The organism is Alkalihalobacillus alcalophilus ATCC 27647 = CGMCC 1.3604, assembly GCF_000292245.2.
Classification (GTDB): domain Bacteria; phylum Bacillota; class Bacilli; order Bacillales; family Bacillaceae_D; genus Alkalihalobacillus; species Alkalihalobacillus alcalophilus.
On sequence record NZ_ALPT02000029.1, the window covers coordinates 1 to 52,878 of the forward strand.

Annotated in this window: 43 protein-coding genes and 1 pseudogene; 10 read left to right on the forward strand and 34 right to left on the reverse strand. The window is 38.7% G+C overall.

The annotated features are described in order from the left end of the window. Positions 1-295: 295 nt before the first annotated feature. Both BALCAV_RS09440 and BALCAV_RS09445 read right to left on the reverse strand, forming a co-directional pair. Positions 296-2,317 carry an ABC transporter ATP-binding protein gene (locus BALCAV_RS09440; RefSeq protein WP_003321695.1) on the reverse strand — a complete coding sequence of 674 codons (2,022 nt, stop codon included), beginning with the start codon at positions 2,315-2,317 and terminating at the stop codon, positions 296-298. Then, positions 2,314-4,065, reverse strand: a complete 1,752-nt coding sequence (locus BALCAV_RS09445; RefSeq protein ID WP_040323828.1) for an ABC transporter ATP-binding protein — start codon at positions 4,063-4,065, stop codon at positions 2,314-2,316. Before BALCAV_RS09445 ends, BALCAV_RS09440 begins: the two co-directional genes overlap by 4 nt. A gap of 751 nt (positions 4,066-4,816) precedes the next feature. Between BALCAV_RS09445 and BALCAV_RS09450 the strand changes: the two genes are divergently transcribed. Then, complete coding sequence (locus BALCAV_RS09450) at positions 4,817-5,017, forward strand: hypothetical protein (RefSeq protein ID WP_003324633.1); 201 nt, start codon at positions 4,817-4,819, stop codon at positions 5,015-5,017. A 310-nt stretch (positions 5,018-5,327) separates the two neighbouring features. On the opposite strand, the gene BALCAV_RS09455 is transcribed toward BALCAV_RS09450, so the two are convergent. The 3 genes from BALCAV_RS09455 to BALCAV_RS09465 all read right to left on the reverse strand — a co-directional run bounded on the left by BALCAV_RS09455 (position 5,328) and on the right by BALCAV_RS09465 (position 9,653). Beyond that, entirely contained in the window at positions 5,328-5,912 is a 585-nt protein-coding gene (locus tag BALCAV_RS09455; RefSeq protein ID WP_040323832.1) for a hypothetical protein, read from the reverse strand. Positions 5,913-7,356: 1,444 nt separating this feature from the next. Continuing rightward, positions 7,357-8,706 carry an RNA polymerase factor sigma-54 gene (gene rpoN / locus BALCAV_RS09460; protein WP_003322790.1) on the reverse strand — a complete coding sequence of 450 codons (1,350 nt, stop codon included), beginning with the start codon at positions 8,704-8,706 and terminating at the stop codon, positions 7,357-7,359. Positions 8,707-8,729: 23 nt separating this feature from the next. Further along, positions 8,730-9,653: a proline dehydrogenase family protein gene (locus BALCAV_RS09465; RefSeq protein WP_003322788.1), complete on the reverse strand. Its 924-nt coding sequence runs from the start codon at positions 9,651-9,653 to the stop codon at positions 8,730-8,732. A gap of 439 nt (positions 9,654-10,092) precedes the next feature. On the opposite strand from BALCAV_RS09465, the gene BALCAV_RS09475 reads away from it, so the two are divergent. Together BALCAV_RS09475 and pruA are read left to right on the forward strand one after the other, a co-directional pair. Then, positions 10,093-11,670: a sigma-54 interaction domain-containing protein gene (locus tag BALCAV_RS09475; protein ID WP_003320506.1), complete on the forward strand. Its 1,578-nt coding sequence runs from the start codon at positions 10,093-10,095 to the stop codon at positions 11,668-11,670. 528 nt (positions 11,671-12,198) lie between these two features. Further along, a complete protein-coding gene (pruA, locus tag BALCAV_RS09480; RefSeq protein WP_003320507.1) occupies positions 12,199-13,749 on the forward strand; it encodes an L-glutamate gamma-semialdehyde dehydrogenase in 1,551 nt (516 codons plus the stop codon). Positions 13,750-14,283: 534 nt separating this feature from the next. On the opposite strand, the pseudogene BALCAV_RS09485 reads toward pruA, so the two are convergent. Together BALCAV_RS09485 and BALCAV_RS09490 are read right to left on the reverse strand one after the other, a co-directional pair. Continuing rightward, positions 14,284-15,476: pseudogene (locus tag BALCAV_RS09485) on the reverse strand (ornithine--oxo-acid transaminase). 221 nt (positions 15,477-15,697) lie between these two features. Next, on the reverse strand, positions 15,698-16,957 hold the full coding sequence (locus tag BALCAV_RS09490) for an MFS transporter (protein ID WP_040323835.1): 1,260 nt from the start codon (positions 16,955-16,957) through the stop codon (positions 15,698-15,700). A gap of 435 nt (positions 16,958-17,392) precedes the next feature. Between BALCAV_RS09490 and BALCAV_RS09495 the strand changes: the two genes are divergently transcribed. Continuing rightward, positions 17,393-19,030: a multicopper oxidase family protein gene (locus BALCAV_RS09495; protein ID WP_003320510.1), complete on the forward strand. Its 1,638-nt coding sequence runs from the start codon at positions 17,393-17,395 to the stop codon at positions 19,028-19,030. A 184-nt stretch (positions 19,031-19,214) separates the two neighbouring features. On the opposite strand, the gene BALCAV_RS09500 is transcribed toward BALCAV_RS09495, so the two are convergent. The 22 genes from BALCAV_RS09500 to BALCAV_RS09605 form a co-directional block, all read right to left on the reverse strand. After that, positions 19,215-19,553, reverse strand: a complete 339-nt coding sequence (locus tag BALCAV_RS09500; protein WP_003320512.1) for a hypothetical protein — start codon at positions 19,551-19,553, stop codon at positions 19,215-19,217. A gap of 130 nt (positions 19,554-19,683) precedes the next feature. Beyond that, positions 19,684-20,220, reverse strand: a complete 537-nt coding sequence (locus tag BALCAV_RS09505) for a DUF6241 domain-containing protein (RefSeq protein ID WP_003324386.1) — start codon at positions 20,218-20,220, stop codon at positions 19,684-19,686. A gap of 244 nt (positions 20,221-20,464) precedes the next feature. Next, entirely contained in the window at positions 20,465-21,451 is a 987-nt protein-coding gene (locus tag BALCAV_RS21155; RefSeq protein ID WP_003324385.1) for a rhamnogalacturonan acetylesterase, read from the reverse strand. 179 nt (positions 21,452-21,630) lie between these two features. After that, positions 21,631-23,115 (reverse strand): tagaturonate reductase, encoded by a 1,485-nt coding sequence (locus BALCAV_RS09515; RefSeq protein ID WP_136445992.1) that lies wholly within the window; start codon positions 23,113-23,115, stop codon positions 21,631-21,633. 13 nt (positions 23,116-23,128) lie between these two features. After that, positions 23,129-24,625 carry a UxaA family hydrolase gene (locus BALCAV_RS09520; RefSeq protein ID WP_003324382.1) on the reverse strand — a complete coding sequence of 499 codons (1,497 nt, stop codon included), beginning with the start codon at positions 24,623-24,625 and terminating at the stop codon, positions 23,129-23,131. 2 nt (positions 24,626-24,627) lie between these two features. Then, complete coding sequence (locus BALCAV_RS09525; RefSeq protein ID WP_003324381.1) at positions 24,628-25,914, reverse strand: Gfo/Idh/MocA family protein; 1,287 nt, start codon at positions 25,912-25,914, stop codon at positions 24,628-24,630. Between the two features lie 18 nt (positions 25,915-25,932). Then, positions 25,933-26,577: a YesL family protein gene (locus BALCAV_RS09530; protein ID WP_003324380.1), complete on the reverse strand. Its 645-nt coding sequence runs from the start codon at positions 26,575-26,577 to the stop codon at positions 25,933-25,935. After that, positions 26,568-27,047 carry a hypothetical protein gene (locus BALCAV_RS09535; protein ID WP_003324379.1) on the reverse strand — a complete coding sequence of 160 codons (480 nt, stop codon included), beginning with the start codon at positions 27,045-27,047 and terminating at the stop codon, positions 26,568-26,570. The genes BALCAV_RS09530 and BALCAV_RS09535 overlap by 10 nt, the downstream gene beginning before the upstream one ends. An 18-nt stretch (positions 27,048-27,065) precedes the next feature. Next, positions 27,066-28,175, reverse strand: coding sequence for a glycoside hydrolase family 88/105 protein (locus BALCAV_RS09540; protein WP_003324378.1), 1,110 nt, complete (start codon positions 28,173-28,175; stop codon positions 27,066-27,068). After that, a complete protein-coding gene (locus tag BALCAV_RS09545; protein ID WP_003324377.1) occupies positions 28,172-29,740 on the reverse strand; it encodes a glycoside hydrolase family 43 protein in 1,569 nt (522 codons plus the stop codon). The genes BALCAV_RS09540 and BALCAV_RS09545 overlap by 4 nt, the downstream gene beginning before the upstream one ends. Before the next feature lie 3 nt (positions 29,741-29,743). Beyond that, positions 29,744-30,661, reverse strand: a complete 918-nt coding sequence (locus BALCAV_RS09550) for a dienelactone hydrolase family protein (protein WP_003324376.1) — start codon at positions 30,659-30,661, stop codon at positions 29,744-29,746. Between the two features lie 6 nt (positions 30,662-30,667). Next, positions 30,668-31,543, reverse strand: coding sequence for a carbohydrate ABC transporter permease (locus BALCAV_RS09555; protein ID WP_003324375.1), 876 nt, complete (start codon positions 31,541-31,543; stop codon positions 30,668-30,670). A gap of 16 nt (positions 31,544-31,559) precedes the next feature. Beyond that, positions 31,560-32,522: an ABC transporter permease gene (locus BALCAV_RS09560; RefSeq protein WP_003324374.1), complete on the reverse strand. Its 963-nt coding sequence runs from the start codon at positions 32,520-32,522 to the stop codon at positions 31,560-31,562. A gap of 310 nt (positions 32,523-32,832) precedes the next feature. Beyond that, positions 32,833-34,359: an extracellular solute-binding protein gene (locus BALCAV_RS09565; RefSeq protein ID WP_003322039.1), complete on the reverse strand. Its 1,527-nt coding sequence runs from the start codon at positions 34,357-34,359 to the stop codon at positions 32,833-32,835. A gap of 285 nt (positions 34,360-34,644) precedes the next feature. Beyond that, positions 34,645-36,942 carry a helix-turn-helix domain-containing protein gene (locus BALCAV_RS09570; RefSeq protein WP_003322040.1) on the reverse strand — a complete coding sequence of 766 codons (2,298 nt, stop codon included), beginning with the start codon at positions 36,940-36,942 and terminating at the stop codon, positions 34,645-34,647. Between the two features lie 530 nt (positions 36,943-37,472). Further along, positions 37,473-38,222, reverse strand: coding sequence for an NAD-dependent epimerase/dehydratase family protein (locus tag BALCAV_RS09575; protein WP_003322250.1), 750 nt, complete (start codon positions 38,220-38,222; stop codon positions 37,473-37,475). A gap of 60 nt (positions 38,223-38,282) precedes the next feature. Next, positions 38,283-39,695 (reverse strand): glucuronate isomerase, encoded by a 1,413-nt coding sequence (gene uxaC, locus BALCAV_RS09580; protein ID WP_003322251.1) that lies wholly within the window; start codon positions 39,693-39,695, stop codon positions 38,283-38,285. Beyond that, on the reverse strand, positions 39,696-40,529 hold the full coding sequence (gene kduI, locus BALCAV_RS09585; RefSeq protein ID WP_003322252.1) for a 5-dehydro-4-deoxy-D-glucuronate isomerase: 834 nt from the start codon (positions 40,527-40,529) through the stop codon (positions 39,696-39,698). A 74-nt stretch (positions 40,530-40,603) separates the two neighbouring features. Continuing rightward, positions 40,604-41,257: a bifunctional 4-hydroxy-2-oxoglutarate aldolase/2-dehydro-3-deoxy-phosphogluconate aldolase gene (locus BALCAV_RS09590; RefSeq protein WP_003322253.1), complete on the reverse strand. Its 654-nt coding sequence runs from the start codon at positions 41,255-41,257 to the stop codon at positions 40,604-40,606. Further along, on the reverse strand, positions 41,254-42,228 hold the full coding sequence (locus tag BALCAV_RS09595) for a sugar kinase (protein WP_040323840.1): 975 nt from the start codon (positions 42,226-42,228) through the stop codon (positions 41,254-41,256). Before BALCAV_RS09595 ends, BALCAV_RS09590 begins: the two co-directional genes overlap by 4 nt. 31 nt (positions 42,229-42,259) lie before the next feature. Next, complete coding sequence (gene kduD / locus BALCAV_RS09600; RefSeq protein WP_003322256.1) at positions 42,260-43,018, reverse strand: 2-dehydro-3-deoxy-D-gluconate 5-dehydrogenase KduD; 759 nt, start codon at positions 43,016-43,018, stop codon at positions 42,260-42,262. An 83-nt stretch (positions 43,019-43,101) separates the two neighbouring features. After that, complete coding sequence (locus tag BALCAV_RS09605; protein ID WP_003322257.1) at positions 43,102-43,854, reverse strand: DeoR/GlpR family DNA-binding transcription regulator; 753 nt, start codon at positions 43,852-43,854, stop codon at positions 43,102-43,104. A 141-nt stretch (positions 43,855-43,995) separates the two neighbouring features. Here BALCAV_RS09605 and BALCAV_RS09610 point away from each other — a divergent pair, with 141 nt between their 5' ends. Further along, complete coding sequence (locus BALCAV_RS09610) at positions 43,996-44,448, forward strand: hypothetical protein (RefSeq protein WP_003322259.1); 453 nt, start codon at positions 43,996-43,998, stop codon at positions 44,446-44,448. Positions 44,449-44,617: 169 nt separating this feature from the next. Here the strand turns inward: BALCAV_RS09610 and BALCAV_RS09615 are convergent, their stop codons facing one another. Then, entirely contained in the window at positions 44,618-45,184 is a 567-nt protein-coding gene (locus tag BALCAV_RS09615; protein ID WP_003322260.1) for a glycerol-3-phosphate acyltransferase, read from the reverse strand. Positions 45,185-45,306: 122 nt separating this feature from the next. Between BALCAV_RS09615 and BALCAV_RS09620 the strand changes: the two genes are divergently transcribed. The 3 genes from BALCAV_RS09620 (at position 45,307) to BALCAV_RS09630 (ending at position 46,417) form a co-directional block, all read left to right on the forward strand. Next, entirely contained in the window at positions 45,307-45,726 is a 420-nt protein-coding gene (locus BALCAV_RS09620; protein ID WP_003322261.1) for an RDD family protein, read from the forward strand. A 159-nt stretch (positions 45,727-45,885) separates the two neighbouring features. Beyond that, positions 45,886-46,098 carry a helix-turn-helix transcriptional regulator gene (locus tag BALCAV_RS09625; RefSeq protein WP_003322262.1) on the forward strand — a complete coding sequence of 71 codons (213 nt, stop codon included), beginning with the start codon at positions 45,886-45,888 and terminating at the stop codon, positions 46,096-46,098. Further along, complete coding sequence (locus tag BALCAV_RS09630) at positions 46,091-46,417, forward strand: hypothetical protein (protein WP_003322263.1); 327 nt, start codon at positions 46,091-46,093, stop codon at positions 46,415-46,417. The genes BALCAV_RS09625 and BALCAV_RS09630 overlap by 8 nt, the downstream gene beginning before the upstream one ends. Before the next feature lie 121 nt (positions 46,418-46,538). On the opposite strand, the gene BALCAV_RS09635 is transcribed toward BALCAV_RS09630, so the two are convergent. Further along, on the reverse strand, positions 46,539-47,474 hold the full coding sequence (locus BALCAV_RS09635; RefSeq protein ID WP_003322264.1) for an AEC family transporter: 936 nt from the start codon (positions 47,472-47,474) through the stop codon (positions 46,539-46,541). A gap of 647 nt (positions 47,475-48,121) precedes the next feature. Here BALCAV_RS09635 and BALCAV_RS09640 point away from each other — a divergent pair. Beyond that, on the forward strand, positions 48,122-49,576 hold the full coding sequence (locus BALCAV_RS09640; protein WP_003322266.1) for a YfcC family protein: 1,455 nt from the start codon (positions 48,122-48,124) through the stop codon (positions 49,574-49,576). 323 nt (positions 49,577-49,899) lie between these two features. Here BALCAV_RS09640 and BALCAV_RS09645 read toward each other — a convergent pair whose 3' ends face one another. The 3 genes from BALCAV_RS09645 to BALCAV_RS09655 form a co-directional block, all read right to left on the reverse strand. Beyond that, positions 49,900-50,763 (reverse strand): SDR family oxidoreductase, encoded by an 864-nt coding sequence (locus tag BALCAV_RS09645; protein WP_003322267.1) that lies wholly within the window; start codon positions 50,761-50,763, stop codon positions 49,900-49,902. An 87-nt stretch (positions 50,764-50,850) separates the two neighbouring features. Beyond that, positions 50,851-51,258, reverse strand: a complete 408-nt coding sequence (locus BALCAV_RS09650; protein ID WP_003322268.1) for a DoxX family protein — start codon at positions 51,256-51,258, stop codon at positions 50,851-50,853. A gap of 142 nt (positions 51,259-51,400) precedes the next feature. Then, positions 51,401-52,255 (reverse strand): VOC family protein, encoded by an 855-nt coding sequence (locus BALCAV_RS09655; RefSeq protein WP_003322269.1) that lies wholly within the window; start codon positions 52,253-52,255, stop codon positions 51,401-51,403. Between the two features lie 171 nt (positions 52,256-52,426). Between BALCAV_RS09655 and BALCAV_RS09660 the strand changes: the two genes are divergently transcribed. Continuing rightward, positions 52,427-52,762 (forward strand): winged helix-turn-helix transcriptional regulator, encoded by a 336-nt coding sequence (locus BALCAV_RS09660; RefSeq protein WP_003322270.1) that lies wholly within the window; start codon positions 52,427-52,429, stop codon positions 52,760-52,762. The last annotated feature ends 116 nt before the right edge of the window (positions 52,763-52,878 follow it).

Sequence of the window (52,878 nt, forward strand, 5' to 3'; positions counted from 1 at the left end):
CATCCTCTTTTTTCATTACCTATTCCCCTTTTTTCGCACCGTAATCAGAGGCACTCTTCTTTTTCATTACCTATCCTCGTTTATAGATACTGTTTAACTTACAGACAGGAGCCTCCGAACCTTATTAACTTTAATTAGAAGAACATTTTCCACTTTCTACCTTTAAAAACACAAAAAAAGCCGCCCTCATAAGATCATTTTCATAACCTTATGGGACAGCCCTTCTTCTATGAGAAATCTATTTCAATCAATTTTCTTTTCTTCTTGTTCCACGTTCATTAAAGATTAGAAACCTTTAACCTACTTTGCTTTCTTCTTTTACTTGCTGCTGAAGCTGATACATTTTCGCATAATTTTGTTCAAGCTTCATTAACTCATCATGTGTTCCTTGTTCAACGATTTTTCCTTTATCAAGAACAAGAATTTGATCCGCGTTTTTAATCGTGGATAGACGGTGGGCAATAATAAAAGTCGTACGCCCTTCTTTTAATGTATCCATCGCTTTTTGAATAATGGTTTCCGTCTCCGTATCGATATTTGATGTTGCTTCATCTAAAACAAGAATCGCTGGATTGACAACTAATGCTCTGGCAAAGCTAATTAACTGTCTTTCCCCACTTGATAAAGTACTTCCTTTTTCTTTTACTTCTTCATCCAAAATATTATCCAGTCGTGAAAAGACTTGTTTGCCACCAACTAATTCAAGGGCATGCTCCACTTCTTCTCTCGTAATATCATTTCGATTTAACGTAATATTCGTTTCGATCGTCCCCGTAAACAAATATGGTTCCTGCAACACAATCCCCATGTGCTCACGTAATGTCTGACGTGGAATGTCCTTAATATCTTGACCATCTAACCTGATTGCCCCTTTTTGACAATCATAAAAACGAAATAAAAGATTCATGATTGAACTTTTCCCTGAACCAGTATGACCAACTAAAGCGATCGTCTGACCTGGTTTTGCCGTAAAGGATAAATGTTTCAACACATATTCATCTTCTTTATAACTGAAGCTCACATCATCAAATGTAATTTCACCCTTTGGACGCTTCATAACTTCTTCTGCTACATCTTCGCCTTCTTTATCCATAAGTTCAAATACACGTTCCCCAGCAACACGAGCTTGCTCTAAGTTTGCTAACTGGTTCACAATACGGTTAATCGGTTCAAATAAACGGTTAATATAGTCAACAAACGCGTAGAGAATCCCTAATGTTAAAACAGCTCCAACACCTGTTTGAGCTCCTCCTAAAAACCAGATTAACCCAACCATAATCATGTTTCGAAGCACAGCCGTTAAATTATGTGACGTTAAAGAATTTAAGCGGAGCATCTTATTTTGAGCAGTAAAATGCTGTTCATTCAATGTGCCAAAGGTTTTTTCGCGACCTTTTTCTTTACGAAAAGCTTGAATGATTTCCATCCCTTGAATCGATTCATTTAACGACGCATTAATTTCACTATTTTTCGAACGAATTTCATGATTATATTTAGACGCAAACTTACGGTAAAGCACAATCCAAACCCATAATATCGGGATGAGAACGAGTGCCCCTGCCGCTAACCTAGCATCTAACAGGAATAATGCCGTATAAATTCCGATCATATAAATCACACTTGAGAAGAAATTCGCTAACACGGCGACATATAACTCTCGTACGGCTTCCGTGTCATTTGTAACGCGAGCAACGACCTTACCAGCCGGCAAATTATCAAAAAACCGAACAGGTAAACGGGATAGATGGTTAAATACATCCGTCCGTAGCTTTTGAATAATTCGATTCGCCGCCTTTTGTAAATAAAAGCGTTGACCATATTGGAAAAACGAAGCAAAAATGATTAAGCCTAAATAAAATAAAAGCCAATACACAACCGGCATAATTTCCGGTCTATAAAAATCCATCACTTCCGAAGCAGATAATGCAATCGCTTCAGAAACAAAAGTGTCATCGGCATTCGTAATCGTCAGTTCACCGTTTTCAAAACTCTTTTCACCATCAAACGGGATAAGCTGATTCGTAACGTAAAAGCTTAAACCAATTTGTACAATTTGAATCGCATTCCCCCTATCACTTCCATCTGATAGACGAGATTCACGTATATACCAAGTTTCATTATATAAAACAGCCTGCTCCTGCTCGACCGTTTCAATCCAAGGCTCCTCTATCCCCATAATATGATTATCAATAATCGTTTTTGCAATAAAAGGACCTGTTAGCTCTGCCGCCACACTGACAGATAATAAGATAAGAGCAAAAATGATCGTTTTTTTACTCGAAAGGGCGTATTGATAAAGTCTTTTTCCTACTGTCATGTAAGAGCACCCCCTCCTGTAGATAATGTCTGTCTATCCACTTGTGTTTTGTACCAGCCGTTTTGTTGAATAAGTTGTTCATGCGTTCCTTGTTCTACGACTTTTCCTTCATCAAATACAAGGATTAAATCGGCATGCTCAACTGCAGACATTCGATGCGTTGTAATAATCGTTGTTTTTCCTTTGCGCTCTTCTTGAATATTTTTGACGATTAAAGCTTCCGTTTTGGCATCAACAGCTGATAGTGAATCGTCCAAAATCAATATTTCGGGGTCTGATATCAAGGCTCTAGCAATTGAAATTCGTTGTTTTTGGCCTCCAGATAAAGCAACTCCTTTTTCTCCCACAAGTGTTTCCAATCCCTCTGGCAAAAAGGCTAAATCTTGTTCAAAAGCAGAGAGACGAATCGCCTTTTCAAGATCTTCCTCCGATGCACCTTCTTTACCAACTAATATGTTTTCTTCGACACTTTGAGAAAATAAAATATGCTCTTGTGGTACATAGCCGATCCAAGATCGAACTTGTTCCTTCGTTTGATCAGCGATTGAATGCTCCCCAACTTTAATGGAGCCTTGACCCATCGGATAAAACTTTAATAATTGCTTTACAAAAGTCGTTTTCCCACTCCCGGTCCTGCCGACTACGCCAATCGTTTCACCAGAATGAGCCAATGCCGAAACATCCTGAAGCTGTGCATGCTTAGTAGATGGGTATTTAAATGTTACATCATTAAAATTGATTTTATCAGGGTATTGCTGGATAGCTGCATTTGCCGGATCGACAACATCTTGTTTGATCGCTAGTGTTTGATTAACACGATCTAAAGATGCACTTCCCCGTTGCAAAATATTTATAAGCTCCCCTACTGCAAACATTGGCCAAATCATCATTCCTAAATAAATGTTAAATGTGACAAGTTGACCTAATGAAATTTGTTGTTGAAACACTAGGTAAGAACCGTAACCAATTCCTATTACATAACTCATCCCCACTAAAATATTTATCACGGGTTCAAATAATGCATCCGTTTTAGCCACTTGAAGATTCTTTTTATACACATCTTCGCTCATATCTCGGAATTTCTTTTCATCAAGGCGTTCTTTCCGAAACGCTCGAATGACTCTCATCCCTGCAACCGATTCTAGAACACGGTCATTTAACTTACCAAATGCATCTTGTGCTGACGTGAATCGAGTATGAATTTGCTTTCCTAAAATTGAAATAAAAATAGCCATAATCGGTAACGGTAAAATCGCTGCGAGCGTTAATTTCCAATCTACTAAAATACACATCGCTACTAAAACCGTTAACATAAAGACACTCGAATCAACTAACGTCAAAATTCCAAAACCAGCCGTCATCGAAACAGCCTTTAAATCATTTGTTCCTCTCGCCATTAAATCGCCCGTTCTTTGCTTTTCATAGAACGGTGGATCCATTTTTAATAAATGTCTCATAAACGTTTTCCGAAGCTTCCTTTCTAGGACAAAGGCACCTCCAAATAACTTAGACATCCATATATACGTAAAGCCATAACTGACAATCGTCACAATAACAAATACCCCAATGAGCGTCCAAAAAACAGACCCACTTAATTGACCCATTTGAAAATAATCAATCGCTCGACCAATTAAACTTGGTGGGATAATATCAATAATTCCAACTAGTATTAGAAGCAATAGGGCAATCGTATACCTCCGCCACTCTTCTTTAAAAAACCATGATAATTGTTTAAAAATCCTAAACATCCAATTTCCTCCCTCTTCGTTCAACTAACCGCCTTCTAACTCTCCCATTGATAAGATTTGAGCTCTAGGCACTATCATAACCCTTCTCCTCCTTCGTTTACTTGATCAAACTTAGTGTCTTCATAAAGCCACTGAAAATATTTTCACTTAATATACTCCGCCAGCTGGATGCCTACGCGTTCCGCGGGTGAACCGGGAGTATCCGGACATTCCGCTCGCTCCGCTTTGGTCATATAATGAACACTTTTTGCTCGATTACCACCCATTTGAAATATATACCTTACTTTTTAGTGGCCTAGTATTCACAAGTAGGAGCCCTTTTATCACAGCATGAAAAAAAGCATACCGCTTAGTCGCGATATGCTTTGTTCACCATAAACAAATAGCACAATCAAAAGAATAAACGACGACTAGGAAGCCGTCCCCTATTATACAAACCCCTACTGGTGTATACAAAGAAAAGGAGACGGTACTTTTATACAGTTGTGATAACGCTGTTGATCAAATGTAATGAATGTACGCATGGTCCCGCTCCTCCTTTTCTGAAATAATTAGTTTGATTACATTCAAAATATTAGCCGATATTTCCAACAATTGCAAGACGTTTTTTCATAATTTCGAAAAATATAAGCCGATTTAGGTAAATACCCAATCTCATGACCGTCCTTCACTCTTTATGGTTGTCAACCATAAAATAAACTACAAGAAGCTATGAGTTTCTTACCGAAACAATAAAAGGTGGTGTTCATTCATGGGATTTTATGGTGGCGGTTATACTCCATATAACTATTGTCCTCCCCCTCCACCTCCTCCTTGCTATGGTGGTGGCTACGGCGGTGGCTTTGGTGGTGGCGGATTTGGTATTGCCATTGTTATCGTACTCTTCCTCTTCATCATTATCTGCTGCGGCGGTGGTGGCTTTGGAGGCGGCTATGGCGGAGGATACAAATAAAACACCCTCATAGCGGCAAGAAAGCAAGCGAAAGAAACGAAATAAAGGAGAGAGACTTTTAAAAGAATGGGGTTGTCCACAGTCATGAAAATGACCTTTGAGGGTTCAGCCCCTTTTTGAATGTTATAACTCCCGAGATGGGAGGCACGCATCCACAAGCGAGCTCCATTACCAATTACTAATTTTTTCTTATCCCATTCTCACTCAACAAAAAAGACTACTCAACTGGCCAAATGACCTTTTGAATAGTCTCAACTATATATAACTATATCTTTTAATATGACTTTATACATTTCCACTATCCCATTGCTCACACGCTCTTCTCAAATCGGCTTGGCTTTAGGAATAGTTCTATTCGTTTGTTTTCTTCTAAATATGGATAATAGCATACTTTACCGGCGAAAACCGGCTCTAAGTATTCTGATTCTGGAAAATGACGTGGTTGCATTAAGTTCGGTGAGAACTTTGCAATCGGTACTTCCCCTTCATTTAATACGGTCGCTACAAACTGAGAGCAGAAAAATGCATTTTTGCGCTTAAAATCATATTTACACATTAACGCAACCATACCAAGAATATTATACCGATACATTTCGCGTTGAATCGAGATTTGCTCCACTTTCCGTTTCATTCGCTCAAAATCCCGCTCACTAACCTCACAACGATATACTTCACAATTAGCTCTTTGAAAAATAAATGAGTGCATATCCTCTTTCACAAATCCACCAACAAATGGATTATGCGGGCGCTTCCGTCCGAAGCTATAAACCTCAGTAAGTTCTTTATTAAACGAAATCGAAACATGATTCAATTGTTCTTTTGTATACAGTCTGATGGCCTTTGCAAATAAAGTACCTGTGTCAGATAATAAAATATAAATATATCTTTTCCTCATAGAAATCAACCCTTGCTCCTCAATTAAAGGCTTAATAAAATAAATAAAATAGAATGAATGCAAAATAATTTTCCCTCTTACATTATCATCAATAAAAAAGATAAAGAGAACAATCTTGAGGGTGATTGGTTCTCAGCCTTAAGACGGATATTCCCCAAGTAGAAGAATTGGGAGCCCTACAGATACACCATAAACAAGACATAAATTTCCATTCACATAAATTGACAACATTGATAAAATAACCTATTTTTTTCAAATTAAATAATACATACATTCTACATAACTATCGATAAGATTACTATCTTTTTTTACTTTTACATGATGTGGCTTTTATAACATTAGACGAACAAAAATAAATAAACCCCTACACTCTTTCAATAATAAATGCATTCAATAAGTGACCTATTAATTATACGTTTATCATCACCTTTTTGTTTCAACTCTAAAAAAAAACTTCTATATCAGAAAGCAAATGCTTTGAATAGAAGTTTTAGACCCTATTTTATTTATTCCTTTACTCAACTTTCGCATCGAGAAAATCCGTTCAACGAGTTGGCAGAGAGAAAGGGAAGCGCTTAAACAATTGCCCTTGACACGTTTGAAAAGCGAGAACGTACTATCACACATAACGGATAAATTGCGCAGTAAGAAAAAAAGAATAGGCCCTCCGACGGTCGCTCCCAAACAGACACTCCGCGTCCTTGCCGAGAACCTCATGAGCCTCCTCAGCGTTTCACGCTTGCGGGGTCTCATTGAACGGTTTATTCCTGCGGGAGTCTCCGTGTCTGTTTGTCCGCTAGATAATGGAATCGAATCTAGGTTCGGTTTTCTCATTGAATAAAAAAACAGTCATGACTTCAACGTACATGAGCTTGAGAATGATTTTTCTCTTTCCATGACTAATTCCGTTACAGTTGTAAACCAATCCGTGTGGATGCTCTGTACGTTAGCTAGATGATCGAGCTTGTTTCGATTGGAATCCTGTCTTTTCATGACGGCAGACTTAGGAAAAAAATAGGGGGCAACGACCTATTTAGTTCCATAACCAACAATGTGAAGAAGATGGTCCTTCTGCGTTAGAAATAGCTGATTTGGAAAGAGTAATATCATCAAGCCTCTCCACGACACTTAGCGGACAAAACCATACGGAGACTCCCGCGGGAATAAACCGCGGAGCGAGACCCCGCAAGGCTTGCCGAGGAGGCTCGCCAGGTTCCCGCAGGACGCGGAGTATGGTTTTGGTAGCGACAGCCGAAGCGCTTCATTTAGTGAACAGATTCCTTCAACAGCCTACGAAGAGATGTGTTCAGACGGTCAACGATTGAACCGTTCATGTAAAGTCAATTTGAGTATTGTATCGCCCTAAAGTCAATCTCTATCAACGGTTAAGGGTCAATCATACGCTGCGAAAGTTGAGTTCCTTTACAATAAAACCATTTTTCTCCTAGGCATATCTTCTTCGTTTACTAGAAGACGGTATCCTCAATTCATCACGATATTTAGCAATCGCTCTTCTCGATATTTCAATTTGGTGTTCCTTTTGCAAATAGTCGACCAATTTCTGATCAGACAATGGCTTTTCTTTATTTTCTTTTGCAATTAACTGCTTTAATAACTGCTTAATCGATTCAGATGTGTTTGCTGAATCCTCTCGATTAGAACTTACAGCCGATGAAAAAAAGGCTTTCAATTCCAATAATCCTTTTGGCGATTGTAAATATTTATTACTTGTCACCCGACTCACTGTAGATTCATGAATCTCTAGCTCATCTGCTACATCCTTTAAAATAAGAGGCCTTAAAGAAGCATTTTTGAAAATAAAATCAGCTTGATGACGAACAATCACTTCCGTTACTCTTTTTAATGTGGATTGTCTTTTTTCAATACTCGTTAACAGCCATTTTACTTCTTCATGCTTCAAGCGAACATATTTAGTCACATCTTCATTTGGATTATGCATCATCTTTACATATTGCTGATTCACCGTGATACGTGGGATTCTCTCCATATGAACATAGACTTTAACTTCATTTGTCTCCTTATCTAAGTAAACACTCACATCTGGAGTTACATATCTCGTTAAACTTGATTGAAAATTTAAACCTGGCCTCGGCTGAAGTTGCTGTATAAAGTCATAAGCTTGTTGCACTTCTAAAAGATCAATCGAACAACTTTTGGCAATCTCCTTCCATCTCTTATTCGCCAAATTGTCAAGATGATCTGCGACAATTTGCTCAACTAAGAGATGACGAGATTCTAACTGTTGCAATTGGATTAACAAACATTCCTTTAGTGTTCTTGCTCCAACTCCGTATGGTTCAAACTGCTGTAAGGTCGATAATATTTCCTCTGCCTCTTCAAATGATATTTTTAATTCTGAACACAATTCATCTAATGGATAGGATAAATAACCATCATCGGTTAAATGATTAATAAAATAACATAGCCGCTCAAATTGAATACTAGTAAGTGGCAAAAATCTAGCTTGTTCCATTAAATAAGGATGTAGACCTGTTGACTCTTCAGAAATTTGTTCAAGCCAATTTGTCTCACTTTCCATTCCGCTTGATTGTCGAGCTCTTCTCACCTCATAATCCGGCTGAAACTCATCGTTTTTAGTGGCCTCTTTTTCAGTTTGCATCTCAACTTCCAATAATGGATTTTCTAACGCTTGTTCTTCAATATGAGCAATTAATTCATGCGTTGACAATTGAAGCAAGGATATGGCGTGACGTAGTTCTGTTGTCATATATAAGTCAGTGCGCTGCTTTTGAACCAAACTAAAATCAAGCATCCTCGTTCACTCCTTACAAGATTTTACTTGTTTGAGAAGAGTCCTCGGAGAGCAAACTTTACATTTTGCGGCCGCTCAGCTAATCTCCTCATAAAGTAACCATACCAATCTTTCCCAAACGGTACATAGACTCTCATCGTATACCCTTCATCGGCAATACTTTGTTGCATTTCCGTTCTCATGCCATACAACATTTGAAACTCAAACTGTGACTTAGGAATATTATTCTCTTTCGCAAACGCTTTCACCTTCTTAATTATATGATGATCATGGGAAGCAATTGCTGTATATTTTCCATTTAACAAATGTTTTTTTATAATATTGAAATAATTCTCATCAACTTTCTCTTTCTCTTGGTAAGCAACCGTGGCTCGCTCTTTATAAGCGCCTTTTACTAATCGTAAGCTAAGATCCTGTAATTCGTCTACATCTTTTTCAGCTCGATGCAAATAAGCTTGAATCACGGTTCCAATATTTTCATAATCTTTCCTTAACTCGGCTAAAATATCTAGTGTTTTCTGACACCTCGTATAGTCCTCCATATCAATTCTCATGAAGATATCGTGTTTTTTGGCTACACGGACAATCTTCTTCATATTCTCCAAACAAAATTCAGCATTTATATCAAGTCCAAGTTGGGTCAGCTTGACCGACATATGTGAAGAAACTCCTGAAGCCGCAATCGCTTCAAGCGTCTGAATCGCCATAGCTGTTGACTCTAAAGCTTCTTCTTTACTCTGCACATACTCGCCTAAATGATCGACTGTACAAACAAGACCTTTTTGATTTAATTCTTTTAATGATTCAATCATTTCTTCAATTGCAACTCCTGCCACAACTTGGGAAGCTCCAAATTTCAAGCCCCACTTTTTTGCCCCACTACTAATCAATCGATTATGCGATAAAAACAAAAAGAAATTTCGTGAAACCTTTTCAACCACCATCATAGCAATTTCCTCCTTTAATATAAAGCGTAGCCTGTTTGGTCAGAAGCGAGAGAAGTTGGATCACTCCTCCAGCTGCATACCCTACGCGTTCCGCGGATGAGTCGGGAGCCTCCTCAGCTATTCGCTGCGGGGTCTCCCGTTCCTCACTAATTCCGCTCGCTCCGTTTTGGTTAAACAAAAGCCATTCGGGTCAACTTTTCCTCAACTTATATACTTCAATCTATTGCAAATTCCGCGCCAAATATTTATTTTTCTAAGAAACTATTCCTCATAAAATTCATGCCGATTTTCCCGTCTTTTTCTTGCTCTATTACACAAGTTAAAACCTTCCTATAATTGAAAGCGAAAACATATAGAATTATTAGACATTTTTGTTTATGATGAAGAAAACAGTTATACACATTTGTCTTAATGAGTTTACATTTAGGAGGGCTTACTTTTGAAAACGGCTTTTCAACTTAAGGAAATGGCTAAACCATTAACCGAACGTCTACCAATCAATGAGATGAAAATAGTTTCTGAGGATTTGCATATACTCGACTTGCCCATGCTCGAACTCGGGCAGGATTTTCTATTAGAAAACGCTGAAGGAAACTTAGTTGGCTGGGTATCTATGGATGATTTTGTCCTAAAGCTTTTTCAATACACAAAAGAACTAAGTGCTGTTTACGACACTTTACTGACGAATGTGGAAGATGCAATTGCGATTACAGACATAAATGGCAATGTGACCGCTTGGAATCGCAAATCAGAAGAAATGTATCGACTAAAAAAAGAAGAAATTATCGGACAACCAATTACCAACTTTTTCGAAAAAGAAGCTCTTATTTTATTATCGACCATGCAAACGCAGCTTGGTGTTAATCAGCACTACAATCAACCACGACCAAACGTACATGTACTCATTAACAGTGCACCGATCTATGTCAACAATAAAATTATTGGCGGCCTTTCCATTGAGCGTGATATTACCGATATGGTAAAACTAAATGAACACCTATCTGAAACAACGGCATACTTGCATGATTTAGAACAGAATGTCAATGGAGACGCCGAGCCATCTTTTCAAAAAATAAAAGGTAGAAGTACCAAACTACAAGAAGCTATTACATTAGCTAAAAAAGTTGCTAGTACAGATGCCCCGGTTCTAATTACGGGGGAAAGTGGTGTCGGTAAAGAGCTTTTTGCAGAAGGTATTCACCAAGCAAGCAAACGGAACAAAAAGCCCTTTATTGCAATTAATTGTGGAGCGATTCCGAATGCATTATTTGAAAGTGAGCTTTTTGGTTATGAACAAGGAGCCTTTACCGGAGCTGCACGCGGAGGTAAAAAGGGGAAATTTGATTTAGCCAAAGGGGGTACCCTCTTCTTAGATGAAGTTGGTGAGATGCCACTTGAGCTCCAAGTAAAATTATTACGTGTTCTTCAAGAAAAACAATATTATCGCGTCGGTGGAACGGAATCAATTCCATTTGACGTTCGCATCATTACAGCTACGAATCGTGATATTGAGCAAATGGTTTTAGATGGTCGCTTCAGAGAGGACCTCTACTACCGCCTGAATGTGATCGCGATTCACGTCCCACCTTTGCGGGAAAGAATCGAGGACGTCCCAGCTCTCGTCCAGTTATTTTTGAAAGAGTTTTCTTTTAAATACTCAACACCAGCACCACATATCGATTCAGAAGTTATGTATGCGTTTATGCAACATCGTTGGAAAGGGAACATTAGACAGTTGAGGAATATCATTGAACGACTCGTCATACTCGGAAGTGATACTGATACAATTAATGCTAAACATCTGCCTCCAAATTTTTTCGAATCACAACAAACAAAACTTACTGAGCCACTAGGTGAAAGTACTCCTACTATAGAAGATACTAGTCACTCTATTAATAAAGAGCAAATTGTAAGCGCCCTAGACAAAACATACGGCAACCGCTCTGCCGCAGCCAAAATCTTAGGAATATCAAGAGCCACATTATATAACAAAATGAAAAAATACAAATTAAACTAGTTTGCCTTTTTAATAACCTTTTCTTAGTAACCTTGCAACTAATCCAGAATGATAACCTCTTTTCTTCGGCTATCTTCCGGATTAGTTTTTTTTCTTATTTACCTTCCTAAAAAACGTTGAATGACCTTACTGCCTAAAGTTTGAATCTAGTTGGCCTCCCCCTTTGTTGCTTCTGACTTTACCTCCATTATTTATCTTTCATTCTAAAAATCCCATAGCACTTCAGAGACTTAAAACAGCTTTTCTACCAGTTATTTAGCTATCAAATCTGTTTTTAGTCAAATGAATAAACAAAACTGTCTAAACATTTACACTTATGTATAAATTAAATTAAACGATTACATTAAAATAAATCATTATATTTTAATAGAAAGCTATCTGTCAGCAATGAACACTCCTTGGTTCGTTAAATAAAAAGTTGGCATATAAATTGCATAATAGTTCATTAGACAATCAAATAGACAAAATTTATAAAAGATCTTTGTCTTAAGCCTTACTTAAAATTCAAAATCGAAAGGATGATCTCTCATGACTTGGGATTACAAACATGAACCATTTACAGATTTTAGCGATAGCACCAATCAAGCGGCATTTAAGGAAGCTTTAGCTTTAGTAAAGAAAGAATTAGGTAAAGAATATCCAATTGTAATTGGTGGTAAGAAAATTTTTACCGAGGATAAAATTGTTTCCGAGAATCCATCCAATCATAAAGAAATTGTCGGTTATGTTTCAAAAGCATCACGCGATCATGCGGAGCAAGCCCATGAAGCGGCTCAGGAAGCATTTAAAACGTGGAAAACATGGTCGGCTGAGTCTCGTTCGGCGATTCTTTTCCGTGCGGCAGGGTTAATTCGTAAAAGAAAACATGAATTTTCAGCTTACCTTGTTTATGAAGCTGGGAAACCGTGGAAAGAAGCAGATGCCGATACAGCTGAAGGCATCGACTTCCTCGAATATTACGGCAGACAAATGCTTTCTTTAAAAGATGGCGTCAAAATTCATAGTCGTGAGCAAGTCGAGCATAATCAATACAACTACATTCCATTAGGAGTTGGGGTAACAATTTCTCCTTGGAATTTCGCCTTTGCGATTATGGCAGGAACGACGATTGCCCCAGTTGTTGCTGGTAATACCGTTCTTTTAAAGCCAGCAAGTACGACTCCTGTTATCGCCTATAAGTTTATGGAAATATTAGAAGAAGCAGGACTTCCGGCAGGAGTTGTCAACTTCATTCCAGGCAGCGGTTCTGAAATCGGTGACTATTTAGTTGACCATCCGAAAACGGCTTTTGTTAACTTTACAGGCTCCAAAGATGTTGGGGTTCGCATTTATGAACGTGCGGCAAAAGTACATCCTGGTCAGAAATGGTTCAAACGTGTAGCGATTGAAATGGGCGGAAAAGATACAATCATCGTTGATAATGACAGCAATATCGAAACAGCAGTCCAATCGATCGTACAATCCGCGTTCGGTTTCTCTGGACAAAAATGTTCCGCTTGCTCAAGAGCCGTTATACACGAAGATGTCTATGATGAAGTATTAGAAAAAGTCGTCGCAGAAACAGAAAAATTAACCGTTGGTGACCCTACTGATTACACAAATTATATGGGACCGGTTAATGATCAAGCTGCTTTTGATAAAGTGAAACAATATATTGAAATTGGGTCTTCTGAAGGGAAACTAATGGTTGGAGGAACAGGCGATAATTCAACAGGATACTTTGTGAATCCAACCGTATTTGCAGACGTTGCCCCAGATGCACGACTTATGCAAGAAGAAATTTTCGGACCGGTTGTCGCCTTCTCAAAAGCGAAGGATTTTGACCACTTATTAGAAATTGCTAATAACACAGAGTACGGTCTAACGGGAGCGATTATCTCGAATAATCGTGAACATCTTGAAAGAGCTCGTCATGAGTTCCATGTCGGCAACCTTTATTTCAACCGCAGTTGTACGGGTGCGATCGTTGGTTATCAACCATTTGGTGGATTTAATATGTCTGGTACAGACTCTAAAGCGGGCGGACCCGATCATTTATTATTATTCTTACAACCAAAAACCGTTTCAGATGCTTTATAAGAGTTAATATTCATTTAATGTTAGCTAGAAAGGGCTCTCTCAAAAGGTCATATCGCCTTTTGGGAGGCCTTTTTTGGTTGATGAGCATCGTTATCGGGATTGGTAATGTAATTTGGTAATTATTCAAATTACATTGCGTATAACCTCTAATTCGTAATGTAATTTCCCACTCTGACTAATTACGGTGCGTATAACCTCTAATTCGTAATGTAATCCGGTGATGACACTAATTACGGTGCGTATAACCTTTAATTCGTAATGTAATTTCCCACTCTGACTAATTACGGTGCGTATAATCCCTAATTCGTAATGAAATCCGCCCATAAACCAAATTACAGTGCGTATAATCCCTAATTCGTAATGAAATCCGCCCATAAACCAAATTACGGTGCGAATAACCCTTCATTCGTCCTGAAATTTTACAATCAATTCCTTCATTTAAAAAGCCTTCAAACAACAAAAGAAGCTCGTAAGTGACACAAAACCATCACCCACAAGCTTCTTTAATACTATTCGACTATCTTTCCCACCAAATCAACTACTCAATACCTTTTTTATCCGCTCAAGTGCCCAATCTAGCTCTTCTTTTTTTATAACTAGCGGTGGAGCAAAGCGAATAACTTTTTCATGTGTTTCCTTACATAAAAGGCCTTCTTCTTTTAACGACTCACAATATTTTCTAGCTGGTACTGTCAGCTCAACTCCGATAAATAAGCCTTTTCCACGAACTTCTTTAATAAGAGGATTGTCTATTTTCACTAGTTCAGCTTTCAAATATTCGCCTAGCTCAAACGAACGCCAGACCAATTTCTCTTCCTCAATCACATCCAGAGCCGCAATCGAAACCGCACACGCTAGTGGGTTCCCACCAAAAGTTGACCCATGTGATCCAGGCTCAAATACCCCTAAAATGTTTTGATTAGCCGCTACTACTGAAATCGGAAATACACCACCACCGAGGGCTTTCCCTAAAATATACATATCTGGCTCGACGCCTTCCCAGTCACAAGCAAACATTTTTCCCGTTCTCCCTAGCCCGACTTGAATTTCATCGGCAATAAAAAGAACATTTTGCTCCTGACAAACTTGAAAAGCTTCTTTTAAGAACCCCTCGTGTGGAACAATAATTCCTGCTTCTCCTTGAATCGGCTCTAACAGAAAAGCCGCTGTATTTTCGGTAATGGCCTCCTTTAAAGCATTTAGATCTCCATACGGAATAACTTTAATGCCAGGCAACATTGGCCCGAAACCTCTTTTATACTCTTCATTTGAAGAAAGCGATACGGCCGTCATCGTGCGCCCGTGAAAATTCTCTTCACAAACAATAATCTCGGCTTGATTTTCCTTCACACCTTTTATATCATAGGCCCATCTTCTCGCAGCCTTTACCGCTGTTTCAACCGCCTCTGCCCCTGTGTTCATTGGCAAAATCATTTCTTTTTCGTTAAGTGGGCTACTTTTTCATAAAAAGGAGCCAGTTGATCGTTATGAAAAGCTCTTGATGTTAAAGTAATGTTATCGGCCTGAGCTTTTAGTGCTTGAATGATTTTAGGATGGCAATGCCCCTGATTAACCGCCGAATAGGCACTAAGCATATCTAAGTATCGATTGCCCTCTGGATCCCAAACCCAAACGCCTTCTCCCTTATTGAGCACAACAGGTAGTGGATGATAATTATGGGCTCCGTATTTTTCCGTCTTTTTTAGAATCTCTGAAGTTGCTGTCATGTAAAAAACCCTCCTACTTCTTTTCGTTAAGTAGTTCCAAGTCCTTCCTATCCAAACCGGCCTCATTTTCATACATGAAGTCGAAACGTCTTACCTTTTTATCTCTCTATTATGTATTCCATTTCAAGTGACCGTTCTCCTTTTATCTGAAGGAAATTTGCTCGGAAACCCCTATAACTTATTACATTCTATTGATCATCCAAAAAAGGTGAAGACTCTCCTTATCTTCTTAACATCCACACGACAAACGGAATTAATAAAAAGGCTAAAACACCACCTGCTAACGACAATGTCGCAAAGCTTGAATGAGCCACAACCATCCCCGAAAGGGCCCCACCAGACGCTCCTGCTAAAGCGATTAGCACATCAACCGATCCTTGAGTCTTAGCCCGAGTTGTCGCTGTTGTTGCATCAACGATGATCGTTGTTCCACTTATTAATCCAAAGTTCCACCCTAACCCTAACAAAGCAAGGGCAATCATTAAATTCATTAACGAATCTGCAGGGCCAAACGCAGCAAAACAACCCGCTAAAATTAACGTCACACCCGCAGCGGTCGCCATAATCTTTCGCCCAACTTTATCCACCAATACTCCCGTAACTAAAGATGGCAAATACATCGCTGCTACGTGGACCGCAATAACTAATCCAATTTCACTTAAACCATGTCCATGATGTCCCATATGAACAGGTGTCATTGTCATAATCGCGACCATCACAATTTGGGTGGATACCATTACAGTTGCCCCAGCAATTACACCTTTTTTATTAAAAACTTCAACCGGTTCGGCCGCTCGTTGTTCCTCTGTTTTACGCTCATTCTTTTTCTTTTCCTTTTCCATTTTCTTAGCTAAAAGAAAAGGATCCGGTCTTAATAAGACAAAAATAACAAGACCCGCTAAAAGAAAAGCTACAGCTGCCAAAATAAAAGGGCCAGCAAGGGAAGGAATCCCCATCCGCTTAGCAAAATCGCCCATCACACTCACCAGATTTGGTCCGGCAACCGCTCCAAAGGTCGTAAATACCATCGCTATGCTAATCGCAGTTGCTCGTTGTCTCGGTTTAGCTAAGTCTGTGCCGGCGTATCGTGCTTGTAAATTAGTCGCTGTCCCCGCTCCATATATAAATAAAGAAAGAAATAATAGCCATATTTGACCAAAAAGAGCCGCAAAGACAACCCCAATCGCTCCTATTCCTCCGGCAAAAAAACCTAAGGATAATCCTAAACGGCGTCCAAATTGTTGCGTAGAACGCCCGACTACATAAGCAGCTAATGCTGATCCTAATGTAAATAGTGCTGTTGGCAACCCAGCATATGCATCTGTACCAAGCATTTCCTGTGCCAACAATGCCCCAACTGTAATTCCAGCCGCCAAACCAGCTCCACCAAAAATTTGTGAAATAACGACAATCCATAGGGTACGTTTATATACTTTTTCTTGCTGCTCGGGTGAAAGTGATTCACCCAACTCAACATGCATTTCCGATTGTTCTGACACCTCGTTCCATCCTTTCATCAACTAAGATTCAACATACTTTTAAAAGAGCCTCAACAAAAAGCAACTCCACATTTAACCATTACCAAACGTTTGGTTAATTTTTCAAAATCATCGCTTCTTTTATTCTATATATTTACCACACATTAATCTAGATTAATATGTTTGAAAAGCGAGTATCAACATGTTTAATAATTAATTTGAATGATGGCTTTTGCCCTTTCCAGCTCAGCTTTCGGCTTCATTCACTCATTATAATCCCTTTTCATTTTCATCCTGGTTTCAACCAATTTCTACCTCAATACCATCGGCCAAAAAAAACACCGATTATCTTTCTTCATCTACGCATGGCATTTGCCTAAGCATAATCTCCTCTCCTTCATAAAATAGATTAATACCTAGAAACAGGAGTTGAACTTAATGGCATTAGAAAAATTTGTCGATTCCCTACCAATTATGGAGACAGCTAAACCTACACATGTTGATGATAAAGGAGCTCATTATGAAATTGAAATGAAAGAGTTTACTCAAAAGCTTCACAGAGATTTAAAGCCGACACAATTATTTGGTTATAACTGTCAATACCCTGGACCAACGATTCATGCCCAAAGACACCAACCTGTTCATGTCAAATGGATCAATAACTTGCCTGACAGACATTTTTTACCGATAGATAAATCGATTCATCATCTCGATATGGAACCAGAAGTTCGTACAGTCGTTCATTTACACGGGGCTGAGACAAAAGCTGATAGTGATGGTTATCCAGAAGCTTGGTATACACGAGGATTCGAACAAAAGGGGCCATTATTTGAACGGGAAATCTATGAATATCCGAATGAGCAAAGAGCGGCGACATTATGGTATCACGACCATGCGATGGGCATTACGCGCTTAAATGTTTATGCCGGTCTAGAAGGGCTGTATTTGCTTCACGATAAGGCTGAAGATAGATTAAGATTACCAAGTGGAGACTATGATATTCCCCTCTTAATTCAAGATCGTACATTTAATGAAGATGATGGTTCCTTATTTTACCCTAGACAACCAAATAACCCTGGCCCCAATTTTCCCGATCCATGTATCGTTCCCTTTTTTGGAGGAAATACGATTTTAGTCAATGGAAAGGTTTGGCCTTATTTAGAAGTAGAGCCGAGAAAATATCGTTTTCGACTTTTAAATGGTTCGAACTCACGAGGGTACACACTTTTTCTAGATAACGAGCAAACCTTTTATCAAATCGCTTCTGATGGTGGACTATTAAGAAGAACCGTTCCTCTTACAGAATTCGAATTCGAGCCTGCCGAGCGAATTGAAGTGATTATCGACTTTTCAAAACATGCCGGGAAGACGATCACATTAAAAAATAACCTCGGTCCAAATGCTGATCCAGAAAATCCAATAGCCGATATTATGCAATTTCGAGTGACATTGCCACTCAAAGGAAGTGATCGAAGTCGGATCCCCAAACACCTATCAACGATACCTTGTTTAAGGCAAAATGACGTGACGAAGATCCGAAATTTAAAACTAAATGGTGGTGTCGATCATATCGGTCGAGCACTCCTTTTATTAGATAATCGTTTTTGGCATGACCCGATCACAGAAAATCCAATGCTTGGAGCAACTGAACTATGGAATATCATAAATGTGACTAATTTTGCTCATCCGGTCCATATTCATTTAATTCAATTTCAAGTGCTCGGCCATCAAGCATTTGATTTGTCTTTATATAATGAAACCGGCGAAATCCAACTGATCGGTCCGATGATTCCTCCTAAGGAAAATGAACGAGGCTGGAAAGATACCATTGCAGCTCCTGCTGGTCAAATCACGAAGCTCATTTGCCGATTTGCTCCATATGCAGGTCTGTATGTATGGCATTGTCACATTTTAGAACATGAAGATTACGACATGATGCGACCGATGAGAGTGGTCGATCCAACTGATGATACCCCTAGTCCTATTCCTCCAGACCACGGGCACAATCCCGATAATGATAATGGGACACCCATTGAACGACCAAGACCGAATCCACCTATCGATCACGATCATTAGGCAAGTGACAGGCACCTCCCGAAATTTGTCGAGACAGCTGAAGAGAAAATCAGCTGTTTTTTCTGTTTAATCGAAAAAATAATTGCTATAAAAAAGTCGATAAGAAGCTCCAATACTTCCCATCGACCCCACATATTAGTATTCAGACACATGTATTTTTCTCGATATTGCGAATTTAAACTATCTAGTTATTTTTCCCAGCTTCAATCATTAAAAATATCGCTGCTAAAATATGCAAAATCATTCCTACTCCTGGAATCCATCCAAGTGCTGAGGCTAAGATCCCTAAAATATGACCCGTTTTACTTCTGTTTTCTTTCGAGGCAAAAACTAATCCGATGATATGTAAAATCAACATGATTACCAGGGGAACCCAAGCAAGGCCTATAATCAATAATCCCCCTAAAATTGGAATACCCCAAATAGCTTCAAGACCACCAAAAGTCCACTTCATAATTCGACTAGGCTTCATACTAGTGTCTTCTAAATCTGTATCTACAACAGAGTTCGCTTTTTCTGTCATATCAACACTCCTCTTTTTTAAATTGTAAAATATTATGTAATAACTATAACAGTTTACAAGGACTATTGTCACAGTTTTTTTGTAATTAATTATATATATTATCATTAAAATGAAAATATACTAAAAAGTTCTATTCTTTACCACCAAAATGTTGCTCCTGATACTTTTCTCTTTCATCTGCACTTAAGAGACGAAGCGCTTCACCAACTGTACCATTTTGTAAACGCCAAATTGCATTATGATCTTCTACCGCATTTGAGAAGTCGCCATCCGTCCAGCGTGTTAATATCTCTAAATAAAGCTCTTCATTTTCATAGTCATTCTCTTCTATCACTTCTATTAATCTCCCAAGCCGCTCTTTGGTTACCTCAAACTTGCCCCATTTTTGTCGGGCGTGAATATAACCGTGCGACATGTGATGAATTCGATTTTGAACACTTTCTTCAGTCATCGATAAAGGCAGAAGGGCTTCGATATCTTCCCCTTCGATAGCTTGAATAATCGGTTCACTTTCATCTTCCACTGTTTCTTCTGTATTTACCGCTGCCGTTTCTATAGGCTCTTTACTCTCGGCACTACCAGCTTCTTCACTATTTTGATAAAAAGGAAAATAAATAATAGCTCCGACTGCTACTAAGATAATCATGACTACAAACGGTTTCTTCACATTCAATCAGTCCCAACTTATTTCTCAATTTCGCTCATTTCAAACAGTCCTTGAATTAATACGACCTACTCAATCATTTTCGATTAGTCCTATTTCGTTTCATATTAGCAAAATCATGACCTCGTATAAGAAGTCGATTCGCTCAAGCTTTGTCACTCTACATTTCTTCTTCCTTTATGCTTTCATTTCCTGCTAGATTCAAAAAAACTTACTAGCCTAAGCTAATAAGTCATTTGGAACGCCTTTATAATAGATTTTGCTTCTGAAGTTCAGAGATTACAATCCCAGCAATCGCTCTCGCCCCGGTCTCTGAAAAATGTGTATTATCTTCATTTCCTTCTGGGTAATTGGGTGATTCCCCTGGCTTGAGCCACATAAACCATTTTTTCGAAGCCTCTATACCAAGCCTTTGATAAGCTTCTGAACTCAATTTCGTTAAATCAATAAAGGCGACTTCTTCTTCATTAGCTAACTCAGCTACCTTCTCATCATAACCTTGATGCGGGTTGAACATTTCTCCACCTTCTGAAAAATAACGACGCTGTACCGGAGAAAGCAACACAGGAACGGCTCCTTTGTTTCTCGCTTCCTCAACATATTGTTTGAGATTGAGCTTAAATTCTTCTGGTGTCGTCCCGCGATGATCGGTTTTCTGGTCATTATGTCCAAATTGAATAATAAGTAAATCGTCTTCTTTAAGATGCTGTAGTGCTCGTTCGAAATGGCCTTCTTCTCGAAAACTTTTGGAACTCCGACCTGACTGAGCAATATTTAATATCGGGTAACCTCGTAATTGCTCGGCAAGTAATTGACCCCAACCATACTGTGGATAATGACCCGGCGGATGCTCAGACATCGTTGAATCACCTATTAAGACCATTTTTCTATGGGACAACTTTATTGGAACCAATTCCAGCGAAACGACCCCATTTCCCCACCAAGCTATTTCAAATTGATTCTTCTCTACATACACATCATTTGTCATAATAAAAGCTTCTTTTCTTGGCGAAAGGGCAAGCTGACCGGTCAAAAGCTTAACTGTCGTATGTGGCTCAACCTCTGCTCTTAATTGATAAATCCCTTTTGGAACACTGATTAAAAAGGATGGTACTTGTTCATCATGATATTGACCTGGTAAAAAATGCTCCCCACATGTTAGTTTGAAACAAGCATTTACTGAAAAAGGGGAAAATTGACGTTTATCAACAGTCGATTTAAATGTAAATTTCATTGCTTAGCTCCTATTTTTAAGGAATTGATTCGCTGTAATGTAGGAAATAAGTGCCGTGCTAGTTTAGACATTTTGCTCGAAAGTCTGAACCAAGGAGCCAGAGCCTTTCCCATTCCCTTGCTACGGACTTCCCTGTCTCAAACGACTTCAAGTCCTTTAAACACTCTTCCCCTATCATTCTACAAACTTTCGATAACCGCCAAGGCTCCTTTATTTAATAAAGCGTCAACATATAGACTAACTAGTTGACGATAGCGACTTAAATCCTGTCCCCATAGCTCTTCTGCTTGTAGCAATAAAGAAACTGTCTCTTCAAGTGACTGGGAGCTGTTATCGAAGCTTGACCATTGCTCTTCTAATAAGCTCATCGTTCCTTCATTTTCACGAATCGTATAACTCGCCCCACCAGAATCTCCCTTTAAAAAGGCTCCCTCTTTTCCAACTGGTTTCATATAGACAAGCAAGGCGGCTAAACTAAATAATAGACGTTTTGGCTCCGCATTTTGCTGCTCGTAAGCGGCTAATGTCGGGAGAAGTCTCGTTTGAAATTTATAAATCGCATTCATCCCAATATCGGTTAATTGATGGGCTAAAAATGGATTCTCAAATCGTTCCAATACTGTTTCAGCGTACGCTAATTTTTCCACTTCCTCCGCCTCAACGACTGGCAACAACTCCTCTTTTAACCCCGTTTCAATAAACCGTCTTAATTTCGGATTGGCTAGTGCCCCGCTCACGGTCGTTTCTCCTGCCAAATAACAAGCAGCAAACATCATCGTATGCAACCCATTTAATAAACGAACTTTGAGCTCACGATATTGAGCCGTATTTTCCCACTTCACATTTAAGCCAGCTTCTTGAAACGGTAAAACATTAGCAATTGGGCGCTCAGGTTCAATCACAAATAAATGGTAAGGTTCTGCAACCGTCAATAAATGGTCTTCATATCCCAGCCTTTTAGCCCAAACATCCTCCTCCCCACGCGGAAAACCTGTCACAATCCGATCAACTAATGTATTACAAAAAATATTCGCCTCATCGACCCACTTCATAAAGGCATCGGATAGTTCCCAATCAAAAGCGATTCGTCCGACGATTTGTTTTAAGACTTGGCCGTTATCCTCAATTAATTCACATGGAACGAGATTTATCCCAGCCTCATGGGCTCCATCAAAATAGAGAAAGCGTTCATATAGAAAGGCGGTTACCTTCCCTGGAAACGACAGCGGGGACTTCCCTCGTTCATAGTCTTCTTTTTGATAGACGAGACCAGCTTCCGTTGTATTAGAAAACATCCATTTCACATGTGGGGAATAAGCTAGCTTTAACACTTCCTCCCAATCACTATACGGATTAATCCCTCTAGAAATCGATTGAATTAACTCCGCATCATCGACGATTTCGCCGTCTAACTTGCCACGTAAAATGGTCGTGTATAAAGCATCTTGTGCTTGTAATACTGGAACTATCTTCCCGTGCGGGGTCGGTTGAATCGTGGCAACCGTTCCATCATATAATCCCTTTTGATGAAGTTGGTGGAACATCCAGTCGAGAAAGCCACGCATAAAATTCCCTTCACCAATTTGTACAATCGTTTCATTGCCTTGCACAAAATCTAAATCCACTGCTTTTTTGGTTAATCGTTTTGTTTCCGTTTTATCCATATTGGCCTCCCGCTTACAAAATAACTCCATCTTTAAATAAAGCAATTTCCTTAAAGCCATTGCGTTCATTATGTGTCGTGATTTCTCCTGAAGCGACTTGAAGGACGTATGTTAATAATTCATCAGCCAACTCATTTAGCTCTTTTCCTTCTACTAATTCTCCAGCATTAAAGTCAATCCAATTTTTCTTACGCTCATAAAGCGGAGTATTGGTCGAGAGCTTTACCGTCGGGACTGGACCGCCAAATGGTGTCCCTCTTCCTGTTGTAAACAACACAATATGAGCGCCAGCTGCGGCAAGTGCTGTGACCGAAACGAGATCATTCCCTGGTCCTTGTACGAGTGTCAGCCCATTTTTTCGAACACGCCCTCCATATGGCAAAACATCCGCTACCGGGGCAAAGCCACCTTTTTGTACACAGCCGAGCGATTTTTCTTCAAGTGTTGTAATCCCACCTTTTTTATTACCAGGTGAAGGATTTTCATAAACAACTTGCCCATGTCTAATAAAATAGTCCTTAAAACCATTAACCATTTCCACAATATCGGTAAAAACTTGTTCATCTGCGGCACGGTTCATTAAAATCGTCTCTGCTCCAAACATTTCAGGAACCTCTGTTAAAATCGTCGACCCACCTTGGGCAATCAAACGATCGGAAAACGCCCCGACAAGTGGATTTGCGGTAATACCAGAAAGACCATCTGATCCCCCACACTTTAAACCAACCTTTAATTTAGAAGCAGGTAGTTCTGTCCGTACATCCTCTTTCGCAAGCTCAGCAATTTCTGTCACAAGGTCTGAAGCTTCCTCTAATTCATCTGCCGCTTCTTGAACGGAAAGAAACTTTACCCGCCGGGCGTCATAATCACCGATCGCCTCTTTAAATAAATCAATATAATTGTTCTCACAACCTAATCCGAGGACAAGCACTCCTGCCGCATTTGGATGTTGCACGAGATTACTTAAAATCGCTTGCGTATGTTTTAAATCATCCCCTAATTGCGAACAACCAAATGGATGTGGATAATGATAGACACCATCAATATTTTCATACCCTTCTTGATTGCCTAAGCGGGCGACGAGCTCAGCCGTTTTATTAATGCAGCCAACTGTATTAATCACCCAGATTTCATTGCGAATCCCGACCTCACCATTTTTTCGCACAAAACCTTTAAATGTTCTCGTTGTCTGTTTCTGTTCTAGTTCTAATGTAGCTGCCGCTTGATTTGGTTTGTACTCATAATCTAAGGTACCATCAAGAGTGGTTTTTATATTATGGGTATGCACCCAAGTGCCAAGTTCGATCGTTTCCTTAGCAAAACCAATCGGAAATCCATATTTGTGGATCGGTTCACCGACCTGAATTTCATGAAGAGCGATTTTATGACCACGGGCAACGTCTTCCTTCAATGTAATCACTTGGTTATTAAATTCTATCGTTTCACCTTTTTGATAGTCTTTTAACAAAACAAGGACATCATCATTAGCATGGATGAGTAAATGGTCCATCATTACACCTCCTCTTTTTCTGTGAGTAAGCTTTTAATTTTGATCGGTTGACCACTTTTCGTCGATTTCCATACCGCTTCTCCTACTGCGATTGAATAAGTTCCAGCCTCAGCCCCTGCTAATACTTCATACGGACGTGCCGGGTCTGGACCAAGGAAGATATCTTCTTGAATTAACGGGTCTCCCCCACCATGACCACCCTCATTTTTGACAACATGGATAATTTCTTTCGAGCCAAAGAGCGGGATAAAATCAATCGTTTGCTCTGGAACAGGGAATGGCGTTCTAGAAGGGGCATGATATTCTTGTGTTTCAATGCGCCCTTTTGTCCCATTAATCGCTAGACGATAGCCTTCATAAGGAACAGAGAAGTTAATCGAATAGCTAAGTAGAGCCCCTTTGTTATATTTAACGGTTGCGACATACGTATCTTCTATTTCAATTTCACTATCAAAAATACAGGAATCTGGACGGTAATTGGTATAAGCTCCCAAATCCTGCCCCGCCATTAAATGGTCGTCTTTTGCGGCCGTTGTGTCGCTACGACCAAACCAGCGCCGATAATAAGAACAGTTTTGCTGCTCACTACATGTTCCACAATGTCTGCCATCTCGAGGGCTTGGATTTAACTCACTTTCTTGTCCGTAATAATGTAAATCGCCAAAAGCAAACACTTCTTCAGGCTGTTGATCAATCCACCAATTAACTAAATCAAAATGGTGTGTCGATTTATGCACAGAAAGCCCTCCAGAAAAGGCACGTTCTCTGTTCCAACGCTTGAAGTAGCTTGAGCCATGATACGTATCGATATACCAATTTAAATCAATTGATGTCACCTTGCCAATTTTACCTGACTGAATTAATTCCTTGATTTTAATATGGTACGGACTATAACGATAATTAAAAGCAACCGTAACCTTGCCTTTGCTATTTTGTTCGGCTTCAAGCACCCGTCTTGCATCCTCACTCGTTGTCACCATTGGCTTTTCGCTAATAATATCTAGGTTTAACGCAAGACCACGTAAGATATAATCGACATGGGTGTCATCTCGGCTTGTGACAATGACCGTTGTCGCTCCTGTCTCTTTCACCATTTGTTCAAATTGCTCTGGGGTATAAAAGCCAACCCCAGCAAGTTCTGGATACGTCTCTACACAAATCTCATGTCTTCTCGCATCAAAATCTAACAAACCAACGACTTGATTTTCATGATAAAATCGCGTCAAAATCGGCTCTATAAACATCTTAAGGGCCCTGTTACTAAGGCCACAAACGACTATTTTTTTCATCTCGCACCCCTTCTGAGCTCACCCATGTTGAGGAGCTTCATTATGAGAAAGTTGTTTTTGTTTCATTGCTTCAAAAATCCGGTGTGAAATCCATGAAATAATATAAGCAACACTCGCTGCTGCGAAAAATAAAATAAGTCCAGGAATAAACATAAAAATTGATTGAAGAATAAATAAACTAACCGCGATTAAAATCAAATGATAAGGATGACCACAGGCAATTAATAATGCGGCCCGTACTCGGTGTAATCCTTTTAAATGAAAGCTGACATACGTAGGAAAGAAAAGAACGAGCATACAGCCAAATAGCACGGTAATAATGAGTAAAAGGCCACGAACGATGAGCATTACGACCCCTGCTCCAGCAAATAAAGTGAAGTTCCAATAGAGTAAAAAGCCGATAGCAAAAAAGGCTATTCCTGCCCCATTCGCTCTCCAAAATTCTTCCCTATACGTCTGCCAAAACGTTTTAAATACCGGTTGGTCCCAATCCTTTTTGGCCCAATCACGAGTAATCGTAAATAAAGCGACCGTTGCCGGAGCAACTCCTAATACAACGAATCCAACTAACGTAAAGGCTATCCACAATAAATTGACGTAAGCCATTTTAGAGATCACGACCGATATCCGATAAAAACTCCCCCACATGCCACTTAACTCCATGGTAACTCCTCCTCATGCCATTTTTTCACTAGTGCCAACGCTTCTGTTTGCCGCTCATTGTATACCGGCACTGCCACCATATGCTTTATTTCTAATTCGACAACCCCATCAAACATTTCATTTAAAGACAGGCCGGCTACGTACTCCTCATCCCTTAAAACAAATCGTGTGCCATCTACCTCGTTTAAGGAAATAAGGCCTTCAGGATCCATTGGTTCTGTTATACTCTCTTCTACAAAAAGAATATCAGCCTCATGTCCTGCGAGCTCAACGATCAGTCTTTCCAAAATCGTTGGATAAACGGTAAACTGAACATTCTCATCTTCTATTAACTCACTTAGCACATCCTGCTTTTCATAAAGTTCATCGGAGAAGGCCATGACATGAAGGCGTTCGTCTTTCGTACCATTACATGCCCCTAAACTCATAAGCACTACGCTTATACTGATGAAAAAAAAGAACCGCTTCATACCTTCCCCGCCTTTTACTTAAATTTGTCGTGCCTTTTCAATTTCTGTACAAGCAAGAGCAAACGCTCCTACTCCATGTAAGTCATTCACACTCGTCGGTCTCGTCACATAATCCTCATAAAATCCAATAGAGGTGCCGATACAAATATCCTTTAATAACAATTCGCCCTTTTCATCGATTTCAATAGAATGCTCAATAATTCCTGCCAATCCTTTTTCTGCCTTCTTATATGCTGCTTCGTCCAACAATCCAAGGCGATACCCTTTTGCTAAGGCATAAACGAATAAACTCGTGCAAGAACTTTCTAACCAGTTGTCTGGCTGGTCCCCTTTATCAACGACTTGGTACCAAAGACCAGATTTTCCATCTTGATATGTTAATAAATTGCTCATTAACTCTTGAAATGCATGAACAAGTTCAGGCTGTTTATAATGCTCCTCACCAAGCCAATCAATGACATCGGCAAGGGTCATCGTATACCAACCAAGAGCTCTCCCCCATACTTCTGTTGTTTTACCTGTTTCTTTATCACAAACGCTCACTTGCTTACTCGCATCCCAAGCATGCATATAAAGTCCGGTCGCTTCGTCTTTTGTATATTGACGAATAAGTGCCTCTTGTCTGAGGAATAGCTCAGTTAATTCTGGTTCATTAAATAATCGACCATATTCAAGGGCGAATGGTCCTGCCATATATAAACCGTCTAACCACATTTGATTCGGATATTTGTCCTTATGCCAGAAGCCACCATATTGATTACGGTTAATCGTATTTAGTAAATGTCTAAGCTTACGAGCTGCCTCTTTGTAACGAAACTCACCTGTTTTTTCATATAAAGGCAACAACAATAATCCTGCTTGAATCGCATCAAGCTCATCACGAGCAAATAGAAAATTCCCGTTTTCATCGATTAGGTCATCCACATATTCTTTCACATATTCGAAATAACGTTCGTCTTTTTCCATCTCCCAAATACGATGCACACCACATAAGAAGACTCCTTGATGATAATGCCAACGATTCGCTGGTGGCATCTCAATCGGTTTGTATTGATTCATAATGCTTTCAGAAGCCTTTTTTCCCCATTCTAACGGTGTTTGATTTTGAATTTTTTCAGCATTTGTCATTGTTTTTCCTCCTTATATTCAAACCAATCAAAGTCGGCGGCATTTTGACTTTCTTGCCCATTACTCGTAGCAAACATTCCAATATATGTCCCAACAAAACCACCGGCTCGATCAGTACTTAATAAACGACCATCTTGATTTTCCGCTAACAGCTTCCACCCTGCCTCTGACCCTCGAAAAGAAAAATGAAGCTCTTGCAAATCGGCTGTCACTTTTAATTCAATGGAACTAGCATCGAACACCTCTTCTGCAACCACATCCACTTTTCCATTTTCCATTTTTACGAGTTGGATCATTCGCTTTTCTTTTTGAATCAGCTCAAATCGATAATGGTTTTCTTGTGTATGGAATAACGTTAAACCAGCCGCTTCTCCCTCTTGAACAGTATCTAATTCTAATAATGTCGTCACAGTGAAACTTTTATGCTGCTGCCTTCTTCCAATAAAGCTCGGACTGACTTGCTCATTCAATGTTTCAGGTCGCAACTGGAGACGTAAATGACCATCACGTTCTTTTAATGAGTAAAAGTCACTTCTCGGTGTACGAATCATATTCCATTCCAATCCTAATTCCGTTGAGTCAAAGTGATCACATTTTTGGAAATCAACGGCTTCCTCCCTTGGTAACGAAGGTCCTGACATGATTTCTTCAATCCTTCCAGTATCCGGACACATGACTGGCCACCCGTCCTCCCAAATCATCGGGGCTAAAAAGGTCTCACGTCCCATATTCCTAAACATACCGCCTCCATAAGGTCTGGAAGCTAAACAAAATAACCACCATTCTCCGTCTTGTGTTTCGACAATATCAGCATGACCGACATTTGTTATCGGAAAATCCTTGCTTAGATGGCGATGCGTTAAAATCGGATTTCGTTTATTCGCTTCATATGGTCCGGTAATTGATTTACTTCTTGCAACCGTTACGGCATGAGTAAAACCCGTGCCTCCTTCTGCAATCAGTAAATAATAATAACCATCTTTTTTATATAAGTGGGGTGCTTCTTGGGCATGAGCATTTTTTAACGCTCCATCCCATATTCCAATCGGCTCCCCGATTAGTTCGCCATTTTTCAAGTCGAGCTCCTGCAACCAAATTTCCATATGCTTGGCATGCGTTTGCCCTGCTTTTGGAACGCGATTACCTGTGTAATAAACTCGCCCATCTTCATCAAAAAATAAGGAAGGATCAATGCCTTGTGCCCCTTTTAACCAAATTGGATCTGACCACGGCCCACTCGGTTCCTCTGCCGTGACATAAAAATTACGGCGTTCCCCTAATTGACTGACCACAAAGGTTGTAATCATATAAAAAAGCCCATTATGATAACGGAGAGTCGGAGCATAAATCCCTTTTGAATTAGGAGTTTCATCTAAATTTAATTGGGAAGGTCGATCAAGTACATGACCAATTTGCGTCCAATTCACTAAATCCTTTGAATGAAAAATCGGAACTCCTGGGTAATATTCAAATGTAGAGGTAACTAAATAATAGTCCTCATTCACGCGACAGACGGATGGGTCCGAGTAAAAACCCGGAATGACAGGATTTTGAAACGTCTTCATTTATCATTTCTCCTCCTTCATTTGCTTCAATAACCATGGAATCGACTTTTCTCCATGCACTTCATGTTTCCCCTCAAAAGTCTCCAACGTTACATGGTGCTGTAATTCGACCATTTGTTGGATCGATTGTGTTGGAAATAGCTGATCCTCATGACCACTTTCAATCCATATCGGCCTCGGTTCCACTAGCTCAATCAAATCAGTTGTTTCCCCTATCAAGAGTAAATTTGGAATATAATTATCCAAACAATGTCTTCTTGTTAAAATACTATCTCTTAACAAACTTCCGTACCCAGATAAAACGGTGGCTCTCACTCGCTCGACTAAGCACGAGAGTAACAGAGCAATCAGTCCGCCTCCTGAAAAACCGAAACAGCCAAACTGTGAGACATGATACTTTTGCTCATACCAGTCTAATAATCTTTGACATTCAAATACTCTCAATCCAGCTAATGTCTTTCCATATAATAAGAGATGAGAGGCTAGCGTATAGCAACTATTCTCCCCTTCTTCTTTTTCTTGTTTCCGACTTCCAAATCCAATAAGCTCAGGGAGAAGAACAGTCGCTCCTCGATCCACTAATGTCTCGGCAAAACCATTATGAATCGTATTTGGATCGAGTGCTTCCTTCGCCCCTTTTCCATGTCCATGTAAGGCGATAATTACCGGTGAATCGTCCTTTTTTTGCTTTGGTTCTAATAACCGAAAGGAAAGTTGCAGCCCATTCGTCGTTGGGAGTACATAAGCCTTTTCTACATATCGATGTCTCACCTGTTTCCAAAGCAATTTAGCTTCCACATCTTTTGGTGGTTCAAACGTACCGACCGTTTTTTGAAGGTATGCCTTCCGTTCCTTTTTCCCCACAACGGTCCTCGACTCTTTTTGATAAAGCTTTTGCAAAAAACGATCAACCTCATGCATAAATGCTTAACCTTTCATCGAACCAATTAAGGCACCTTTGGCAAAATACTTTTGTAAAAATGGATAGACAAGTAAAACTGGTAATGTGGCTACAACGATTACGGCCATTTTCACACTAATTTCCGGTGGCGGAACGCTCGTATATTCAGAACCGTCATAATTTAATCCCGTCGCCAGGACAACAATTTGCCTTAATAACACTTGAACTGGCCACTTACTCGGATCATTTAAATACAAAATGGCGTGCATGTACGTGTTCCAATAAGTCACCGCATAAAATAAGGAAATCGTCGCAATCGCGGGTAATGAACACGGAATAACAATTCGGAATAAGATTCCAAAATCACTACAGCCATCAATTTTTGCTGATTCTTCAAGACCACTCGGTAAGTTCATAAAGAAGCTTCGTAAAATGATCATATTAAAGGCATTAATCGTCACTGGAATAATAAGCGCTAGTAATGAATCAATCAGCCCAGTTTCTTTAACAACTAAGAAAGTTGGAATCATCCCACCATTAAACAACATCGTAAAGACGATAAAGAACATAATAAAACGTCGACCAACTAAATCTCTACGTGACAATCCATATGCGGTAAGAACGGAAAATAGCATACTCCAAAGCGTTCCACCGAGTGTCACAGCAATCGATACACCTAACGCACGCATTAACGTATCCGTTGAAAAGATATAACGATAAGCATCTAAACTAAATTGTGTCGGAAAGAGTAAAAAGCTTCGCTGAGCAATCTCTGCACCTGTTGCAAAGGAGCTCCCAATGACATGAATAAAGGGTAAAATACAAAGCAAGGCAATGACGCCAAGTATGAACATATTTGTGGCATTGAATAATCGACTGGATATCGTTTTGTCCCCAACCATTTAAAATGCCTCCTTTCTAATAAACGCCTTCTTCGCCGTATTTTTTTGCTAACCAGTTGGCCCCAACTACGAGGATAAGTCCAACAAACCCCTTAAAGAAACCAACCGCCGTACTATAACTGAATTGACCTTGTCTTAAACCAGCTGTATACACATATGTGTCAAATATCTCAGCTACTTCACGGTTTGAGGCATTTAGGAGCAAATAGACATGCTCAAAACCTAGTTCAAGTACATCTCCAATTTTCAGAATTAACAGAACGATGATGACACTTCGAATCGCCGGGATCGTAATATGCCACATTTGTCGTAAACGACTTGCCCCATCCATTTTCGCTGCTTCATACAGTTGCGGATCAACCGAGGCAATCGCAGCAATAAAAATAATCGTCCCCCAACCAGCTTCTCTCCAAATGATTTGAATAATGTACATCGGCCTAAACCAATCTGGATTTAATAGGAAGTTCACTTGGTCAAATTGTAATGCTCTTAAAATACTGTTAATAATACCACCGTCAAGTGTTAGCATCACATAACTAATCGATACGATAACAACCCATGACATAAAATGCGGGATATAAATCAACGTTTGAATACTTCTCATATACCAACGACTTCTTAACTCATTTAACATAAGAGCTAAAATAATCGGTACTGGGAAAGCAATAAGCACTTGTAAAACAAATAACATCAATGTATTTCGGAAAATCATCCAGAAATCCGGATCGGCAAACAAGCGACGAAAATGCTCGAAACCAACCCATTCACTGCCTGAAATTCCTAAGTAAGGTTTATAATCTTGGAAAGAAATGACCAACCCATACATTGGTATGTATTTGTATATAAAGAAATAGAGAATACCTGGAGCAATCATTAGATAAATCCATTTATTCTTAACAATTTTTCTCCATAATTCATTTCTTTTTTCTGGTTTTGTCTGCATTGGTTTCTTTTTTTCCACTACTATCGGGTTGTCCATAGCACACCTCTTTTCTTACAGATTAATAACTCATAAAATGATTCGTTATAAAAAGTTTGGGACAAAAGGTTTCTTACTAATGAGAAATCTGAACTTAATGATAGTTTAAGCATGGTTACATTAGTTAGCTTTACTCCGCCAGCTCCATACCCACAGCAATAGAGGGTGAACCGGGAGCCTCCTCGCAACGCTTGAGGGGTCTCCCGTATTTCACTTCTCCCACAGGAGTCTACGTCTATTTCTTCTGCTAAGGTTGTGTATGGTTCGGACTCTCGGTTAAACCCTTTTGTTTTGTCCCAACTTCCATGATTTATTGCTGATAAGATTCGTTATACTCGTTTATGATGTTTTCTCCACCTTGTGTTTTCCATGTTTGAATCGCATTCTCAAAACCAGCTTCATCAATTTGACCAAGGATATATTGGTATGTGGCATCATTAATAATTTGTTGTAAGCGCTCACCATGAGTTTGCTCTGTTGCCGAATCAAGTGTAATTGTCGGATCATGAATCAAATATTGCTCATTATCGATTTCTAACTCATCCGCTTTTAATTTCACATCATACATACTCTTTCCAAGGTAACGACCATTTGTGTCTGCCTCTCCAATTTCAATCGATTGGTATGGTTTCACTTCACGGTCTGTACGTTGAGTATCCTCACTAGGAACAGCACGGTCACCATCTACTGTGTAGTGATCGCCTTCAATTCCCCAGTAAATTAAGTTCGCATTTTCTGGTTCCATTAATTGATTATAAAAAGATAAAATCCCTTTAAGTTCCTCTTCTGTTTGTACAGCTGATTTAGGGAAAATAACTAAATTTCCATACCCAGGAATAGCCCAAATATTATATTCTCCGTTCGGACCTTCTACATAATTATGAACATCAAAAACAAGATCAGGATTAATTTGTGAAGCCTCGGCGTATAAAGAAACAACATCACCCATAGAACCTACATAAATACCGGCTGTTCCATTTTTAAAGAGTGCTTGTTGGTCATTTTTACTTGTTACAGGGAAATCTTGGTTCATAAATTTGTTAGAATGCATCTCTCTAAAAAATTCCAATGTCTCCATATACTCATCAAACATAAATTCTGGTAAAAGCTGTCCATCTTTTTCACCCCAACCATTTGGAGTTCCAAACCAAGAGGATACTGATTTAAAGGCACCATATACTAAGTCGCTCCGGTCTGTTAAGCCGAATGTATCGTCACGACCGTTGCCATCTGGATCATCCTCTGTAAACGCTCTGGCCATTTCCATAAATTCTTCTACATTTGTAGGTGCTTCAATCCCAAGATTATCGGCCCAATCTTTACGATAAATGATGCCTGAGCGTGATAATGGTCGTCCTTGATAAAGGCCATAAACCTTACCATCGACCATCGTATTTTCAATAACTTCTGGTTTTAAGTTTTGTAAGTTCGGAAATTCATCTAAGTATGGACCGATTTCCCAAAACTGGTCATCTCTGATCGCGTCTTTAAACTGGTTATATGTTGTTTGGTTTTTCATATAAACGGCTTGAGGAAGTGACCCTGTTGCAAATGCTGTGTTTAATCTTTCTTCATAGTTATTGTCTGGTACCCATTGAATATCCATTACTGTGTTCGTTGCTTCTTCTAATAAGTTTTGAACAGCTTTATCTGGAACTTCAGCTGTGTGCAAGTTTGCCATGATTGAAAATTTAAATGGTTCATCACTTGCCGTTTCTCCACCAGTCTCTGAGGAAACGCTTTCATTATTACCATTACCGTTTCCACCACAAGCTGCAATAACTGTTAAGGTGATTAATAAACCAATTCCTAGACACCACTTTTTCCAACTCTTCATCAATAAACCCCCACCTTTATTAAATTACGTTGCGTCCTCTCCGAAATCTCTACTTGTAAAAACTTATCTATCTATGTTTCAATTCTATCCTTCTCCATCGTTTTCTTGAATAATCATCTTATCAGAAAACCTTGATTTATCAGGCTATTCAGCCATATCTGATAGAATGATTACTCGTGTTATATCCACCTTTTATGTCGAACTTTAAGATGTCACGGAATCAAATATATTCGTCCTACTATTCTTTTATCTGAACAAACGAAAAAACAGCCCCAAAATGAGCTGTTAATCCGCTTGCTTTTCCTGTCTATATTGACCAGGCGTTTTTCCTGTCAACTTTTTAAAGGAGCGAATAAAGTTTTGTGAATTATTATATCCAAGTTCCTCAGCGATCGCTTTTACCGACCTACCAGAATTCACTAACCAATCTTTCGCTTTTGATAATCGGTATTGAGTTACATATTCACTAAAGGTCATTTTTGTTCCTTCTTTAAATACGCTGCTTAAATAATTAGCATTATAATGTAAGTCAGCAGCACATTGCTCTAACGTAATCGCTTGGTCATAATGCTGATGAATATAATCAATCATCTTTTCTGAGAGATTTTTAAATTGAGATTCACTGACTTCATTAAAAGCCGCGATTAAAGGATTAAGTAATTGAACCTCAAACCAATGCTTCATCTGTTCCTGACTACGAATCATCAATGCTTCTTGATAAAGGACATTTTCTTGTAAAAGAATCTCCGCGCGCTTCATGCCACTTTCTTGATATAACCGCAATAGCTTATTGAGGAGATGCATATAGGAAACTTGCACTTCACCAATACTATGCCCTTCCTTCATCACTTCTTGTTGCCAAGAGCCAAACAAATGATCAACACGTTCTTTATCGGCCAACCGTATCGAAAGCAGCAACTCTTCCTCAATCTGAGTCGGATGTTGATAAATGGTCGCCTTTTCTTTCGCTTCAATACTTTTATAATTAATAATCACATTTTCTGAAAACTTAAGTCGATGCGTTAATGCTTCTTTTCCTTCCATAAAGGCGATACTTGCCCGCGGTAAATCTGTAAACGGTGCACTGATCCCAATACTGACCTCTGCTTCTATAAATCGCTGTGTATACGATTTAATTTGCTCACTCCAATAATAAACCGATTTTTCCCCTTCTCCATCCTCGTGCTCAGTGAATCCAATTAACAAAACAAGTAAATCATCCACCCAAACGGCTGGCAAACGATATGGTTCAGGAACTGTATCCTCCACAATGTTGCGGATCGCAAATGTTCTTAGTTCTTTTTCTTGTTGGTCTTCTTCCTCACCTGGTTTTTCATAATGAATCGCTAACACACTTAAATAATTCCAAGACGACATTCGTTCTTCTAATTCGTAAAGCCTTAATCGTTCTTTCATTTCCTCTTCTGAAAAATGCCCCTGAAATAAGCGAATAATAAATAACATTAATGATTGCTGGGAATGAATGCTTAACTCTTGTTCAAGCGATGATTTGGACGAAAAAAGTTCTTGAAGATGATCTTCAATCACTTGGAACTCGGTTCGATCTTTCTCACCAGTCACTCGATTCCCTTTTTGATTAATCGATGAAACCAGCTTTTGAACAGGTGAGTAAAGCTTATTCGTAAAAGCCCAGACGACAAGCGCCGTAATCGCCACCATCGTTAATACAACATAAAAAGTAAACCAACCAATGCTTCTAGATTCACTCAATAGCTCTTTCATCGATGTGATTGAAACATATTTCCACCCTGAAAATCCTGAGGTTGAGTACGTAAGGGCATAAGACTCATGATCATTATCGACAATATAACGACCTGCTTCTTCCCCTTCTTCCCATTCAGGTTCAGAAAAGCCTATCTCTGCCAACGTTTTTCCGACAGCATCATCATTTGAATGAACGATGATTCGATTGTTTTCATCTAAAATCATCAGTTCATCGCTGACACCCTCACTCCCCAATAAATCACGAATGCTACACATTGGGATATTGGCAAAAGCTAGTCCAAATTTATCACTCATCCGTGCTGGGAGCTTTTTAATTAAACTAATGCTATAAGGGCAATTACGCCGAATGATCTTTTCTTCAAAAGAATCTGTTTCAAGTAGTTGCCAGGTTGTATCATATGGCAAATCAAAATAAGTTAAATATCGTTCATAGTCAGGGTGCTCATTAAAGCGTTTGATTCCTTGATTGGTCGCTATCCAATTTTGATCATTATTTAGAACGATCGTCTCTTCTACTTTTGTATCAAAGGACTGCAGTTTAATAAGTTGACTGCGCAAGTCTCGATAAACGATAAAATCATCCGCTAAAAGCGGACGACGTATCGCAGTTTCCATTGTAGGCGATTCAATCGTATTATTTAAAGAATGATGAACGGTGGTTAAGACTTGTTCAATATTCGATTGGACCTGTCGAATTAGTTCCATCTTTTCATTCTCTACTCTTTGTTCCGCTTGACTTGTTGATTGTATATACGCAAATACGCCTACGATAATAACTGGTATCGTTCCTACGATTCCTCCATAGATTAATAACTTAATCCATAAACTACGATGCATTGTCTTTCACCCCTCTCCCTCATGACTTATTTTAAATGTCAGAGGTGAATCAACTAGCTTTGTCAACATTAAGTGCCCGCTCTGAACATGAGAAATTCAACTTTGAAAACAATGAAAAAATCGCTATTTTCAAAGGGTAAAAGGCTTTCCTTTATGTATGTAACCGCTTTTAAAACTTAAGTGTTAAATAGACTAGTGGACCATACTCACATAAGCTGTTAATAGAAATTCGACAAAAATCTATCATTTCCTGTATGTAATTAATAAAAGAACGAAATAGTAAATACTCAACTTTCGCATCGAGAAAACCCGTTCAACTAGCTGACAGAGCGAATAGAAGCTCTTAAACAAATGCCCTTGACACGTTTGAAAAGCGCGAACGCACTATCACACAAAACGGATAAATTGCGCAGTAAGAAAAAAAGAATAGGCCCTCCGACTATCACTTATTTGAATAGTTTGATTAAATTTTGCTCTTTTGTCAATGACGTCTTACTTTTGTTACAACGGAAAAGGCCTGACATAAATCGTCAGACCCCTTCCCCTTCTTCCGTCTCTTTACGAAGGTTTGATAGAAAACCTAAATCTTGATACGCATTTAGTGTACTCCATGGTTTGTTTAAATGATTAGACACACCGTAATAGGTTCCAAAAAAGGTCTCCGTTTCAATGGCTGCTCTTACAAGCGAAACTAAATCATCATCAGAAAGGAGCGTTCGGTTCAATCGTTCGTTATGAGGACTCCCTTTCTTTTTAGCAGGTACAGAAGCAATTCGTAAGTTAATCACCGAGAGTTTTCCCTCTTCTGCAAATAAATGACCTAGCTGTTCTGAAGCAAACTTTAAAACCCCATAGAGACATTTCGTTTTTGGAAAATCATCGACTGTAATTTCACGAGATAAAAGCGAATACCCATCTTCTTCATAACCATCTGTGACGTGATTACTACTAGCAAAAACAACACGATGAATGCCTTTTTCTCGTGCGGCCATCAAAACATAATAGCTCGCTTGAAAAAACACATTTGTTAAGTGGTTAAATTGGTCAACACTTTCAACCCCACTAGAAGCCTCAATCCTCAAGAGATTGACGATTGTATCGGCGTCACCTGGTATCGCTTTAAACAGCTCGTTGTAGTTCGTCGCATCGACCGGAATAAACTCCACATTTGTATTTGGCTTTTGTTTATCCATCACGATCACTTTATATTCATTTTGTAACTTTTTAGCTAATATCGCACCAATGGTTCCAGCCCCACCTAGCAGGATGATTTTTTTCAAGCGAGATCACCCCATATATCAAGTGGAGTCGGTTTGACCCTGAAACAAGTACACACTGAATTAAAATTGAAAGTAATTTTTCGCGTTATAATAGCTAATATTTCGCACAATTTGACCAAGCCATTCCTCATCATAAGGAACTTCACCATCCTCAACCCATTTGCCAATCATATTGCACAAAATTCGTCTAAAATATTCATGACGAGTATAGGAAAGAAAGCTCCGTGAATCGGTTAACATGCCGACAAAGGCACTAAGTAACCCAATATTCGCTAAATCGCGCATTTGTTTTTCCATGCCATCCTTTTGATCGTTAAACCACCAACCAGAACCAAATTGAATTTTACCCACGGTTCCACTAGATTGGAAATTACCGATCGCTGTTGCAATGACTTCATTATAAATCGGATTTAAGGTGTAGATGATCGTCTTTGGCAACTGATTTTTTTGATCAAGTGCATTCAAAAATTGATTTAAATCACGTGCCATAGAGAAATCCCCCATGGAATCATACCCGGTATCGGCACCAAGCTCGGCAAACATTCGGCTGTTATTATTTCGTAACGCTCCTAAATGAAATTGTAAGGTCCAACCCAACTTATGATAAATTCCCCCTAAAAATAGAAGGACAAATGTTTGGAATTGTCTCTCCTCATGGACCGAAATCGTTCCCTGATTCAATGCTTTTTCAAAAATGGCACTTGCCTCCGATTCGGTGCACAGCGTATAAGGTAATGTTTCAATTCCGTGATCTGATAAACGGCATCCTCTTTCGTGAAAATAGGAAGCTCTATCCTCAAGTACTTGTAGCAAGTCAGTTAACTGTTGAATCGATTGGTCTGAGGCATGTTCTAACTTTTCTAAATAACTTAAATACGCTGGGGATGTGATAAACAAAGCCTTATCTGGACGAAATGCTGGAATCACTTTTGTCGTAAAAGCTTCCTGCTCTTGAATCGCTTCGTGAGCTTCCAATGTGTCGATCGGATCGTCTGTTGTACAAATTAATTCAACATTTGATTGTTTAATAATTCCTTGAGTACTGAACGTATTCGATTTTAAAAGTTCATTTGTTTGCTCCCAAATTCGTTCAGCTGTTTTAGGCGATAAAAGTTCATCGACATTAAAGTAACGTTTTAGTTCAAGATGTGTCCAGTGATAAAGAGGGTTTCCAATCGTATACGGCACAACTTCCGCCCATTTTAAAAACTTCTCTTTATCACTTTTATCTCCAGTAATGTAGGCTTCCTCTACACCCATTGTCCGCATCGCTCGCCATTTATAATGGTCTCCGTGTAACCAAAGCTCTGAAATATTTTCGTACCGACGATTTTCGGCAATCTCAAAAGGCGAAACATGGCAATGGTAATCAATAATCGGTAAATCCTTGGAAAATTGATGATATAACGTTTCCGCCGCTTTTGATTGCAACATAAAATGATCATGAATAAACGACTGATTTGTCGTAATCATTTATTTCAGCTCCTCTACCGGTACGAAGTCCATATCTTTAAACGTATAATTTTCACCAGCCATCGCCCAAATAAACGTATAGTTGCTCGTACCGACACCAGAATGAATCGACCAAGGTGGAGAAATCACGGCTTGCTCATTTTCAATAAGCATGTGACGAGTTTCATTCGGCTGACCCATAAAATGAAATACGCGTGAAGCGGGCTCCATATCAAAATATAAATACGCTTCCATTCGACGATCATGAACATGTGCAGGCATCGTATTCCACATATTATTCGGCTCAAGTAAGGTCATCCCAACCATGAGCTGACAACTTTGAATGCCATCCTCATGTACATATTTATAAATCGTCCGATTATTCGATTCCGCATCACTACCTAAATGAGTTGGCTCAGCCTCAGCAATTGGTAATAAGCGAGTCGGATAATTTTTATGTGCGGTCGCTGATACTAAGTAAAAACGGGCTGGATCAGCAGATGAATCGGAATGAAGGGTTACTTGCTCATTGCCCTTCCCAACATATAAACAATCGCGTTTCTCTAACTTGTAAGACTCCCCATTTACTTTAACCTTGCCCTTGCCTCCACCAATGTGAATGATAGCGATTTCACGACGTTCTAAAAAATGCTCCGTACGAAGGGTATCCCCTGCATCAAGAGTCAGCTCCTCTTTTGTTGGAATAGCTCCCCCAATAACAAGACGGTCATAATGCGAGTAAGTGAATGAAATTTCACCTTCTTTAAAAAGCGACTCGACTAAAAAGCTCTCTCTTAATTCCTCTGTCGTATAACGCTTCACATCTTTCGGGCTTACCTCATAACGAATATCCATTTTATGCTTCCTCCTCATAATTTTTAATCGATATAGTTCGACACTACGTATATGCCGCCGGCCAAATCAAACCTCTACTTTAAAACTTTTGAACTTCCGCGGCTTTCTTGGACTTTGTCGACAAATTCTGAAGCTAGTTGTCGCAAAGCTTGCCAGTCCTTTGCTGCGATTAAATCTGCTTTTAACAAAGAACCACCTGCACCGACAGCAACAGCTCCTGCTTTAATAAATGAATCGATCGTATCTAAATTAACCCCACCAGTCGGCATCATTTTGACATGTGAAAGTGGACCACTGACCGATTTAATAAAAGATGGCCCGACGCATTCAGCTGGGAAAACCTTTACGACATCGGCCCCCCACTTCATTGCATTATGAGCTTCTGTTGGCGTAAACACACCCGGTATGGCAATCACGCCATGACTTTTCGCCACTTCGATTGTTTCCTTATCTAAAATCGGGGCAAATATAAACTTGGCTCCTGCTTCAATCGCGGCCTCTGCCTGTTCCTCATTAAGCACTGTTCCTGCTCCAACAATCGCCGTATCTTCAAATTTTTCACTCAGCTGTTTAATGACGAACAACGCATCCTCAGAATCAAGTGTTACTTCAAGCCCTTTGACTCCACCATCAACAAGAGCTGTTGCAATCGCCTCCACATCGGCTACAGGTAACTTTCGCATGACCGCACACACACCAGAATCTAGCAAACTTTCTAAAATCGTCACCTTAATACGCCCCCATTCACCTTATTATCTTGATTAATTAAAGCATCTACTTCCTTACGCTCAGGCATCCCTTCAAAATCACCTTTCGTTTGCACGACTAAGGCCCCAACAGCAGAACCAAATCGAACCGCATCCTTCAACGGTTTATTTTCTAAAAGACTAACAAGAACACCTGCTGCAAAACCATCACCTGCCCCAACGGGATCGGCCACATTTTCGACGTGAAAACCTGATAGTTTTCCACTCTCTTCCTTCGTCGCATACAGCATCTCATGATCATTATTTTTCAAAACAACCGAACCTGCACCAAGTGTGATAAACTCTTGAACCAGCTCCTGCTCTTCTTTTTCCCCTAATAACCAGCTCGCTTCATCTAGTCCAGGTAAAACAAGATCAGCTAATTTTGCAATAGTCAGTATTCTTTCACGGGACGTATCCTCACCCACTCGTTTAATAAGAGCAAAGCGTAAATTCGGGTCAAACGAAACAAATACCCCTTTTTCTTTGGCAAACAATACGGCTTCCATCGCTGCCTCATAGCAGGAATCGCTCAATAGCAAAGTAATCCCTGTCACATGTAAAATCTTAGCTTGTTCGATCACCGAAAAATCAAGATCACTCGCCGTTAATTCACTTGCCGCTGAACCATGTCTAAAATAATAGACATTTGTTTGGTCCGCTCTTTTTCGTTCCTTTATATAAATAGCTGTCGGTGCTGTTGTTGTCTTTTTTACATAAGCTGTGTTAACACCTTCAGCTTGTAATTCCCTCACAACAAATTCACCTAACTCATCATCACTCACTTTACTCATCCAGGTTGCATCGTGCCCTAACTTAGTAACGGCAATGGCCACATTCGATTCTGCTCCGCCCATTCTTTTTATAAATCGAGAAGTATACCGAAAACCACCTTCTGATTCTGCCTCAAATAAAATCATCGTTTCTCCAAAAGTAACCAGTTCATTTTTCATAAGAACACCTACTTCCCAAAATTTCAATTGATTATGAACTCATCCAGCCTCCGTCAACACATAGCACATGACCATTCACATAACGGGAAGCCTCTGACGCTAAGAAAATAACGGGTCCTTTTAAATCTTCTGGTACCCCCCACTCTCCCATTGGAATACGGGATCTAATGTATTCATAGCGCGGCTCATCATTTCGAATTCCCACTGTATTATCTGTCACCATATATCCTGGTGCAATCGCATTAACCCGAACTCCTTTTGACGACCATTCATTGGCTAATGCTTTTGTTAAGCCTGCCACTGCATGTTTACTTGCCGTATAAGCAGGAACTCTTAGCCCACCTTGAAAGGACAACATAGAGGCGATATTAATAATCGAGCCACTACCTCTTTCAATCATATGACGACCAAGCTCACGTGAAAGAGTAAATAAAGAGTCTAGATTTACTTGTAAAACCTCTCTGAAACTTTCATCGCTAACATTTTCCGCTTCATCGCGTTTAATAATGCCAGCGTTATTAACAAGAATGTCAACGTTTTCATATTTTTCTAAAACTTGATCAGCTAATGTTTTTGCTCCACCTTCAGCAGATAAATCCGCTTTCAAAGAATAGAAGGTTCCACCGAGCTCTTCTATCTTCTGCTTCGTTTCGACCATTTCACTTAAACCGGCACCAATGACCGTCGCCCCAACCTCTGCCAGGCCAATGGCCATTGCTTGTCCAAGTCCACGACTAGCTCCTGTTACAAGAGCCGTTTTTCCTTTTAATGAGAAATTTTGATTAAACATATGCCCACCCCATCCCTTTATGTTCATTTTTGTTCGTTTAAGTTTGATTTTATCACTCTTTCTCAGAACCATCAATTGTTTTCTTATAATACTTTCATATTTTTTTCCTTAAAGGCTTCCTTAAATGACGGTTCTAGTGATGAATCAGTTATAACCGTATCCACCTCTTCTATTTGGGCAAACCTCATGAGACCTACTTGACCAAATTTTGTTGAATCAGCGAGTAAAATGGTTTCGTTCGAACTACGAATCGCTTGCATTTTCCACTCTACATGGTAACTTTTTAACACGGTTAAACCATGTTCTATCGATACACCTGTTGCCCCTAAAAAGAGCTTTTGCACAAACATCGACTCCAACATATTAATCGTTTGTTGGCTATAGATCGCCGGCGAATTTTCAAGTCTTGCCCCACCCAACATGACGAGTTGAACTTTCTCTTTAGGATATAATTCATGAGCTACTTGGATATCATTAGTTAAGACCGATACCGGAAAATCTCCAAGTAACCGGGCTAAAGCCAGTGCCGTACTACCTCCATCTAATAAGATGACTTCATTTTTTTCAATATAAGATAACGCCTTTTCGGCAATTTCCTGTTTCTTGTCCATATGACTAAGCTTTCTTCCTTCAATCGGAAAAAGGCTTGTTTTGGTTTCTTCTAATACCGCCCCTCCGTGCACACGGCGTAAAAGCTTTTTATGTTCTAACAATTCTAAGTCAAGGCGAATCGTCTTTTCGGTAACTCCTAAAAGCTCGCTTGCTTCCGAAACTTTTATCGCTTTATGTTCATTTAAATAAGCTAATAACATTTCATGACGCTTCTGTGATAACATTTCCATTCACTCCTTTACTTTTTAATAATCACACATAAACGAACATAAGTAAACATCCATTTTCACTTATCCCCTAATTTTTCATAAAAAAATGAACACCACCAAAGACAATGGTATAATTCCTTATAGGTGGTGAATATTTTGATTGCTCTTTTAATTGTTACTCTTTTATTCTTTTTAATTGGCAGTAGCTTATTTTTCCTCGGGGTTGTTAGTGGTCAAGTGTTTATCGTGCTCTTATTCTCTTTTTCTTTCTTTTGGTTCATACTAACCTATACTCACCTACTAGTTAAAGGCGAGAAAAAAAGACTTAATAAAAAAGATCTGGCGATACCCGAAAAAGAAGTTGCAGCTACAAGTGAAAAGCTCCCTAACGAATTCTCGAATTTGGGTAGTGTGTTATTATTACTTGGTATGACAATATTTGGTGGTTGGTTCCTTGCCTCTTTTACGAATAATACACACCATATTTCTCCTGAAAAGTATGTAGAATGGAGAATATCCGTTTCTGCCATGATGTTTGCTTACTTAGGGTTTCTCTATGTGTATGCAAAAAGAAAAAGAAGAGCATTCTCCAAGGCAAAAAACCAGTAAAAACATCACTACTGGTTTTTGTCATGTTTAAATGGAGGACATCTACTTTGAAGTCCTATTTTAAAGAACGCTAAAGTTTAGCTTATTGATGACTATATAATGAGTATTTCATTTAAAAGCACAGTAAACTTGAGTCTATCCAAAAAGGAGAACCGACTAATAAAAAGGTTTAAATCACTTTTTCCTCTCGTGCCCATCCAATATTTTCAAGATGTTTTAAAAGCATAAATAAGATAATTAAAAAAGCTGATATGACCGCTATTTGGTCCTCATACCGAATATATTGGTAAGGGATGATCAAAATCGCTGCAAGCCCTGCAAAAAGGATATATTTTTTATAAGCTAGTCCAATCAACCACAATACGCCAAGATACACTAAAGCAATCGGTTCTGTTGCTAAAAAGATTCCTAAACTAGTCGCAACGCCTTTCCCACCTGTGAAATTTAAAAAGATAGATTTTAAATTTCCAATAATAACAAATAAAGCGATAACCATTGCTTGACCACCATCAAATATTTGACCTGCGTAAGTAACGATTAAATACGCTTTCCCCATATCTCCTAGTAAAACGATGATTGCCATTGTTTTACCTAAATTTAAATAAACATTGCTTGACCCTATATTTTTAGTTCCCACCGCTTGAATGTCTACACCTTTGAGTCTAGCCACTATCTTCCCAGTAGGTATAGACCCAATAACATATGCGATAACGCAGAACATTAGAAACAAAATCATCATTCTACCTCTTTTCCAATATCCATTACTTTAAGACTACCATTTTAGTATAAACGAAGACTGCGTTATCGGGTATAACTAAAAAAAGGCACTTATGAATTTTTAAGAGGAGGAGATTTTTAATGAACCGTTTAATGGATAGCCCTGTCGGAGTATATATACGAGCTTTTTCACTTTTTATTGACCTTATTATTACCTTTGCCTTCTCATTTATCATTCATTTATTTCTTGATTTCTCAGTGCTCCTCATAGCGGTCGTTTTTTCATCTCTATATGCGGTGTTTCTACCAACTTTTTGGAATGGTTATACCCTCGGAAAACGACTACTCGGTATTAGAATCTCACATATATCAGGGCGGCGTTTAACCTTTACTACAATGCTAATAAGAGATTTTTTCGTCCCCATTCTATATAGTACTACCGCTGGAATCCTTCTTATGGTGAGTATTTATCTTGTCTCAACAAGAGAAGACAAACGTTCCATTCATGATTTGTTAGCTCAGACATACGTCACATCAAATCTACCTGAACACGAGAGATAAAACCTTACTAAAGGGGTCTGGTTTTTGAGTTATAAAGTAGTAATTTGTTCGGTATTATCGCTAAAATGGGTTTATTTGTTATTTCACCTCCTAACACTTTACAAACAATGACAATGTAAAGTAAACTATACGTAAAGTTAACTTTACTTAGGGGAGAAAATGAAAACACTAATTCGTGAAAAACGTATCGCTAAAGAAATCACTCAGGAGCAATTATCTCAACGTCTAAAAGTGTCTAGACAAACAATCATTTCTTTAGAAAAAGGGAAATACAAACCATCGCTTGTCTTGGCACACAAATTAGCTCAACTTTTTGAATGTACGATTGAAGATTTATTTATTTTTGAGGGGGATGAGAATTTAAATGAGTAATCTATTATGGGCTTCTTCAGGGATATTCCTAGCTATTATCATTCAGTTGATAACATGGTATTTTGTTAGACGGAATGGCCAAAAGAAATACCTATACGATGAGCGTCATAAACAAACCACTTCCTTTGCCAAAGCCACGGCATGGAATGTCAGTTTTGTTGTCATTCTAGTTGCTTGGTTTATCATTGCTGTAGTAGAAGGAGCATCATTAGCGTTCTTCCTATTCACTGGTGTCTACATAATTCATACCATTGCTTTTGGCATCGCTATCGCATTTGAAACCGGTGAATTAGTTAAACTAAATAAGAGTGAGCAATAATAAGGATGCTTCGCACAAGACGAAGCATCCTTATTTTTATTTCCTCTAGACACCTTCCTCTTTTCCCTCCCCGTGTTTTCCCACTTCCCATAAATTCAACTGAAATTATAAATGCATTACACTATATAAAAACACTTGCAATAAACGTCACTAAAGGTATGGTAATCAATGATAATAAAGTACTGACAACGGTTGTTATAACAGCTAAATTATCGCCATCCGAATATCTAGAGAAAACAACTGATGCTAACATAAAGGTTGGCATCGCTATTAGTATTGTTAGTAATTGTTTTATAAAATCCTCTAGTGGAAGTAAAGTCATTATAAGAATAGCAATCATTGGGAAGATCAAAAGCTTTAAAATTAATGGATACCAAAGTTCCTTATAGTAAAATGCTTGTTCTTTACGTAAAAAAGGATATAATAAAAAGCCAATATATAACATAGCTAAAGGAGCGGCTAATCCTGATAGAATAGAAGATAATTGCTTAAAAACAAAAGGAGCCTCAAGATTACTTATAACAAAGGCTAACCCTAAAATAATGGCGATTAATGGAACATTAATTAACGCCTTTAACTGTTTGAAATGAAACCTTTTTTCGCTCTGTAAAAGGTAAATTCCTAAAGAAAATAAAACTAAATCAATCCCTGCGTCAAAAACCGCAGCAAGTAATCCCCCGATTGGACCAAAAATGGTCGCACTTAAAGGAATCCCAATAAAACCTACATTCCCCAAAACAGCTAATAAGCCTAATTTCGTCGCAAGTGATGGCTCAAACTTTATTAGACGACCAATCAAAATCGTTAATAATAGGCCTAGTCCATTGAACACCAGAGAAACGACAAATACAATAATCACCTGCTGAAAGACATTTTCATCAATTTCAGTATTAAATACCGCGTTTAAAATAATAGACGGAACAGCGAGGTTAATGATTATAAACATTAAAAGCTCTTTAGCTTGTAATGTAACCGGCACTCTTGAAGCGACAAAAACGCCTAATGCAATCATGATCCCCATTGTCATAATCGTAATCGTAATAGTTAAAGTATCCATAGTTACCTCATTAACCTAAAAGTAATTTATCTTAAAGTTTTTCTAGAAATAATGACTAGAGAAATAAATACACAGATTTTAAATGCAACCTAATAAGGTATGAATTTTCCATGCAGCTTATTTTTATACTGTTCTAACTTACAAATCCTTTTTAAAGTAAGAAAAGAACAGATAACAACAATGACAAGCAACCACTCATGTGATTCGCCTCGAGCTTATCGATGATATTCATCCTATTAACCTCCTTTCTTTAAAGTAGCCTCGAAGAATAGTAGACCAATATTTGGTTGAAGACATCTATATTTAAAATACATACTACATGATTTGATCGTAAAATCAACCTACTTCTTCCATTCATATATTCTCTCATGTACTCTAACTAATTATATTTTTAGGTATTACCTACATTAGAAAATGTAAGACCCTCCTTTATTCATCTTAACTAATCTAAAAATGCATATCCCTTCTACATAAAATGACTATTTGAACATTAAAACGTAAGAAAGTATAACATAACCTTCCTTAATTTCACTGTCAGAATATTTGACATATTAACACTTCATTTAGGAGCGGTTCATTATAATAACAACTATTAACAATTTAATGCGTTACACCATAATCGTTTCTATACATAGGGAGGAATTAGCATGAATCAGAATTCACTAAAGAAAGAAGCACCTCACCATCAAGAACGTTTGATTTTAAAAGAACCTGAAAATAAGAAGACATTTAAGTTTCCACATATTTATGTGATACTCTTTGGCATTATTGCCTTTATGAGCCTTTTATCTTTTTTTATCCCCTCAGGCGAATATGAGAGAACGGTCGGGGAAAATGGCCAAACAATGATCGATGCTGAATCATTTACTTTTATTGAAAATGCAACCATTGGCATTATTGACTTCATCTCAGCGATTCCGACTGGCTTCATGGCAGCAGCACCTGTTGTGTTTGCTACTTTTGTTCTTGGTGGATCGTTTATGGTCTTACAAAACATTGGCCTCATTCAATTTGGGGTTGATCGATTAATACGTGCCTTTTCAAATAAGCGAATTGTCATTATTCCTGTACTGATTACAGCCTTTGCCATATTAGCATCATTTGTTGGTACACCTGAGCTTTGTTTACTCTATGTTCCTATTCTTATTCCCTTAATGATTAAACTTGGCTACAACAAAATTTTAGCGACTGCCATTGCCTTGGTTGGTCCAACAGCTGGATTCTTATCAGCCTTAACAAACCCTGGAACGGTCGGGATCTCTCATGAAATCGCTGGATTACCTATGTATTCTGGAGCTGGATATCGCTTCTTAGTTCTAATCTCGATTGTTATCGTCTCTTCTATTTTCTTAATGCTTTACGCAAAAAAACTAGAGAAAAACCCAGAATTAGTTGAAGAAGATCGTAAAGAATATGAAGCAAACAAAAGCCAAATCGAACAAACGGTTACATTAACATTCCGTGAAAAAGTTGCCGGTGTCGCTGCGATTCTTTTATTCATTGGCCTTGTTGCTGGAATTTTAACATTTAGATGGAGCTTTATCGAACTCGCTGGTTACTTTTTAATGCTCGGAATTATTGTAGGGGTTATAGCAGGTATGTCTGGAGAAGGCATTAGTGAATCGTTTAATAAGGGCTTTAAACAGGTGATGATGGGTGCGATGATTATCGGAATTGCCCGTGGTGTTGTCGTTATTATGGAAGAAAGTTTAATAATTGATACGATTATTTATGCTCTAGCTACTGTTGTCAGTACATTACCATCTGAACTATCCGTGATTGGGATGTTTTTCGCCCAATGGCTCTTTAACTTCTTTGTTCCATCTGGTAGTGGACAAGCGATGATCACAATGCCGATTATGATTCCTCTTTCCGACATTCTAGGCATTACAAGACAAACAGCAACGCTTGCTTTCCAATTTGGAGACGGGATGTCCACTTTACTCTTCCCAACATCTGGACATATTATGGCAGCACTCGCAATTGCCGGTGTCTCTTGGTGGAAATGGATTAAATTCATTTTTCCATTAATGCTCATTTGGCTTGTGCTAGGATGTACGTTCCTTCTAATTGCCCATTTTATCGGATGGGGACCTTTCTAATCAAAAAATGATGACATCACCGTTCAGAAAAGATTACTTCTGCTCAGTGATGTCTTATTTTCTGGCTTTTATAAAATGCTCTTGCTAACCTTTAATAAATCCTCCAAAATTACCGGTGAATCGGCTGATATTGGCCGCTGGTTTTCCATTCCATACACTTGCTCCATAAAGACAGGAAACTACTTCTAGTGCGTAATAATCCTACATTTCATCTACTACAAAATGTTATACAAGCTCATACTTCTTAATTCCTTTAAGTTCGGATTTTTCATAAGTAAAAACTCACTTGTTCCATCCTCTTAAACTAAGTTTAATTTTTCTATTTAAGAGAGCCCTTTTATTATTTGAGTGAGCCCTTCACTAATTGGTGTTGCTGAACGTCCAAGAAGTTTTTCAAAGTCATTACTTTCGACTTCAAGCGTACCTCCTCTAATCCCTTTTTGGATATCAATAAGGAAAGGAATAAGGAAATCTGGTACAGCTATGCTCTCCATAATATCTGCATAAGTATTGTCATCAACCTGTTGTACTGGCACTTCTTTATCCAATACATTACTGAGAGCTGATACAAACTCTTCCTGTGTTAATAATTGGCCAGAAAGCTCGTAGATCGTGTTTTCGTGTCCATAACCAGTTAATACCGCCGCTGCTGCCTCTGCATAATCTTGTTGTAATGCCCATCCTACCTTTCCATTTCCTGCCGATGTTACCCAAGGCGCACCTGCTAGAACCCCTTGAATACTTGAAATTTCATTTTCCAAGTACCAATTATTTCTTAAAAAAGAATAAGGAATACCTGTTTTTATGATAGCTTCTTCTGTTGCTTTATGTGTTGGAGCAAGGAAGTTTTTGCTTTCCTTTGCATTCACTACACTAGTATAAACAATAAATTTCACTCCAGCACGCTCAGCCGCTGCGACGGCATTTGAGTGTTGGCGTATTCTTGTTTCAGTATCTCCATCCGTAGAAATAATCAGTAAGCGATCAATGCCAGCAAAAGCTGCATCAAGTGTTTCCGGATGGTCAAAATCACCTTGTCGAACATCTACTCCTCGAGCCCGTAACCCTTCTGCCTTTTCTAGATTACGAACACTAACAGCTAATTGGTTTACTGGTATCTTCTTTAATAAAGTCTCGACAATTTTAGAACCTAATTTTCCTGTTGCTCCTGTAACTAACATTTTCATATATGATTCCTCCAATATATTTTTTTAGTTTAATAGTCTAGAATAGGTGAATTTCCACAAAGAACGTATAGGCTAAGCACTCTTGTACTAGACTTCCCGTTTATGTCCAAATAGCTTCTGATCCAATGCAAGTAGTTGGCTCCCACTAATAACAAGTGCAGCTGCCATTGACAATAAAACTATATCTAACTCATATCCTGCTGCTTCAGCACCTATGAAACCGAGTGGTAATTTTACAGCAAAGATAGCACCTAGCATTATAAAACCAATTAATGCTGAGATCATTCTAGTTCCAATCCCTACTATTAAGGCAATTCCACCAAGAAGTTCAATGAATGCAACAACATAACCTAAGAAACCCCACATACCAATACTTTCAAACCATCCTGCTATATTACCAAGTCCCATTTGAAATTTAGCTATCCCATGAATTAAAAAAGTCACTCCTAAGACTACTCGAATAATTAATAAACTCACTTCATACTTTTGTACCATTACTCATTCTCCTCTATGATTTTTTGTTATTGTTTAATTAGCTTTTCAGCGTTTTAATTTGGTTTTATTGTAGTATAAATACCAATTTCAATACCTGTTTTTTAATACTCTCATTCTCACGCATAGTAATATTTATCCCCAGCTATTCTTTGGCTATTAAGTGTATACGATTTCCTGAAGGATCTGTTGTAATGATAGAACCACTTTTTTCTGTAACAGATGCCCCAATTCCCTTCAACTGTGCAATAATTTTATTTTTCTTTTCCTCACTTGAAAGCATTAAGATAAATGATTCTAAACCAACACTATTAGGAGGAGGTGCAGATGCCCCGACACCATTCCAAGTATTTAAACCTATATGGTGATGGTATTTGCCATCCGAAATAAAAAGTGCCTGAGAACCGAATTGGTTTACGACTTCAAATCCAAGCCCCTTAATATAAAACTCTTCTGTCTTGCTCAATTCCGATACATGCAAATGGATATGCCCCATGGTCGTTTCAATAGGAAGACCTTTCCACGACTGCTCATTTCCTATAGATAAAAGATCAGGAAAATTCAATGGTTCAACAGTCATTTCTACCACTTTATTCTTCCAATTCCATTCGGAGGGATCCCGATCTACATAGATTTCAATTCCGTTTCCATCTGGGTCAGATAAATAGAGAGCTTCACTTACAAGATGGTCAGAAGAACCGAACTGTAATCCTATTTTCGCAAAATGTTGCACAATATTGGCTAAATCAGTTCGCTTAGGCAAAAGAAGTGCAAAGTGATATAACCCCGTCGTTCTTCCTTGTTTTGGAACTACATGTTCTGGTTGTTCTACTGATAATAAAGCTATTTTTCCATCCGCACTAAATTTAGCAGACCTTGACGTTTGTTCTAGCACTTTAAAGCCAATGACTTCTTTATAAAAGGCGATAGAACGCTCTAAATTTTGTATCTTTAAATTTACTTGACCGACAAATGTAATCGGTTCACGATGAAAGTTCATTATAATTGCCTCCTAAATGATTTATTAAACACAAATACGTTTTATTAGTTGATTACTTTATGTAAGTAAGTATATTATTATAAATAAGAGTAGTCAAGTAACTTTATTACAAAAGATAATTTAATTATTTCTCTAAGCAGTTTATACTATATAAATAAGGAGTTGATTTAATTGGATAAGTCAATTTGTCCTAGATTTGAAAAAGCTATGGGTTTTTTGAGCCAAAGATGGACAGGTTTAATCATTTACCAGCTTCTATCTGGTCCACAGCGTTTTTGCCAGATCGAATCATCAATCGGTGTAAGTGGTAGGGTCCTATCAGAAAGGTTAAAGGATCTTGAAAACGAAGGTATTATAAAACGAGAAGTTTTTCCAGTAACTCCAGTTCGAATCGAATATTCATTAACTGAAAAAGGAATTGCCCTTGAACCTCTCATGCGGGAGATAGAAAACTGGTCACAAAACTGGTTAGAAGCTAATAGTGTAACTATAGGCGATATTTTATAGGATACATTTGTAAGGAATTCCTTCTCTTTAGTATGCGATCTTGTGGATTTTATTTTTCAAATTTTTTATTAGAGTTTCTAATAATGAAACTCATTTATTTTTTTTGAGTCCAATCA

Coding starts and splice junctions, on each gene's coding strand:
- BALCAV_RS09440 (WP_003321695.1), bottom strand. CDS start 2,317: ATGACAGTAGGAAAAAGACTTTATCAATACGCCCTTTCGAGTAAAAAA.
- BALCAV_RS09445 (WP_040323828.1), bottom strand. CDS start 4,065: ATGTTTAGGATTTTTAAACAATTATCATGGTTTTTTAAAGAAGAGTGG.
- BALCAV_RS09450 (WP_003324633.1), top strand. CDS start 4,817: ATGGGATTTTATGGTGGCGGTTATACTCCATATAACTATTGTCCTCCC.
- BALCAV_RS09455 (WP_040323832.1), bottom strand. CDS start 5,912: ATGAGGAAAAGATATATTTATATTTTATTATCTGACACAGGTACTTTA.
- rpoN (WP_003322790.1), bottom strand. CDS start 8,706: ATGCTTGATTTTAGTTTGGTTCAAAAGCAGCGCACTGACTTATATATG.
- BALCAV_RS09465 (WP_003322788.1), bottom strand. CDS start 9,653: ATGATGGTGGTTGAAAAGGTTTCACGAAATTTCTTTTTGTTTTTATCG.
- pruA (WP_003320507.1), top strand. CDS start 12,199: ATGACTTGGGATTACAAACATGAACCATTTACAGATTTTAGCGATAGC.
- BALCAV_RS09490 (WP_040323835.1), bottom strand. CDS start 16,957: ATGCATGTTGAGTTGGGTGAATCACTTTCACCCGAGCAGCAAGAAAAA.
- BALCAV_RS09495 (WP_003320510.1), top strand. CDS start 17,393: ATGGCATTAGAAAAATTTGTCGATTCCCTACCAATTATGGAGACAGCT.
- BALCAV_RS09500 (WP_003320512.1), bottom strand. CDS start 19,553: ATGACAGAAAAAGCGAACTCTGTTGTAGATACAGATTTAGAAGACACT.
- BALCAV_RS21155 (WP_003324385.1), bottom strand. CDS start 21,451: ATGAAATTTACATTTAAATCGACTGTTGATAAACGTCAATTTTCCCCT.
- BALCAV_RS09515 (WP_136445992.1), bottom strand. CDS start 23,115: ATGGATAAAACGGAAACAAAACGATTAACCAAAAAAGCAGTGGATTTA.
- BALCAV_RS09520 (WP_003324382.1), bottom strand. CDS start 24,625: ATGGACCATTTACTCATCCATGCTAATGATGATGTCCTTGTTTTGTTA.
- BALCAV_RS09525 (WP_003324381.1), bottom strand. CDS start 25,914: ATGAAAAAAATAGTCGTTTGTGGCCTTAGTAACAGGGCCCTTAAGATG.
- BALCAV_RS09530 (WP_003324380.1), bottom strand. CDS start 26,577: ATGGAGTTAAGTGGCATGTGGGGGAGTTTTTATCGGATATCGGTCGTG.
- BALCAV_RS09535 (WP_003324379.1), bottom strand. CDS start 27,047: ATGAAGCGGTTCTTTTTTTTCATCAGTATAAGCGTAGTGCTTATGAGT.
- BALCAV_RS09540 (WP_003324378.1), bottom strand. CDS start 28,175: ATGACAAATGCTGAAAAAATTCAAAATCAAACACCGTTAGAATGGGGA.
- BALCAV_RS09545 (WP_003324377.1), bottom strand. CDS start 29,740: ATGAAGACGTTTCAAAATCCTGTCATTCCGGGTTTTTACTCGGACCCA.
- BALCAV_RS09550 (WP_003324376.1), bottom strand. CDS start 30,661: ATGCATGAGGTTGATCGTTTTTTGCAAAAGCTTTATCAAAAAGAGTCG.
- BALCAV_RS09555 (WP_003324375.1), bottom strand. CDS start 31,543: ATGGTTGGGGACAAAACGATATCCAGTCGATTATTCAATGCCACAAAT.
- BALCAV_RS09560 (WP_003324374.1), bottom strand. CDS start 32,522: ATGGACAACCCGATAGTAGTGGAAAAAAAGAAACCAATGCAGACAAAA.
- BALCAV_RS09565 (WP_003322039.1), bottom strand. CDS start 34,359: ATGAAGAGTTGGAAAAAGTGGTGTCTAGGAATTGGTTTATTAATCACC.
- BALCAV_RS09570 (WP_003322040.1), bottom strand. CDS start 36,942: ATGCATCGTAGTTTATGGATTAAGTTATTAATCTATGGAGGAATCGTA.
- uxaC (WP_003322251.1), bottom strand. CDS start 39,695: ATGATTACGACAAATCAGTCGTTTATTCATGATCATTTTATGTTGCAA.
- kduI (WP_003322252.1), bottom strand. CDS start 40,529: ATGGATATTCGTTATGAGGTAAGCCCGAAAGATGTGAAGCGTTATACG.
- BALCAV_RS09595 (WP_040323840.1), bottom strand. CDS start 42,228: ATGAAAAATGAACTGGTTACTTTTGGAGAAACGATGATTTTATTTGAG.
- kduD (WP_003322256.1), bottom strand. CDS start 43,018: ATGTTTAATCAAAATTTCTCATTAAAAGGAAAAACGGCTCTTGTAACA.
- BALCAV_RS09605 (WP_003322257.1), bottom strand. CDS start 43,854: ATGTTATCACAGAAGCGTCATGAAATGTTATTAGCTTATTTAAATGAA.
- BALCAV_RS09615 (WP_003322260.1), bottom strand. CDS start 45,184: ATGATTTTGTTTCTAATGTTCTGCGTTATCGCATATGTTATTGGGTCT.
- BALCAV_RS09620 (WP_003322261.1), top strand. CDS start 45,307: ATGAACCGTTTAATGGATAGCCCTGTCGGAGTATATATACGAGCTTTT.
- BALCAV_RS09625 (WP_003322262.1), top strand. CDS start 45,886: ATGAAAACACTAATTCGTGAAAAACGTATCGCTAAAGAAATCACTCAG.
- BALCAV_RS09630 (WP_003322263.1), top strand. CDS start 46,091: ATGAGTAATCTATTATGGGCTTCTTCAGGGATATTCCTAGCTATTATC.
- BALCAV_RS09635 (WP_003322264.1), bottom strand. CDS start 47,474: ATGGATACTTTAACTATTACGATTACGATTATGACAATGGGGATCATG.
- BALCAV_RS09640 (WP_003322266.1), top strand. CDS start 48,122: ATGAATCAGAATTCACTAAAGAAAGAAGCACCTCACCATCAAGAACGT.
- BALCAV_RS09645 (WP_003322267.1), bottom strand. CDS start 50,763: ATGAAAATGTTAGTTACAGGAGCAACAGGAAAATTAGGTTCTAAAATT.
- BALCAV_RS09650 (WP_003322268.1), bottom strand. CDS start 51,258: ATGGTACAAAAGTATGAAGTGAGTTTATTAATTATTCGAGTAGTCTTA.
- BALCAV_RS09655 (WP_003322269.1), bottom strand. CDS start 52,255: ATGAACTTTCATCGTGAACCGATTACATTTGTCGGTCAAGTAAATTTA.